Annotated in this window: 33 protein-coding genes (2 of these 33 running past the window's edge); 26 read left to right on the top strand and 7 right to left on the bottom strand. The window is 56.7% G+C overall.

All coding sequences use genetic code 11. The features are described 5' to 3' along the window. The 3 genes from E9954_RS13555 to E9954_RS13545 form a co-directional block, all read left to right on the top strand. Window positions 1-149, top strand: the end of a protein-coding gene (locus tag E9954_RS13555; protein ID WP_136079685.1) for a DUF1961 family protein. Its footprint begins 1,873 nt before the window's first position; 149 of the gene's 2,022 nt are visible here — the last part of the coding sequence; the start codon falls outside the window, past its left edge; its stop codon occupies window positions 147-149. Between the two features lie 56 nt (window positions 150-205). After that, window positions 206-1,972, top strand: coding sequence for a sodium:solute symporter family transporter (locus E9954_RS13550; protein ID WP_136079684.1), 1,767 nt, complete (start codon window positions 206-208; stop codon window positions 1,970-1,972). Window positions 1,973-2,128: 156 nt separating this feature from the next. Beyond that, window positions 2,129-3,133: a fatty acid desaturase gene (locus tag E9954_RS13545; protein ID WP_168442241.1), complete on the top strand. Its 1,005-nt coding sequence runs from the start codon at window positions 2,129-2,131 to the stop codon at window positions 3,131-3,133. Window positions 3,134-3,722: 589 nt separating this feature from the next. Here the strand turns inward: E9954_RS13545 and E9954_RS13540 are convergent. Together E9954_RS13540 and E9954_RS13535 are read right to left on the bottom strand one after the other, a co-directional pair. Further along, window positions 3,723-6,365 carry a DUF4955 domain-containing protein gene (locus tag E9954_RS13540; protein WP_136079682.1) on the bottom strand — a complete coding sequence of 881 codons (2,643 nt, stop codon included), beginning with the start codon at window positions 6,363-6,365 and terminating at the stop codon, window positions 3,723-3,725. Between the two features lie 3 nt (window positions 6,366-6,368). Next, window positions 6,369-7,754 carry an arylsulfatase B gene (locus tag E9954_RS13535; RefSeq protein ID WP_136079681.1) on the bottom strand — a complete coding sequence of 462 codons (1,386 nt, stop codon included), beginning with the start codon at window positions 7,752-7,754 and terminating at the stop codon, window positions 6,369-6,371. A gap of 275 nt (window positions 7,755-8,029) precedes the next feature. On the opposite strand from E9954_RS13535, the gene E9954_RS13530 reads away from it, so the two are divergent. The 13 genes from E9954_RS13530 to E9954_RS13470 all read left to right on the top strand — a co-directional run bounded on the left by E9954_RS13530 (window position 8,030) and on the right by E9954_RS13470 (window position 41,398). Continuing rightward, window positions 8,030-10,849 carry a glycoside hydrolase family 2 protein gene (locus E9954_RS13530; RefSeq protein WP_136079680.1) on the top strand — a complete coding sequence of 940 codons (2,820 nt, stop codon included), beginning with the start codon at window positions 8,030-8,032 and terminating at the stop codon, window positions 10,847-10,849. A 3-nt stretch (window positions 10,850-10,852) separates the two neighbouring features. Next, window positions 10,853-13,444: a glycoside hydrolase family 2 protein gene (locus tag E9954_RS13525; protein WP_136079679.1), complete on the top strand. Its 2,592-nt coding sequence runs from the start codon at window positions 10,853-10,855 to the stop codon at window positions 13,442-13,444. Between the two features lie 130 nt (window positions 13,445-13,574). Beyond that, complete coding sequence (locus tag E9954_RS13520; RefSeq protein ID WP_136079678.1) at window positions 13,575-14,339, top strand: PEP-CTERM sorting domain-containing protein; 765 nt, start codon at window positions 13,575-13,577, stop codon at window positions 14,337-14,339. 272 nt (window positions 14,340-14,611) lie between these two features. Beyond that, the gene (locus E9954_RS13515; protein WP_168442240.1) at window positions 14,612-18,979 is read left to right on the top strand and encodes a DUF4955 domain-containing protein; all 4,368 of its coding nucleotides are present in this window, start codon (window positions 14,612-14,614) and stop codon (window positions 18,977-18,979) included. A gap of 157 nt (window positions 18,980-19,136) precedes the next feature. Next, window positions 19,137-20,882, top strand: a complete 1,746-nt coding sequence (locus E9954_RS13510; RefSeq protein WP_136079676.1) for a hypothetical protein — start codon at window positions 19,137-19,139, stop codon at window positions 20,880-20,882. A gap of 98 nt (window positions 20,883-20,980) precedes the next feature. Next, window positions 20,981-24,658 (top strand): polysaccharide lyase family 8 super-sandwich domain-containing protein, encoded by a 3,678-nt coding sequence (locus E9954_RS13505; protein ID WP_136079675.1) that lies wholly within the window; start codon window positions 20,981-20,983, stop codon window positions 24,656-24,658. A gap of 26 nt (window positions 24,659-24,684) precedes the next feature. Further along, window positions 24,685-28,422 carry a chondroitinase family polysaccharide lyase gene (locus E9954_RS13500; protein ID WP_168442239.1) on the top strand — a complete coding sequence of 1,246 codons (3,738 nt, stop codon included), beginning with the start codon at window positions 24,685-24,687 and terminating at the stop codon, window positions 28,420-28,422. A 230-nt stretch (window positions 28,423-28,652) separates the two neighbouring features. Then, complete coding sequence (locus E9954_RS13495) at window positions 28,653-31,727, top strand: hypothetical protein (protein ID WP_136079673.1); 3,075 nt, start codon at window positions 28,653-28,655, stop codon at window positions 31,725-31,727. Between the two features lie 108 nt (window positions 31,728-31,835). Further along, window positions 31,836-34,076 carry a CBM96 family carbohydrate-binding protein gene (locus tag E9954_RS13490; RefSeq protein WP_168442238.1) on the top strand — a complete coding sequence of 747 codons (2,241 nt, stop codon included), beginning with the start codon at window positions 31,836-31,838 and terminating at the stop codon, window positions 34,074-34,076. A 130-nt stretch (window positions 34,077-34,206) separates the two neighbouring features. Further along, window positions 34,207-35,739: a sulfatase family protein gene (locus E9954_RS13485; protein WP_168442237.1), complete on the top strand. Its 1,533-nt coding sequence runs from the start codon at window positions 34,207-34,209 to the stop codon at window positions 35,737-35,739. Between the two features lies 1 nt (window position 35,740). Continuing rightward, window positions 35,741-36,799 carry a glycoside hydrolase family protein gene (locus tag E9954_RS13480; protein ID WP_136079670.1) on the top strand — a complete coding sequence of 353 codons (1,059 nt, stop codon included), beginning with the start codon at window positions 35,741-35,743 and terminating at the stop codon, window positions 36,797-36,799. Between the two features lie 51 nt (window positions 36,800-36,850). Then, window positions 36,851-38,350, top strand: coding sequence for an alpha-L-fucosidase (locus tag E9954_RS13475; protein WP_222847177.1), 1,500 nt, complete (start codon window positions 36,851-36,853; stop codon window positions 38,348-38,350). Window positions 38,351-38,359: 9 nt separating this feature from the next. Next, window positions 38,360-41,398: a chondroitinase family polysaccharide lyase gene (locus E9954_RS13470; protein ID WP_136079669.1), complete on the top strand. Its 3,039-nt coding sequence runs from the start codon at window positions 38,360-38,362 to the stop codon at window positions 41,396-41,398. Window positions 41,399-41,414: 16 nt separating this feature from the next. Here E9954_RS13470 and E9954_RS13465 read toward each other — a convergent pair whose 3' ends face one another. Further along, window positions 41,415-42,245, bottom strand: a complete 831-nt coding sequence (locus E9954_RS13465) for an RluA family pseudouridine synthase (RefSeq protein WP_136079668.1) — start codon at window positions 42,243-42,245, stop codon at window positions 41,415-41,417. 158 nt (window positions 42,246-42,403) lie between these two features. Further along, complete coding sequence (locus tag E9954_RS13460; RefSeq protein WP_136079667.1) at window positions 42,404-43,075, bottom strand: spermidine synthase; 672 nt, start codon at window positions 43,073-43,075, stop codon at window positions 42,404-42,406. A gap of 163 nt (window positions 43,076-43,238) precedes the next feature. Between E9954_RS13460 and gpmI the strand changes: the two genes are divergently transcribed. The 8 genes from gpmI to ptsP all read left to right on the top strand — a co-directional run bounded on the left by gpmI (window position 43,239) and on the right by ptsP (window position 50,675). Further along, window positions 43,239-44,888: a 2,3-bisphosphoglycerate-independent phosphoglycerate mutase gene (gpmI, locus tag E9954_RS13455; RefSeq protein ID WP_136079666.1), complete on the top strand. Its 1,650-nt coding sequence runs from the start codon at window positions 43,239-43,241 to the stop codon at window positions 44,886-44,888. 89 nt (window positions 44,889-44,977) lie between these two features. Further along, the gene (locus tag E9954_RS32485) at window positions 44,978-45,454 is read left to right on the top strand and encodes a hypothetical protein (RefSeq protein WP_168442236.1); all 477 of its coding nucleotides are present in this window, start codon (window positions 44,978-44,980) and stop codon (window positions 45,452-45,454) included. Continuing rightward, window positions 45,451-46,539 carry an LptA/OstA family protein gene (locus E9954_RS13450; RefSeq protein ID WP_168442235.1) on the top strand — a complete coding sequence of 363 codons (1,089 nt, stop codon included), beginning with the start codon at window positions 45,451-45,453 and terminating at the stop codon, window positions 46,537-46,539. The genes E9954_RS32485 and E9954_RS13450 overlap by 4 nt, the downstream gene beginning before the upstream one ends. Next, complete coding sequence (gene lptB, locus E9954_RS13445) at window positions 46,540-47,277, top strand: LPS export ABC transporter ATP-binding protein (protein WP_136079664.1); 738 nt, start codon at window positions 46,540-46,542, stop codon at window positions 47,275-47,277. Window positions 47,278-47,298: 21 nt separating this feature from the next. Continuing rightward, window positions 47,299-47,595, top strand: a complete 297-nt coding sequence (gene hpf, locus E9954_RS13440; protein ID WP_136079663.1) for a ribosome hibernation-promoting factor, HPF/YfiA family — start codon at window positions 47,299-47,301, stop codon at window positions 47,593-47,595. A gap of 89 nt (window positions 47,596-47,684) precedes the next feature. After that, window positions 47,685-48,623 (top strand): HPr(Ser) kinase/phosphatase, encoded by a 939-nt coding sequence (hprK, locus tag E9954_RS13435; protein WP_168442234.1) that lies wholly within the window; start codon window positions 47,685-47,687, stop codon window positions 48,621-48,623. Continuing rightward, window positions 48,616-48,894: an HPr family phosphocarrier protein gene (locus E9954_RS13430; RefSeq protein WP_136079661.1), complete on the top strand. Its 279-nt coding sequence runs from the start codon at window positions 48,616-48,618 to the stop codon at window positions 48,892-48,894. Before hprK ends, E9954_RS13430 begins: the two co-directional genes overlap by 8 nt. 5 nt (window positions 48,895-48,899) lie before the next feature. Continuing rightward, the gene (gene ptsP, locus E9954_RS13425; protein ID WP_168442233.1) at window positions 48,900-50,675 is read left to right on the top strand and encodes a phosphoenolpyruvate--protein phosphotransferase; all 1,776 of its coding nucleotides are present in this window, start codon (window positions 48,900-48,902) and stop codon (window positions 50,673-50,675) included. Window positions 50,676-50,849: 174 nt separating this feature from the next. Here the strand turns inward: ptsP and E9954_RS13420 are convergent, their stop codons facing one another. From E9954_RS13420 to E9954_RS13410, 3 genes are all read right to left on the bottom strand, one after another. Continuing rightward, the gene (locus E9954_RS13420; protein WP_136079659.1) at window positions 50,850-51,572 is read right to left on the bottom strand and encodes a hypothetical protein; all 723 of its coding nucleotides are present in this window, start codon (window positions 51,570-51,572) and stop codon (window positions 50,850-50,852) included. Window positions 51,573-51,590: 18 nt separating this feature from the next. Next, the gene (locus tag E9954_RS13415) at window positions 51,591-53,993 is read right to left on the bottom strand and encodes an ammonia-forming cytochrome c nitrite reductase subunit c552 (RefSeq protein ID WP_136079658.1); all 2,403 of its coding nucleotides are present in this window, start codon (window positions 53,991-53,993) and stop codon (window positions 51,591-51,593) included. Between the two features lie 121 nt (window positions 53,994-54,114). Next, window positions 54,115-55,338 (bottom strand): DDE-type integrase/transposase/recombinase, encoded by a 1,224-nt coding sequence (locus tag E9954_RS13410; protein ID WP_136077388.1) that lies wholly within the window; start codon window positions 55,336-55,338, stop codon window positions 54,115-54,117. 172 nt (window positions 55,339-55,510) lie between these two features. Here E9954_RS13410 and E9954_RS13405 point away from each other — a divergent pair, with 172 nt between their 5' ends. Further along, window positions 55,511-56,152, top strand: coding sequence for an HAD hydrolase-like protein (locus E9954_RS13405; RefSeq protein WP_168442232.1), 642 nt, complete (start codon window positions 55,511-55,513; stop codon window positions 56,150-56,152). A gap of 57 nt (window positions 56,153-56,209) precedes the next feature. Then, window positions 56,210-57,671: the 5' portion of a serine/threonine protein kinase gene (locus E9954_RS13400; RefSeq protein WP_136079656.1), read on the top strand. It continues 734 nt past the right edge of the window; 1,462 of the gene's 2,196 nt are visible here — the first part of the coding sequence; it begins with the start codon at window positions 56,210-56,212; the stop codon falls past the right edge of the window.

Raw genomic sequence — 57,671 nt, 5'->3', positions numbered from 1 at the left:
ATATGGAAAAGGATGTTTCCGAGAGCAACAACCTCGCGCAATCACATCCCGAAAAAACGGAGGAGCTGTTGGCGTTGCTGAAACGCGAATTCCGGAAAGATGCCACGCCGCACGTAAACCAAAAACTGCTGGAGCGTGAGGGGAAATGAGTAGACGGCAGAGCGAGTTTGAACACCTTTAGGGTGCATGAAAGGAAGGATACATTATGTTGGGAATTTGGGATTACCTGGTCATTGGTTTATATCTGCTGTTCACGATGTCGATCGGCTTCGTGTGCCGCAAGATTGCGCATAACGCGAGCGACTTTTTCCGCGGGGGCGGCAACATGCTCTGGTGGATGACCGGCATGTCGGGCATTGCCTCCGGCTTGTCGGCCTGGACGTTCACGGCCGCCGCCTGCCGCGTGTATGAAATGGGCTTCCTGATGCTCATCCTCTACTGGCTATGGCTGCCGGCCTATCTGATCATCTTTTTCTTCCTGGCCCGTCGCTACCGCCAGATGCGCGTCATCACCGTGGCGGAAGGCATCCGGCGGCGCTACGGGCGCTTCACCGAGCAGTTCTGGATCTGGGTGCAGATTCCCGCCAACATGATGATCGGCGCCATGTGGCTGATGACGGTCTCCATCTTCATGAGCGCGGCGGTCGGTGTGCCGCTCAACCTCTGCATCCTGATTCTCGGCATCGTGGTCACCTGCGTTTCGCTCGGCGCGGGGGCGTGGTCGGTCATCGCCTCCGACTTTGTCCAGATGACGATCATCATCGTGGGCACCATCACGGTGCTGATCCGCACGCTGATGCTTCCGGAGATCGGCGGCCTGCCGGGCCTGATGGAAAAGATTCCGGCGGAGTTCACCAACTTCAACATGGTGGAGGCGCCGAGCGTTTGGATTGCCTTCCTGGGGTTGAGCATGGTCATGCGCATCATGCAGGCCTCCGACCTTTCGCAGGAGGGCGCAAAATTCCTGTCGGTCAAGGATGGCGGACAGGCGAAGAAGTCGACGCTGGTGATTGCCACCGGATCGATCTTCATTCCGATCGTGGCCTTTCTTCCGGTCATGGCCTGTTCCGTGATCTATCCCGACCTTGCGCAGGTTTTCCCCGACATGCCGAACCCGACCGAGGGCTCCTACATGGCCATCGCCGCGCACGTGCTTCCGACCGGCATGGTGGGCCTGATTGTTTGCGCCATGTTCGCCGCGTCGATCTCCAGCATGGACACCGCGCTCAATCGCAACGCCGGTTTCTGCGTGCGCAACTTCTACATCGAGTTCATCAAGCCCAACGCCTCCGAAAAGGAGCAACTGTTGATGGGGCGCATCTTCACGGTCATTCTCGCGGTTGCGCTCATCATTCTGGCCACCACGTTGGCGAACAACCGCGAGATTGGCCTGTTCGAATTCTCCAACCTGGTCTTCTCGCTGGTGATCCCGCCGATGGTGGTGCCGGCCGTGTTTGGCTTCGTCTATAAAAAGACCCCGGTCTGGAGTGGCTGGAGCACGGTGGTGGTCGGTTTCTGCGCCGCCTTCTTCGCCAAGTTCTATATTTCCATCGACGCCGCCGGAAAGTATATCTGGGGACTCGACGAAATGAACAAAATGGAGCATGGCGACGTGACCTTCATCGTCATCACCGCCTTCACGCTGATGTGCAGCATCAGTTGGTTCTTCTTCTCGTCGCTCTTCTACAAGCGGGTAACCCCCGGGCACAGGGAATCGATCGAGGCGCTGTTCAAGGACATGCGCACGCCCATCGACCACGTGGCGGAAAAGAGCGAAAACCGCGATGCGGCGCAATACCACATTGTCGGTTCGCTCAACCTCATTCTCGGCAGCCTGCTAATGTGCGGATTCCTGATCCCCAACAGCCTGGGGGGGCGCATGGTCTTCATCTATTGCGGCGGCGTGGTCGCCGGAATCGGCGGCATCCTGCTCACCATCTACAAAAAGAAGGTGGCGGCGGAGCAGGGCTAGCGGGGCGGGCGCCTGCGACGAACCAATACCCGTGAATCGTTTAAAAAACCGTGAAAGGTGATGATATTTCCCATTGAATCGTCCGGGGTGATGATCGATAAACCTTCAACATCTTGATGGTGGCGACGATCCAACGCGTCGTCGATGTGGGAGGTTATGATGGAACGAATCAAGTGGTACCGCATTGAGGCGGACAAGCAGGCGATGAAAACGCTTCAGGAGCGCAGCGATGCGAAGGGGCTGTTGCAGGCGGGATCGCAGCTGCTGGCCGTGGTTGCGACGGGGGGGCTCTGCTTCTGGGCATTCCACCATCTCGCATGGCCGTGGATTGTCGTTGCCTTCTTCCTCCATGGCACCCTTTTTGCGTTCCTGAGCCCGGCGGCGGCCTGCCACGAGCTTTCGCACGGCACCCCGTTCAAGACCAAGGCACTCAACGAATTTTTCTACCACCTGTTCAGCTTCCTCACCTGGAACAATCCGGTTTGGTTCCGCATCAGTCACACCGAGCATCACCAGAACACGTTGCACGATGCCGTGGACCAGGAAGTGGTTCTGCCGGCCAGGTTCGGGGCCATGGAATGGATAAAGGCCTTCACCTTCAATGTCCCCGGCGCACCGCGCGGCCTGTGGGTGCACAACATCCTTCCATGGTACATCAAGCATTCACTGGGCATCATGACATCGGAGTGGGACCGCCGCCTGTTCGACGACCGGCCGAAAAAGAAGCAGGAGCTCGTCGTGTGGGCGCGCATCATCCTCTTTGGCCACCTTGCGCTGGCGGCGCTGTTCATCGCCCTCGGCCAATGGATCCTGATTCCGATCCTGCTGCTACCGTTCTATGGATGCTGGCTGAGCCTGGTTGTGGGCATTCCCCAGCACGCCGGCCTGCAGGACAACGTGCCCGATTTCCGCCGCTCTTGCCGCACCGTCAAGCAGGATGGTTTCACCCGCTGGTGCTACTGGAACATGAACTACCACATCGAGCACCACATGTATGCCGCCATCCCGTTCCACAACCTGCCGAAGCTCCACGAAATGCTGAAACACGACATGCCCGTCCCATGCAAAAACCTCGCCGCCGCCTGGAAGGAAATCAACGCCACCCTCAAAAGGCAAAAAACCGATCCGGAGTTCTATTTCGACAGTTTCACCAGGAGCTAGGGCATTAACCCTAATTCGGGAATGGAACCACGGATGAACACGGATGGACGCTGATATTCAAGAAGATACGAAATTTCCCCCAACCTCCCTGTGGGTTGGATATCGGTTAAGCATATCCTGTTTTGGTATCTGTACTACTATCCGTCAATTTCTTGTTTTCCTGGCAAGTTTTCACCACCCGCTGCGCTAGAGGAGACAGAGGCACAGAGGGTTGGGATGCCGCAAGGTTGTTTCGTGGAGGGGCGGACGCTATCCGCCCGGGCGCACGGCGTGCGCCCCTCCATCCCGCCGATCCCGTCGCGTTGCCCCAAACTCAAAGCGGCTTCGCAGCAGAGAATGTAACTAAATAATTAGGACAGAACGGTTTCCTTTATGCCGTAGCCATGAATTATTTTGTCCTAATTATTCTGTTAAACAAATTGCACGAGAAAAGGTTAAGGGTGGTTCGTTTTAGGCAGAAATATTGTTTGGCAGAAAAATCACTTCAACAGCCCTCCCGTTTATATTTCTGCCTATCCTTCTGTCGCAATGCAGGTTGAGGATGGTTTGTTTAGGAACTCAAAAGGGATAGACGTTAGAATGGAAGAAACTAATCGCCGAAGAAGCGGAATTCGGTGACGTCGTCGGGGAAGGACGAGAGCAGGAGCCGCACAAATTTGGCTTCGCGCGCGGGGAAATAGAGGGTGCTCACCTTTCCGGAGCCGGGAAACGGGCCGCCGGTCAGCGTTCCGCCGATGCGCAGGGCGGAGGGGTTCCAAAGCAGGTCGTCGTTCACGAAGCTAAGCCATGCCCCGGGATCCTCCGACGTCTGGAGTTCGAGGCGGACTTCCTTATCCGGGACACCGTTGCGCCAATGGATGTCGAGCCGGTTGATTTTTTTCGTGGACGAAAAGGCGGCTTGCACGAGCGAGTCCTGGTAGCTGTAGAGCTTGCTGCCCGCAACATCGGTTTTGCCGTCGAAAAACACCTCCGCGAACTGCTCGTCGAGCGCATCCTTGAAGGTGCTGGTTCCATACGCGGCGTAGAAGGCGTGAAGCTCCTTGCGGTAGGCGGCTTCCAGTTCGTGGGCGGGTTGGCCTTCCTTGCGCGATGCGAGCACCTTGCTGTCTTTCAGGGCCTGGGCTTCGCCGCCACCTTGCTGAACGAATTCCCCGTAGAGCGTGTTCTTTTCCTTGCCGGGCATCATGGCGGATCTGGACACGCCGAGCGCCTTGGGTTTATCCGGATCGCCGGTGTAGAGGGTGATGGGTTTGCTGAACGCGATTTCGCCGCGGCGGTTGGTCAGCTTGGCCTTCAGCACCCAGACCCCGGGGCGCTTGGTCTTGAATTCCTTTTCCATGGTTTGCGGATCCACTTCGCCAACGCGCAGGAAGCCATCGAAGAGTCCGGTGTCGGAGGCGTAGAGCTCGATCCGCCCGACCTGTTTCGGATCCATCTTTTCGTGCAGCGCCATCTTAACGATAACCGAGCGGTGCTCGCTGTGGTTTGCGGGGCTGGTGATGCGGATTCGCGAATGGCGGCTAACGGTCTCGAATTCGGCGGCGGCTTCGGCAAGCCAGGCGGGCACCTGGCCCAGGCGATGTTCCAGCTGGGCATCGAACAAGGATTCGGGAACGGTTTTCTGGCCGGGCGATTCGTAGGCCAGCAGGTCGGTTTCGATGTCGGGGATCTCGAACGGTTCGCCGTGGAGCCCGGCCACGACGGGGAGGAGGAAATAGCCGTAGCGCTGGCCCTCCGGCCAAAAGTCGAACGAGCCGTCGGGCAGGGTGACGTTCCAGTTCCAGAAGGTGAGCCCCTTGTCGTGCATCGGGAAAAAGGTGGCGCCGCCACCGCGCGGCTGGAAACCGCCTTCGTTGAGGTCGAAGAGGGTGGAGCGGGGATAGCCGCAATGCGCTTCCATGCTCTTGTACTGCACGCAGCGGTAGAAGACGGAATTGACGCCGGAGCGCGAAACGCCGAAGCCGTGGTGCACGTCCGATTCCTCGCGCATGAAGGCGAAGAGGTTGCCGTATGAACTTTTGGCAACCACCGCCATGTGGCCGGTGTTGCCTTCGATCAGCAGGTCGGACACCGTGTTGAACCCGCAGAGCCAGGTGCTGACGGCGGAGCTGCATTCGGTGAAGCGGACGCGGCGGACCCAGCTGTTGAACACGCGGTCCATTTCGACCATGCGGTAGTCTTCGCCATGGCGCGTGCTGTTATGGTGGTTGAACTGGCCGCGCCAGCCGCCGCGCAAGGAGAGGTCTTCGATACCGCACTCTTCGATGATCCCGTCGATGCGGTAGATGGCCATGTTGGTGTAGTACGGGATGTCGAGGTGGATCGGCTCGCCGAAGCGGACGGTGTTGTCGTCGATCGATTCGATTTCGTGCAGCTCGAAGATATCGGTCAGCATGCCGCCTTTGCGCTTGGCGCGCTCGAACCAGCCCGACGGAACTTCGTGCGGGCAGAAGAATTCCTTCGTCGATTCCGCATGGGCATCCATCTGCGCATTCAGGTTGATCCGCATACCGGGCTTGAGTTCGGACGCGTCCGAAACCTCAACCGTGAAGGGGCCGATCTGTTTCTTAACCATGGCCTTGAGCTTTTGGTCGCCGCGCCAATAGTCGTCCTTGCCGGTTGAGGAACGCATGAGGATCAAGGGCCGGGCGGGCAGGTGCGATTCCGCGAACTCCAGCTGCGTGGTTCCAACGCCACTGCCTTTGAGCACCACGTTGCTGCGCTTGATTTCCAGCGGTGGTTTGCCGAAATCGGATTTTTCGAAGAGGCGGAAGTTGCCCTCCGGGAAATAGATGGCGGCGGGGCCGTTGTGGCTATGGGCGGCAGCGAAGGCGGCCACCGCCGCATCGCGGTCCGACTTCCCGTCGTCAGGAACCCCACCGAATTTTGTGACGTCGAAATAGGTGTGCGTCGTTTCCGAAACCACGGGCAGAGGCGTTGCGCAACGGTGGTAGCCCGCATGGCTGAAGTCCGGCAATTTGGCGCGCTCGCCCTTGGCCTGCGCGGCTAGGTATTCACCGAAGAGGGTGTTTTCATCATACGACTGTTCCGGCGCCTCGACGGCCGTCGGCTTGGCGATGGCCGGCTTGCATTCGGTACAGGGCACCTCCGTTGGATGTGTCGGCGGCTTGGGCGTGGGTTTCGCCTTTGTTGTATCTTGTTGGGTCTGCCTGCCGCACGATGCGAGGAAAAAAAGGGCAATAAGAGAAAGAGGTAGTGTCTTCAGGGTCATGGGTTACTCCGGGGCGTTCGACCAGTCGGCGGGGGCTTCCCATCCTTCGGGGGCGCGGGCGATGTAGGGGGCGGCGCTGACGATTTCGGGCGCACGTTTTTTGAGACGTCCCCATAGTGTTTCAAGCATTTCGGGGTGTTGGTGGACGACGTTGTTTTGCTCGTAGGGATCATCCTTGATGTTGAACAGCTCGGCCATGAGTTTGCCGTCGGCAACGGGCATGCCGTCGGGTGCGCGCTCGGGTTTGCTGAGGATCAGTTTCCAATCCCCGGAACGGATGGAGCCGCGGCCGCGGGCATCCTTGGCGTTGTGGATGATGTCGCGCTTCGGCATCGCTTTGCCTTCGGCCAGCGCCGGCCAGAAATTGATGCCGTCGAGCGGTTTGCATTTGGCAATGTCGCCCTGCGCCAGTTCGGTGAAGGTGGGGAATAGATCGACGATGTGCAGCGGGCGGTCGAAGTCGCGGCCACCTTCCAGCCCCTTCGGCCAATGGATGAACGAAGGCACACGGACGCCGCCTTCGTAGGGGGTGCCTTTGTTGCCGCGGTAGGGCAGGTTGATGCTGTTACCCGCGCCACCGTTGTCGGAGGCGAAGAAGATCAGGGTGTTTTCCAGCACTTCTTTGGATTTCAGACTCTGGATAATGTTTCCAATCTGCTGATCCATGGAATCGACCATGGCGCAGTAAATCCGGCGGTTTTCATCTTTGATGTGACTGTATTTTTCGATGTCGGCTTCCTTGGCCTGGTAGGGCGAGTGCGGGGCATTGAACGGCACGTAAAGGAAGAGGGGCTGTTGGTCGAAATTGTGGTCGATAATTATTTTTGAAGCACGGGTGCCGATCAGGTCGGTGGAGTATCCTTCTTCATGCAGAGGAATGGTGTCCTGATCATACCAGTCCAGCGAGTCGTACCCTTCGTGTGTGAAATAATCGATGGCCCCGCCGAGGCAGCCGTGTGCCAGATCAAAGCCTCGTGAAGTCGGCCAGTAGGCGCGCCGGGCGAGGCCGAGGTGCCACTTGCCGGTGATGGCGGTTTTGTAGCCGGCATCTTTCATGACCTGGGCTATCAGCGTTTCGTCGAGCGGAACGCCGTGTTGGTGCCAGGGGCGCAGCACGGAGATGTGACCACCGCAGCGGAAGGGGTAGCGGCCGGTCATCAGTGCAATGCGGGTCGGCGAGCAGGTGGGTTGTACATAAAACTGTTTTAACTGCACTCCCGCTTGAGCCAGTGAATCGAGGTTCGGCGTTTTAATTTCACTGCCGTGAAATCCAACATCCGCCCATCCAAGATCATCGGCCAGAAGAATTACAATATTCGGGCGTTCGGCGAGAATGGAAAGAGCAGGGAATACACACAACAGGACAGATATACGTATAATTTTTTTCATAGTTTAAACACCTACCAAAAGCGTCCTAAATCCCAAGCTTTAGTTTGCGCAATATGCGCATGAATAATCCGCAGCAACATATAAGCTAATATGGGTTAATCAACTTTAGGGGTCGAACATTTTACGGAAATCACCATGTATTTATGCGCTAAACTGAGGTGGAGATATTCTATACACTCATTCACATTTGCGGTGTATGGAGAAAGAGAAGTGGCTGCCTTAAAGAACGGTGGTTAGATTATGTATTTGGTCAGTAGCCTTGGAGAAGTTTAAAAATGAAAGCAGTGCCGTTGTTTGTTCTTAATTTCATCATGATGTTTTGTTTAATCAATGTGGATGCCGTGGAACGGATGGATATTTCCGGGGCGTGGAAAATCCGGCTTGACCCGGATGCGGTCGGTGAAGCCGGGCAGTGGTTTAACGAGCCCTTTACGGATTCGGCACGATTGCCCGGATCAACCGCCGAAAACGGCTACGGCAATCCGCCGAGTATCGATTTTCTAAGGAAAGCGGTGCGGGATCTTGATCCGCGCTATGGAGGGCCGGTGCCGAATCTGGATTTTCAGGGATGCGCCTGGTACCGGCGGGAGGTAACGGTTCCCGATGAGTGGAAAGATAAACGGATTGTGTTGTTTCTGGAACGCGCGCGCTGGGTGTCGAAGGTGTGGGTCAATGGAACATACTGCGGAGGCGATGACAGTCTGAGTACGCCGCATGAAATTGATATTTCGGATGCCGTTAACCCCGGCGCCAACCGGATTGTAGTCTGTATGGACAACCGCGTCCTTTATGATCTTGGGGGGATCAATTCGGGTACGTCGTTGCACACGCAGGGGATGTGGAACGGAATCATCGGTCGGATGGAGCTCATTAAAACCGATCCGGTGTATTTTGACGATCTGCAGGTCTATCCCGATCCTGAAAATGGAATGGCGGTGGTAAAGGCGGCTGTCGGGAATGCCACGCAAAAAGTTTTGAAGGGAAAAGTATCATTCCGTGCCGTGTCGCCGGACGGGAAGGTTATTGAAACCGTTTCCGAAAAAATCAAGGTCGGTGCGGATGGGGGTCAGGTTGAAGTCTTGGTGCCCATGGGGGAAGATGTAATCCTGTGGGATGAATTCAGTACGCACCGCTACTCCATGGAAGCGCGGCTGAATGCCGGGGAATTCAACGATTCCGCAACGGCTCTATTCGGCATGCGCAAGATCGGGCATGATAATGTGAATGTGCTTGTGAACGGTAAAAAGGTCTTTCTGCGGGGAACGCTGGAGTGCGCCAATTTTCCGCTGACGGCCTATCCTTCGATGGAGCTGGATTACTGGCTTCGGTTGATGGGCGAAGTCAAGGCGAACGGATTGAACCATATCCGTTTTCATTCGTGGACTCCGCCGGAAGCGGCATTCGAGGCGGCCGACCAACTTGGCCTTTATCTATTGACTGAAGCCACGCGCGCCAACTCAGGATATAATGAAGCCCGGGAAGAATGGGTTGAAAAGGAAATGCTGCGCATTCAGGAAAGCTATGGAAACCACCCGTCCTTTGCCCTGTTTTCGGGCGGAAACGAGTTGCAGGAAAGTCTGTATGCCACGGCGGAAGCATTCCTGGAAAAAATGAAGCCGACGGACAACCGGCATCTGTTCGCGTTCGGTTCGGGCGGTGGCGGAATGGAAATGCTGGAGATTCCGTTGCAGAATGAGGACTTTGTGGTCGGAGCCGGCGGGCGGGGCGGTAACCTGACACCCGGGAGGCTTTCGAAAGGCAACGCAGACGGCTATTACAAAACCCTTAAGACGCCCATGACGGATTTTGACCGGAACGACGGCCTGATCAAGAGCAACCGCGATGTTCCGGTGATCGCCCACGAAATCGGACAATGGTGCGTTTTTCCATCCATGTCCGAAATTGAAAAGTACACGGGTGTAATGCAACCGGACAACCTTAAGCTGGTCCGGGACGATCTGGAAAAGAAAGGCATGCTGGAACAGTCCGACGATTTTACACGGGTGACCGCCAAGCATGCCGCAGTGTTGTATAAGGAAGAAATTGAAGTCATGATGCGCAGCCGCCGGTCGGCCGGGTTTCAGTTGCTGCAGCTCAACGACTATTCCGGTCAGGGCACCGCGCATGTCGGTCTATACGATGCCTTCTGGGATTCAAAAGAGGCAATGTCGTCTGAAGAATTCCGGCGCTTTGCCTGTGATACCGTCCCGTTGTTGCGGTTCAGTAAATTTGATTGGTTCAGTGATGAAGTATTTCATGCCAAAGCACAGTTGTTAAATTTTGGAAATCGGCATCTGGTTGATGCGGTCGGGTTCTGGAAGATTACAACGTCATCCGGCTCAGTGGTGGCAGAAGGCCGGTTTGAGCCGCAAACCATAAGGCAGGGAGTGCTGGCGGATCTGGGCGAATTCAGCAGTAATCTGAATAACGTTGAAAAAGCCGAAAAGCTTACGGTGCAAGTTGGCATTGAGGGAACGGATTATTTGAACCAGTGGAACATCTGGGCTTATCCGCGGACGCAACAGCTTCCTGCCCCGGACGACGTATTGGTAAGCACCGAACTGGACGAGGCTGTTCTGACCGCACTTTCGCAAGGCCGGAAAGTATTGCTGTTACCAACTTATTCGGATCTGGATAAAGCGTTGCGGGGTCGTTTTCTTGCCCCGTTCTGGAGTCCGGTGCATTGGTGGACGCGCGAAGGCCGGGGTAATGTTTCGATGAGCATACTCTGCGATCCGGAGCATCCGGCGTTATCGCAGTTCCCGACCGATGAACATACCAACTGGCAATGGTGCGACCTGCTGGATACTTCAAGTTCATTTATCCTCGATGATTTGCCGAACGATATCAGACCGATTATTCAGGTCGTCGATAATTTCAGCCGGAACCACAAGCTGGCGAACCTTCTTGAGGTAAAGGTCGGCGAAGGCAAGTTGCTGATATGCGGCATGGATTTACAGAGCGATCTGGAGAAGCGTCCGGTTGCACGGCAAATGCGGATCAGTTTATTGGAATATATGTCCGGCTCCGATTTTTCTCCAGAAAAAGAGCTTACCGTCTCGCAGCTACAATCATTATTTAAAAACGAAGGATGATGGATGAAAAAAACAGCGATAATGATTTTTACAGCTGTAACGGCTCTGACTTTTGGAGAAGACAGCATGCGTGAGTTTTCAACGGCCGGATTCCATAGACTGGAAGGTGGCGGGCGCGATGTCTACAATTTTAATGTCGGCTGGCGGTTTTATAAGGGCTCGGTCGAAGGTGCAGAAAAAGCCGCCTTTGATGATGCCGCATGGGCGGTTGTGAACTGTCCGCATGGATTGGAACTGCTTCCGGATGACGCGAGCGGTTCAATCAACTATCAGGGTGAAGCGTGGTATCGAAAGCATTTCGAAGTACCGGTTTACATGAAGGGTCGGCGCATCGTGCTTCATTTCGAAGCGATCATGGGCAAAAGTAAAATCTGGATCAATGGCGCGCTGGTTAAAGAGCAGCTCGGAGGATTTCTTCCTATAGTTATTGATGTAACGGACGTTGTGAAACACGGAGCGAAAAATGTCGTTACTGTGCTCGCCGATAATTCCGATGACCCGGCTTATCCTCCGGGCAAACCGCAGGAAGTGATGGACTTTACTTACTTTGGCGGAATCTACCGAGACGTATGGTTTTACTCAACTGCCCCGGTTTATATTACCGATCCCAATCAGGTCGATGTGGTGGCAGGCGGCGGAGTTTTTGCCCATGTTGATAAACTGTCTGATGATACAGCTGATGTATCGGTTTCAACGCATGTCGCCAATACGACATCTGAAAAGCAGCGTCTAACGGTATCTTCAACCATCATTGATGCAGAAGGAACCCCAGTCGGCAAAAGAGAAGAACCGCTTGAAATTGAGGCCGGGCAAAGTGCAACGGTGACTTCATTTGTCACCGTCGCGGAACCAAACCTTTGGCATCCGGACGATCCTTATTTGTACCGACTGGTTTCCAGGGTTTTAAAAGACGGGAAGGTGGTTGATGGGTTTAAAACTAAAATCGGCATCCGTACCATTGAATTTCGTGGTACGGAAGGGTTCTTTCTGAATGGGAAACCATTTGAAGATAAACTGATGGGTGCCAACCGGCACCAGGATTTTGCCTATATCGGAAATGCGCTGCCGAATTCGCTGCATTGGCGCGATGCCAAAAAACTGCGGAATGCGGGTTTGCGGATTGTCCGTTCGGCTCATTATCCGCAGGATCCAGCGTTCATGGATGCGTGTAACGAGCTGGGGCTGTTCGTAATTGTGGCCACGCCGGGCTGGCAGTTCTGGAATAACGATCCCGTGTTTGCGGAGCGCGTGTATTCCGATATCCGGAACATGGTGCGAAGGGACCGGAATCATCCATCTGTCATTCTGTGGGAACCGATTTTGAATGAAACGCATTATCCGGATTCATTTGCCAAAATCGCGCATGATATTACACACGAGGAATATCCGTTTTCTGGTTGCTACACGGCGGCCGACGGATCGGCGAAGGGTAGCGGCTTTTACGATGTAATTTATTCCGGATCGAAGGTGGAGGGCGATAAGGCGGTGTTTACCCGAGAGTGGGGCGATAATGTGGATGACTGGTCATCGCACAATTCGCCGAGCCGGGTGCATCGTTCTTGGGGCGAAACGCCCATGCTGGTGCAGGCAAAATCATATGCAGACCCTCGTCCTCTCTATTATTACGGTTGCTGGGAAAAGTTCTATGATTCCCCGAGGCAACTGGTGGGCGGATGTCTTTGGCATTCGTTCGATCATTACCGCGGATACCACCCGGATAACTTTTACGGCGGTATCATGGATCCATTCCGCCAGCCGAAATATTCCTATTACCTTTTCCAGAGCCAGCGCGATGCAAACCTGAATGTGCCGAATATCGAAAATGGATCCATGGTCTATATCGCGAACGAAATGACCCCGTTTTCTTCGCAGGACGTGCGGGTATTTTCCAATTGCGAAGAGGTGCGGTTGACCGTATTCGGCAAGGTGCTTGAAACCAAACGGCCAAAAGACTCCGGTCAGAAAATGCCGTCACCTCCGATAGAATTTGAAGATGCCTACAACTTTATGCAACTGCGCGCTCTGCACCGTGCTAAAAAGTTTGACGAGGCGTGCATTGTGGCGGAGGGACTGATTGACGGAAAGGTGGTGGCATCCCATGCCCGCTATCCGGCAAAGCGGCCGGCCCGTCTCAAATTTTCCATCGACTTTGACGGTATTCCATTGGTGGCAGACGGTTCCGATATTGTAACGGTCATTGCTTCGTTGGTTGACGAGCAGGGCAATGTCAAGCGGTTGGGCAAGGAGCGCATTGGATTCGAGGTTGAGGGAGAGGGTGTGTTGCTCGGTAATCATTTAATTGGCGCGAATCCCCGTGAACTGGAGTGGGGCACTGCTCCTTGTTTGATTCGATCAACAGGCAGACCCGGAAAAATAACCGTTAGAGCGATGGTTTTTCATGAAGGTTTGAATACACCTCTGGCTGGTGAAATAACATTTGAAAGTGTGTCGCCGACGGTTTCCGCATTGTTTAGTGAAGAAGATTCATCTTCGTCTTTCTATCAGGTTGGACTAGGGCACCAAAGCAAAGACGGTGCGAGCAAGGCTGAACTTGAAGATATCGGAGCCCAGCAATCGGAATTTGAGCACTATTAATCATTCATCTTTAATGTCCGAGGTTCTAATTACTGCGGAAATGTGAAGCTTCGAATGCGTAAAAAATGTCTCCTAATCCAACTGTTTTTTTTTAATATCTGAATTCATCTAAATTAAATAGGAGACGGCAATGAGGAATGCGTTAAAAGCAACAATAATTATGCTAACTGGAATGTTGGCTGTAAGTAGTAATGCCGAATTGATTGGCTCGTTGCATATGTCTGCAGGTGTCGATATTAATAATGTGGATGTTATGGGTCCGGAGCTAACGCGAACCGGTAACGGCAATGTGAATACCCGGGGAACCGTGGCTGGTACATTAAATTTTCTTGCAGGCACTACGGGGCTACTTGAGAGTGATGTCAGAGCCTTCTCTGCCAGCACGGTACTTCGCGATCTGAATCGCTTCGGCAACAATTCGAATGGTGGTTCTCTGATGACTTGGGACTATGACTTTACTGGTCAATCAAGCCCTAGTTTTAATTTCCATGTTGATTTTACTGCAGAAGGTGGCAAGCCTGTTGATCAAGAGTTAAGGTTCTACGTCAGTTATAATAATGGGGGTTCCCTCTCGTTGGATACCACTGATATAACTTCGGCAACTCCAGGTGCGGGGGCACTGGTCTCAGGAAATACAGCAGAGTATATTTCCTTGCTGAATCTCGGGCCAACGGCTACCAGCGGTATATTGGACGTTGATATCACGTCTATTGTTAACACTGCTATTGCAAACGGAGGTGGAATCCGAATTGCATTGGTTGATAATACGTTTAGAAACACCGTTACGTTTTTCAACGACTCGGGGATTCAGGCTATTCCGGAACCGGCTACGCTCGGTTTGATTGCGGCGTTTGGCGGGGGGATTCTTTTTATTCGTCGCCGTTTTATGATTTAGGGTTCAAAAAGCTAAATAAGGCTTGGGCGGAAACAAAGGTTTCCGCCTTTTTTTTTGCGCAAATGACATTAATATTATGCGTAATCAAGTTCTGGTCGACTGGCTATATTCTGCCATAGTTCCTATAGCTGGGTGATAGGCATAGACCATTAATGAATCATTTAGTTCTAATCAGGTCTTAAAGAGGAACCATGAGAAAATTATATACACTACTTGGAATTTGCACGATTGGATCCATAGCGACCTGTTATTCGGCATTAATAGGATCTGTAATGGATACGTTCACGAATTCTGCCGAGTTAGCCAGCTATAATCCAATCGATGGTAACAATAGTTCCATCCAGACTTTGCTTTTAGGTTCTTCTTCGACAGATGGTAGCCACCTTGATGGTGCAAGCGATGGTTATGCCCGCCTGCACCGAACCAAAACTACAACCGATACGATTGGACTGACAAGAGATTTGGGGACCATCACCTTAAGTGATGTCGGGCGTACAATCACCATAGATGCGGCGTTTGCTGTGCCGGATTCGAATCTGGAAAGCATCTGGGAAATTCACGTGGATGGCTCCGGTGTGGGTGGACAGGGGAAAATGGTGATCAATACCTTTGGCTCTGGAAATGCGTCAGGTGGGAACGCGGCCTTGCAATTATCAACCATTTCGCTGGGAACTCAGAATCCGCAACGTAGCACAACAGGAGCTCTGGAATATGAAGTCCAAGCGGCTGATGTCGGCAAAATAGCTACTCTACGTTTTGCGCATTATGAGGGTTCGACGGCCGGAGCGGAAGGTACTCGTAATGTTCTTGTTGATGCGATCAGCTATGCGGTGCTGCCTGAACTAAGCACCAATGTTCCGACGTTTGCGATGGATCCAGTTATTGGAAATACTGCAACCAATTATATCCCTTACATCGGCACCCTTGCTGGGTCGGCCTCCGACTCTGGCGGTGGGCCTCTGACGTATTCTAAAATTAGTGGTGCCAATTGGCTACGGGTGTTTCCGAATGGCACGCTGGCCGGTGCGCCTGATGGATCCCATGTCGGGCTAAATACATTCACGGTTCTCGCAGAAAATGGTGACGGCGGGACTGCTGTAGCCACGTTGGAAATTAATGTGGTTAATGGGGGCGCGCGCGTTGCCTATAACGATGATTTTGAATCAGGTTCAGGAACGCTTGGTTCCATCAATGGGTGGACTGGGCAGGGTGGCGAGGACAAGGAATATAATGTATCCGCTTCTGGCATGCTGGTGATTCAGGAGCAGGACAGTGTTGAAAGCTTTTTCGATGTGGTTTATTCGTCAATGAACGGTGCAATCGGTTTGACTAATCCTGGCGACTGGATTCGTTTGTCGATGGATTTTGAGGTGTTTTCAGGAAGCGGTGCGGTCGCAAACGATTCTTCCGGTTTGCGTATTTCGTTAACCGATAGTACTGCGTCGACTAATGCCGGCTACGGCATCTACGTTGCAACTGGCACCTCGACATCGCACACCTATCAGGAAATGAAGAGTGCCGCTTCTTCACAGGCATCGATTGGGAATGCGCTGGCAGGATTCGATGTATCGGAGGATTCCGGGTTGAATCATCTAGAACTGTTGCTGACCCGTCTTGATAGCGGCGTGGAGTTGAGCGGCACGTTGGCCGGGCAGACGTTGGCTGTTCTGACAAACAACAATGCTGCCATTGCTAATCGTATGTTTGATCGTTTGGCACTTTCTGTGGGTTCGAAAAATCATGGATTAAACATAGACAATGTAGTCGTTGAGCTACCGAACACGTCCATCCTCTGGAACGACTATGTGACAGCCTACAACAACGGCACCAACTCGACGCTCAAGAATTTTTCATATGCGGGTTACCACTACAGTGAAATCCCGATCCCGGAAATCACCACCAATTCGCATATATGGTTTGATGTGACAAGCTATGGCGCCATTGCAAACGACGGAAACTCGGATCGTGACGCCGTTCTTTTGGCCTTGGCTGATGCCCATGCGTACACCGGTGCAGCCGTGGTGTATTTCCCGGAAGGTCGCTTCCTGCTGAAGGAGTCTTCCGACCTTGGAAAGGCTCCCATTGAAGTGACGCGCAGCGACATCGTGATCAAGGGCGCGGGCATGGGGGAAACGGAGCTGCTGTTTAGCGAATTTTCGCGGTTCGGTGACGCGCTGGTTTCCTTCCGTTCTTCCAGCGGCGAGGTCTCCGACTATTGGCGCGGCGACCAGGTGCTGGCGGGTAAGGTAACGGAGCAGCTCGGCGACTTTTCCGTGCGCGTGGATAATCCGTCCGGGCTGGCCGCAGGGCAGAAGATTAATTTCAGTTGGAAGTTCCCCGCAACAACGCCGGTGGGGGATGCCTACTTTGCACCGCACGCCGTGCCGCAGGGCGTGCTTGATCGGCACGACGGAACACCGAACGATGTATTTGAGGTCCACACCATCGCTTCGGTGGTCGGAGATGTGGTGACGTTTAATGAGCCGATCCATATCGAAAGCGAATACTTCATCGAGCGGGGCATGTACCGTATAGACAACACGATTGAGGAGTGCGGGATCGAAGACCTGACGCTGCGCGGAAAATGGCATGGGCAATTCAGCCACCACAACGGATGCCGCCAGGGGGAAGAGTATCGCATGCTCGGGTTCAACCGCGTATTCAACAGTTGGGCGCGCCGCTTGCGGATCGTTGATTTCAGCTATGCCCTGAGTGCCACGATGACGGGCGCAAATACGTTTTCAGACATCCTGCTTGAGGGCAATCCGGGGCATTTCTCTATTTCCGTGCAACGCTCAACCGGGAACCTGTTTGCCTATGTCCGGGAAAACACGGATGCTCACCATGGGCTGGGCGGGCAGAGCAGTGCCGCGGGGACGGTATTCCTGCGGAGCAACCAGTACGGAAACATGGAAGCGCACTGCAACTGGTTCCGGAATACGTTGTATGACTTGAACGAGGGCATTTTCACCCAGTTCCGCGGTGGCGGTGCGGTAAAGTCGCCGATGCACGACAAAGGGCTGACCTTCTGGAACTGGAGCAATACCGAAGCCGGCTCGTACGACTTCTGGCCGCTCGGCTCGAACTACGGCTATTTCCTTTTTCCGACGATTGCCGGCTTGCACGGTGAACCCGCAACGTTTTCCGATGTGGAAACGGATATCCTTGCGTTGGAGTCCAACGGAACGAAGCTGGAACCCGAATCATTGTTCGAAGCACAGCTTGCCCTGCGCCTGGGCGGTCTGCCGCAATGGTTCGCCGACAGCAGTGCTGCGTTTGAGGTCTCGAGCCGCAACGCCGACATCGCAATGATGTCGCCGGCAAACTATGCGGCGTTTGCGGATCTCAGCCCGGTTGCGCTCGTGGCCGACACTGCGCTTGATCCGGCTGAAATTGCGGCGCTTGATTTCGAGGTGTCCGGCGCCAGCCGCTGGGATGGATTTGAAACATTGCCTAAGGCGGATGCTGCATCCCTGTCGGGTGCCTTCGTGCCGCCTTATGACGGCGTTTGGACGATCAGGGCGAAACTAACCAACGTTCGTGGAGAGGTCAGTTTCAGCGATCCCATCGCTGTGCATTGCGGTAGTTCGATGATCCAGCAACAGAGCGTTTCTTCAGCCACCTATGCCAACGGAAATGACAAGGTTGCCCAGTATAGTGATTTCTTATCCATCGGCGGGGGCGAGGCTTCTTATAATACCGGCAGTGCAGTCGTTGCCTCCAAGCCGGCAAACGCTCCGTGGAACACGATTGAAGTCGCCTTCGAGGCCGAACGGCAAGGGATGTACAGCAGTTTCGGAACAACAAACCAAGCTGCGTTCCTTGGCAATGCCGGCCGCGTTGCAGCAGGTGCGAAATTCTTCGACAACAACTTGGGTACATCCAGCACGGTTTACCACTGGCTCGATACCCTGGTGCAGGCCGACTTCGGATCTACCGTACGGATCCACCGCCTGGATATCCACTGGAGCGGAAGCGCTCCTTCGAGTGGTGTGCGGCTGGAGCTCCAGACTCCGCTGGACTATCCGGCTTGCCTTAACAGCGTGGTGAACGATGACAAGACCTGGGAATCCGGCGTGTGGCGGATCGGCGGTACGCTGCGGCAGGAGATCCTTCCGTCGTCGGGCGGCGTGACGACCCTCTATTTCCCGGAACGGCCGGTTCAGGCGGTTCGTTTGCTGCTTTCCAATTTCGAAGGTAACATCGCAGAACTGAAATTCTACGGCCCGCAGGACAACCGCCCGCTCGACCACTATCTGTCGTGGATCAACGGGCAGGGACTTTACGGCCAGGATGCAGGATATCGAGCCGACTTGGACGGGGATTTGCGTGATGGCTTGTTTGAATATGCCGTCGGCGGAATTCCAACCCCTGGAAGCAACAGCCTCTCGGAAGTTCCAATGGTTGGAAACGATGGACCCGACTTTGAGTATATCCACCATCGCCGCCGTAATGCCGCATCGTTGGGGCTGACCTACACCTTGGAAACCTCTGCTGATCTCGTTGAAGGATCATGGGTTCCTGCGGTCATTACCGAGGAATCAGCCCTTGTTGACGCCGAGTTTGAAACCGTAACCAACCGTATTTCAATGGCTGGAAACACCAATGGATTCGTGCGTTTAAAAATCAAAATGGATTGATTTTTATTCTGCGCAAATCCCGGCAGTTTATTGCGCAAAGCAAATCTTCTTTTTTCAAAGTGACCGGATACTATGTCCATCATACCGAAAGAAGAATTTCACCTTGAAGATAATGTGACTGGGTGACTAACGCAGAAAACATGGAGGAATACAGATCATGAAAAGAACATTAGCCATACTCACAACGGTTGCCCTGTCTGCAACCCTCGCCAGCGCCGAGCTGGTTGGTTCGCTGAATCTCGATACGAACAACGACACCAATGATGTTGATCGCCTTGCTGGATTTGTTACCCGCACGGGCAACGGGAATGCAAACACAAGGGGAACAGTGCAAGGCGATTTCAGCCTTTTGACTTCGGTTGATCTTGGAGTCGGAGGCTTTACCGGAGCAATCGTCAGTACGTTTTCAGGTAGCACAAAGCTGGTGAAGCTGAACCGTTATGGCGGTTCATCGACGGGCGGTATTGCGGTTTGGGACTACAACGTGTCCGGCATGGTCACCAATGCCTGGACATTCAAGGTGGACTACAGTGGTCGACGCTCCAATTGTCTGGCTTCCGGTTGGTATGTCAGCTTTACCGGCTTAGGACGTACGCTGGATTCAACCGTTGTCACCAACCTTGCCACCGGTTCCGGTGCGACTTTGGTTGGCAATGCGCTGAACTATGTCAAAATCGGCGAATTGCCGGCGGACACTGCGGCGGGTACCTATGAGTGGGATCTGACGGATATTGTCAATGCGGCGGCGACAAACGGTGGCGGCATCCGACTGGTCTATTATGACAACACCTATCTAGACACGGGGCCGAGCTTCCTGAACGATAGTGGTCTGATTGCGTCCAACGCAACGGCGGGGGCGGAAGTGGATATGCTGCCGTTCTATTTTTCCGATACGTTCAGCAGCACCAACGGTGTTTTGCCCTTGAAGGGCTGGACGCATGACGGCGCGGAGGCCAAGGAATACAACGGCACCAACTATCCGGGTCTCCTGGCGATTCGCGATGAATCCACCAGCAATGCCTGGAGCTCCATTACGATGGACTTCGAAGACCTCAAGCTGGAAAACGACGGGGATTGGCTGGAGCTGTCGGTTGACCTGGCCTATTTCGAGGATGTGTCGGGCAGCGCCTATACCAACACCTCTTCGCCGGTGGGGATCATGACGCTGACGGATTCCGCGTTGACCAACAATGCCGGCTACGGGTTCCGCATCAACCAGAAACAGTATTCCAGCATCAACCTTTTCGATGCATACGATGCGTGGCCGACGGATTTCCCGGACGATGAAACAACCCGGGAATTCACCAGCACCAACACCATGCAGAACTGGAAGATGAGAATCGAGCGTGCCGGCACCAACCTGGTGATTTCTCCGCTGGTGGATGGGGTTGTATTCGGTGGAAGTACCAAAATGCCGAGCTACACCAACAGCGCCTGTGTCGGGGTGGACTTCAACCGCTTCTACTTCTCCTCGCGCGGCAATAATATCGGCGTGAAGATCGACAACGCCTATGTCCTCTCGAACGTCAAGCCGGTCTTCCTTCCCCCGTATACCGAGTGGGAAGCCGAGAAGGGGGTTACGGGTGGAAAAACGGGCGACGACGACGGAGACGGACTGAACAACTATGGCGAATATGTCTTCGGCGGCGACCCCGTGCTGCCGGACGGTGCTTCCGACCAGGGATCGCAGCCGGTGCTGGATGCGGCTGGAAACTACACCTACTATCTCGTTGGCGACGACTCGGTGGTGGCCAGGGTGATGGCGCGCGCGAGCCTGACGACGGGTGACTGGGAGCCGATTGCCACGAACGCGGTTTCGGTTTCCGACGGCGAGCTCGGAACCTATATGGAATCGGTCGGGACTTCGGGCAGCCAGCTCTTCCTGAAGCTCGACGTCGACTAAACCCATTGTTCCCATCCAATTATGGATTATTCCGGAAAACCCGCCTGCATGGCGGGTTTTCCGCTAAACACTGCACAAGGCTGTTCCGAGGGTTGTCCGTGAAACTGTTGCTAACCAGCGCTGCTCTTTTCTTCCTGGCCGCAGGTGGGCTGCAGGCTCAGACCATTGATTTCGAGGGTAGTGTGCCCGCCAACTGGAGTGCGACGGCAGGTTCCCTGGCAATCAGTTCAGACCATTACCGCATCGGCTCCGACTCGTTGCGGTGGGATTGGGTGGCGGGCGATACGCTGGAGGTGGCCACGCCGGGAATCGACCCCTCGAAGATTCTCGATTTCTACAACCACACGATGGAGGCCTTTGTTTATAACGAAGCATCCATCAATGAACCGTTGACGATTGAGTTTCTGGATGCATCCGGAACGGTGAACTACCATTTCGATTTTTACCTGAACTATCAGGGTTGGCGCCGCATCTCGCGAAGCTACCGCTACGACATGCAGGCCATTTCCGGATCGACCACTGATATTGATAAAGTGGTCATCCACGCGCCATCCACCGGCTCCGGCACCGTATTCCTGGACGACTGGGAATTTGTGCGCAGCCGCTACACCCGCCATGCCAGCCGACAGATGCCCGATGTGTCGGGCTATTATTCCGACACGGGATACATCGACGTGGATGCCCTGGCGCCGAACATTCCGTATGCGCCGGCCACCGCCGGGGAGCTAGCCGACCTGACGACGCTGCGCACCTACCTGCGCAACTGGTTCGACGGTGGAACGCCGAACATTTCGAACGCCACGACCTACTACAACAGCCTTAACATTGTTGTTAACGGAAACGCCATTAAAGGGCAGGTGACCACGCCGCAAGAAGCCGATGGCCACCTGCTGGATTTGGCGCAGCACTTTTTCCACACCGGCAACAGCAACTCCTATGAAATGGCGAAGAACCTGCTGTGGCACCTGAACGATCTGGGCTATGCCGGCGGCTCCGATTTTTCCTATGGCTGGTACGACACCCGCGACTATTTCCAGGGGCTGGTGCTGATGCTCGAATACCTTCCAACGGATTTGCGGGCGGAGCTGGTGGACGCCGCGATGTGGGTCTTCAAAGCCAGGCGCAGTTGGGTTCCGGAATGGCCGGGCGACGATGCGCTGAGTTCCGATCATGTGTATACGAATTTCAGGTTTCAGCTGGGCACACTGGCGTTTATTGAGGACGACAACGAAGCGGTTCGCCAATTGAAGGGCTTCAAGCAGTTCCTCGATTTTTCTAATGTGCCCGCCAAGGGCACCGGCGACTGGATCAAGCCCGATGGAACCGGGTTTCATCATTGGACGCATTACAACCACTACATGTATGCCTTCTCGTCCTATGCCGATGTGCTGCATGCCCTGATCGGCACACAATTTCAGATCGCGCAGGAGAGTTATGAAAACTTCCGCGACATGGCCTATGCTTCGCTCGTCATGTCGACCGCGAGCGGTGAATATGCCAACAGCCTCTGCGGCCGCTATCCCTTTTCGCAGCCCTCGCCGCTAAACCAAGGCGCCTTCAATAATCTGGCCTATGCCGGCGGGGATGTGCTCGGCGAAACGGCCGACCCGATGATTGCCTCCGCCTACAACCGGATCCACGGCGACGACTCGACGTTGATGGCGAACTATCCAACAGAAACCTTCCAGGAAGGTTTCTGGCAATTCAACTGGAGCCCGGTTGCGGTCTACCGCAAGGACAACTGGGTGGCGACGGCGCATGGCCTCAACAATGTGTTCTGGGGAACCGAAACCTATTCGGGCGAAAACCGGTGCGGGCGCTACCAGTCGTATGGAGCATTGGAAATCATGTATCCCGGCGGCTTTACGGCCAGCGGCTTCCATATCAATGGCTGGGATTGGAACCGCCCGCCCGGAACCACCACCAAAGTCCTGCCTCATGCCGATCTGAACCCGCCGGGTTCCCGTTCCGACGAACGGGCGGCCTCAACGTTTGCAGGAGGTCTTCGTTTTAATGAAATCGAGGCGGGGCGCATACTCGACCGCGGCGAGATCGGGATGTATGCCACCGATTTTCAGCAGGACGGAAGCCTGACCCCCACGCACGACGGTTCCTTCCGGTTCAGGAAATCCTGGTTTTTCATCGATGACTACATCGTCTGCCTCGGCTCGGATATTGAGTGTACCGATGCTTCGAACGACATCATCACCACATTGTTCCAGGGGAAGCTCAACAACACCTCCGATCCCATCGTGCTCGACAACTCCAGCATCACGGCCTTTCCTTACAGCAATACCGTTGTGGATGGAGACCACTGGTTATTGGATGCCTACGGTACGGGCTACCATATTGATTCGTCTCAAGGCCTGAAGATTACGCGCCAGAACCAGACGTCGCTGCAGCAGGACGGTACGGGAACCACCTCGGGTAATTTTGCGACGGCCTGGTTCGACCACGGGAAAGCTCCATCGGGAGCCGGGTATGAATATGTGGTGAAACCCGCCACCGATTCGGCTGGAATGCAGGCCTTCAGCGCAACGATGTCGGGCAAACCCTATGAGGTTTTGCAGAAGGATTCCGCCGCACACGTTGTGCGGTTTGGCGATGTTGAGGCGCATGCCCGGTTTACCGCTGCCGTCAATTCGCTGGATACGGTGGTCAAGGGCAGCTCCGAGCCTTGCCTGGTGATGGTCGGCGGAAGCAATCCGATCAAACTCACCATGGTCAATCCCGATCAGGGGCTGGAAGCCCGATCCTACGATGACCCCGCCCCGGTTCCGGTGGAACTTACCTTGCGCGGAACCTGGACGATTACGGATGCCGACACCGGTGTGTCGCTGCTTTCAACGAATGGAACCGAAACTACGCTGTTGTTCATGACCGACGACCTTGAGCCGTTCGATGTTGAGCTGTTGGATGAAAGTGTCCCCGTTGAAGAAAGAACTTTCGAATTCAATCCCATTCACGATGCGCACACGGTTCAGTCGAACCCGGACACAAACTATGGGGTGAACACCAAGCTGGCAGTCCGGTCGGACAAATATGACTCCGCCATGAACGGCTATCTGATGTTCGATGCCGATACCGAGGGGATGATTCCGCTTTCGGCAACCCTCAAGCTCTACTGTTCGCACAACCCCATCGTGCTTTCCGTTCTCGATGTGGCCGACACCACCTGGACGGAAGGGGCGCTCACCTGGAACAACCAGCCGCCCATGGGCGCGGTGGCCGATTCCCGTTCGGTCGATGCCGATGTCTGGGAAACGTTCGATGTGACCGCTTCCGTATCCGGCGATGGTAAGCTGTCGTTCGGACTGATCAGCAACGAGGCGAGCTACAGCAATGTCGATGCGAAGGAAGGTGCGAATGCGCCGGTGCTGGAGGTCGTGGCGGTCAGCCTTGGCGGAGACAAGGATGCCGACGGACTGCCCAACGGCTGGGAGTTCGGATATTTCGGCGGGGCAACCAACGCGACCGCCTCTGCGGACGATGACGGCGATGGGTTCGATAATCTGGCCGAATTCATTGCGGGAACCAATCCCACCAACGAGGCATCCTTTTTCGCGGCCTCATCCACGCACCTGCCTTCCGGTTTTGTGGTGGAGTGGAGCGCCGTTTCCAATCGCGAATATGGCGTGTGGCACAGCGTTTCGCTGACTAACGCCTTCACCAATCTGGCGGCCGGAATCCTCTTTCCGCAAAACAGCTATACGGATACTCTCCATGCCGGTGAGTCGGAAGGTTTCTACCAGGTGGATGTGAGGCCGGTGCCGTAGGCATCTTGAACAGGATGAGGGATTTTATGAGTATTGGCATTCACAAATACAGTGTACCGGTGTTGGCCATGTGGTTGGCCGCTTCCGTGCATGCGGCGGTTGATGTCGGTTTTGAAAGCGGGGTGCCGGCCTCGTGGAGCGGATCGACGGGCGGACTGTCGGTTTCCGGTTATCATTACAAGGAGGGCTCGCAGTCGTTGCAGTGGGACTGGGGGAGCGGGGATGTGCTGACGGTTACGGACTTGCAGTCGCAGGGTTTGGTGACCAGCGAAGTGCAGGGCTATTACGAAAACACGTTCTACATGTGGGTCTACAACGAGGCGCCGCTGTCGAACGAAACCGTCACGGTCTCATTCAAGGATGGCAACGGCAATGTCCAGTACCACTACTGGTTTTATCTGAACTGGAAGGGCTGGCGCCCGGTTTCCATCAGCTATCGCTATGAAATGTTCGGGAATAAAAATTCCCAGGATCTGCAGACCATGACGTTGCAGATGCCGGCGGTTGCGGGCGGCGGAACGGTGTTTATCGACCGCGTGGATTTTACGGGCGACCGCATTACCAGCAGCGCCTCCTCCACCCATATCCCATACAAGCTTGACCTGGGCGACAACCATTGGTCGCGCATGCGGTATTACTCGGAGCTGCCGCGCAACCATGGCGGGGAAACGCCGACAGAACAGGAATTGGCCGACCTGGTCGGAATGAAAAACGGGGTGCTGGACTATATCCGCGGGAGCAGTCCGTCCGCCTCCAACCTGAGTGCCGCCGACAGCGTTTACGCAACGCTGGGGATTACGACGAACCCCGACGGCACGGTAAAGGGCAAACCATTATTTGGAAAAGAGCACAACGACAGTGAAACGATCGAGCTGCTGGACAATGTGATCCTCCACTATGCCCGCGATTTTTACCATAACGGCTCCGCCGGCAGCCGCACGAAGTTCATGCAGATGATCCGGCATACGCTCGACCAGGGCTACCAATCTGGCTGTGTGATGGAGACGGTTCACCACATCGGCTATTCGTTCCGGCCCTATCCGCTGGCGGTGCTGCTGATGGAGGATGAGCTGAAGGCGGAGGGCCTCTGGGACGAGGCCTATGCCATGGCCTGTTGGTTTGCTGCGCTCGACGGCATCTGGGAGCCGACGGCCGAGGTGAGCAATATGGATGCGGGCAACACGCGGACGATCGCGCGCTATTGCTGCATCTTTTTCAAGGATACGGTGGAGGAACAGGTGCAATACCTGAAAGGCCTGCGCGACTATGTCCAGGTTTGGGCAACGCCGCAGCCCCAGACGGGTGAAGGAGTTAAGCCGGACTACACCGGCTTCCACCACAACCACTATTATCCGGCGCGCTATGTGGCGCCTGCATATAAATCGATTTCATGGGCGGTTGCTAATATGAGCGGTACGGAGTTTGGCATTGATGCGCAGGCGTATGACCACTTGAAGAAGTGCATGCTGGTGCAGCGCCTGAATGCCAGCGCCAAGGATATGCCGATGTCGTTGGCCGGGCGGGGCTCGCCACTGACCACCATCAACAGTATTTCGTCGGGGATCGGCTATCTCGTGAACTCGCCGGTGGTCGACGGGCAGCTGGCGCGGGCCTACAACCTCATGGAACCCTCGGACGCCGTTCCGGGTTATCAGCCGGAAGAATATCCCAACGGCTTCTGGCAATTGAACTATGCGCCGATGGGCGTCTATCGCGACGACGACTGGGTGGCCGACATCAAGGGCTTCAACAACCATTTCATGGGGCAGGAAATCTATGCCGGCACCAGCCAGTATTCGCGCTATGCCGGATATGGCGCAGTGGAAATCCTCTATGCCGGAGGCAACGGTGCCAGCGGCAAGCGGGAAGAAGGTTGGAACTGGAACGCCACCCCCGGCGGAACCACCATCCATCTGCCGTGGACGCAGCTCAATGCAAATGGCCGCGAGGATGAAAAGACCGATTCGATCTTCTGCGGGGCGCTGCGGTTCGGCGCGAAAGCCGAGTATTACCTGGAAGGCGAAGACGCCTTGGAAGGTGAAATCGGATTATTTGCCATGGATTTCCAACAGAAAAACCTGAGCGCGAACCACAACCCCACCTTCAGGTTCAAGAAGTCCGTTTTCTGTATCGATGGAAAGCTGATCTGCCTTGGATCAGGCATACAGAATGACGATGCCGCGAATGCCACGATCACAACGCTGTTCCAGAACCATCTGCAAAACACGGCGGATGCCGTGGTGGTGGATGGCGTTTCGGAGACGGGGTTCCCGTTGGATCAGACGTTGGGGATGACGGGCAACCGCTGGCTGTTGGATAACGTCGGCACCGGATATTATGTTCCCGCCGGCAACGACTCGATCAAACTCACCAAAATGAACCAGACCTCGCCGCAGCAGGATGGCACGGGAACCTACAGCGGAAACTTTGCGGTGGCCTGGTTGGATCACGAAACGAGTCCATTAAACTCGAAATATGAATATGTCGCGGTTCCCAAATCCAGCGCGGCGGAGATGGCCTCGTTTGCCGGCTCGGCAGGTGCTTTCTATTCGGTCGTTAAGAATGATGCCGCCGGGCACATCGTTAAATCGGGATCGGTGGAAGCCTACGCACTGTTTGCCCCGAACAGCAGCCTTGCGGGTTCCGTGGTGAAGGGGAATTCCGATCCCTGCCTCGTGATGCTGGAAGGGGATGGGATCATCGATTTGACGCTGGTGAATCCCGTGTTGAACTTTGACGGTGCCGGCGTTTTGGATGCCCCCGTTCCCGTTGAGCTGATCCTCAACGGCACCTGGGCGATCATTGATGCCGATGCCGGTATATCGCTGGTCAGCACAAACGGCTCGGAAACAACCCTGCGGTTCCAGACGAACAACGGTGAGCCGCTGGATGTGCAGTTGGCGAATCCCCATGCGGAAATCGAGGAACGCACGTTTCAGTTTACGCCGATTCACGATGCGCATAGCTCCCAGAATGATCCATCCGTAAATTACGGAGCGAACGCCAAGATGGCGATCCGTTCTGACAAATTTAGCAAGGCGATGCACGGCTATCTGATGTTCGATGCCGATACTGAGGGGATGATTCCGCTCTCCGCCATGCTCCGCCTTTACTGTTCGCATAATGACATTATTCTCACCGTGCATGATGTGGCTGATACAAGCTGGACTGAAGGAGCGTTGACCTGGAATCAGCAACCTGCCATAGGCGGTGTGGTGGACTCGCATTCTGTTGTGATTGATTCTTGGGAGTCATTCGATGTGACCGCTTCCGTATCCGGCGCTGGCAAGCTGTCGTTCGGTCTGATGAGCAACGAGGGCAGCTACAGCAATGTGGATACGAAGGAAGGTGCGAATGTGCCGGTACTGGAGGTCGTGGCGGTCAGCCTTGGCGGCGACAAGGATGCCGACGGACTGCCCAACGGATGGGAGTTCGAATACTTCGGAGGGGCAACCAACGCGACCGTCTCTGTGGACGATGATGGCGATGGGTTCGATAACCTCGCCGAATTCATTGCGGGAACCAATCCCACCAACGCCGGATCCTTTTTCGCGGCCTCATCCACGAACCTGTCTTCGGGTTTTGTCGTGGAGTGGAGCGCCGTCTCCAACCGGTCATACGGCGTGTGGCACAGCGTTTCGCTGACCAACGCCTTCACCAACCTCGCCAGCGGAATCCTGTTTCCCCAGGGCGCCTATACCGATACGGCCCACAATGCAGTGTCCGCCGGATTCTACAAAGTGGATGTGCAGCGGGCGGACTGAGTCTTGGAGCTCTCCGAGGCCCTGTTCGTATTAAAACCTTGAACATATTCCGTACCGGCCGTGCATATTTTAATTGGTTTTTGTTGCGCAAATCATCGACTTATCTTGCGCAAAGCATTCCTTCTCTTATTTCAGCGACCGCCTACTATATCCAACATACCGTGGGAAGAATAGCGCCCGGGGTTCGGTTGGTTGCACGTTTTAAACCTTAAATGCATGGAGGAGTATCGATGAGAACAAAGTCATTACCTACGTTGATTGCATCAAGGATCAGGTCGTTGCAGAAGCTTTGCTGGGCCCTGGCGACCTGCCTGGTTGCTGGCACGGCATGGAGTGGTGTCCTGCCGTTGAACCCGGCCATTGCCGATTTCGAATATGTTGATCTGGCGAATACGGTGGTGGCCAGTGCCGGTCTGGCGCTGACCAACAGCGAGGCGTGGACGGTGGAGATCATCAACGATGCCGACGGGGATGTGGTGATTAACTTCGACAGTGGAAAAACCCCGCCTTCGGGTTTGCTCTCGATGCTGATGAATACCAAGGATGAAGATGATGCCGCTTCCATCACGTCCACCAATCTGGGGGTCAGCATGGTGGAGGGGAACACCTACAGGTTCAGTTTTGATTCCTTCGAAGACCTTACCGGAACCAAGGAATTTGTTTTCGAAGTCCATCGTTATTCCGACAACGAGGTGCTTAGCAGCAATCGGTTGGCCGCCGTTCACGCGACATGGACAAAGCATTTTGTTGAATATGTTGCCGGGGCGTCCGATGCGGGGGACGATCTCTATCTCAAGATTTGGCGCGATAGCGCCGTGCACGGAAACAAGGCGGTCAGGATCGATAACATTGTCCTCGAGGAGATAGGCGACGCGTTCACGGATTCGGCGCGCGTTCTGGCATTCAACGTGGATGGCAACAAGGACGACTTCGAATACCTGGCCACCGGGGTTGGGGTTGGCGTGGCGTTGAACTCCGCCCTGGACGGAGCTGCAAGCGGCGGGTCGGTCGATGCATCCTACGGCACGTTCGATGATCCCGCCGGGGCCAACTCCAACTCCCCGGCGGCCTATCCCTGGGCGGCGAACGGGACGACTTTCCTGGAGGTGGATGTCACCATCACCAACACCTCTGCGCACGACTTGAAACTGAACGGGCTCTATTTCGATATCTTCCGGTCGACCGATACCTCCCTGCGCCGTTTTGAAATGGAATATGTTGCCGGGGATCTGAGCGATCCGACCGGCCAGCTCTACGCGGTTACGCTATACACCACGACCGGAACCGGCAGCTGGAAGGATTTCGACTGGACGTTCGGCTCCCAGGGCGAAAACCCCAGTAGTGCGCCGGTAGCCTTCAACGCCATGTCCGACCGCGTGCTCGGCACCAACGAAACCGCCACGTTCCGCTTGATCGTGAAAAGCTCAACGGATGCCGCCACGGAACCGGACGCGGTGCTGGTGGACAATATTGCGCTGGTCGGCGACTTCATCCCCGACGGCGTACTCGTCGATTGGGGCAGCCCGGACATGTTCTTCGGGGACGAGGGCAATGTTGATCTGCGGCTGGGCAGTCATGCGGCCACGACGAATGGAAATCTGCTGATCCGGAACTATCATCCCGAAATGCCGATTCTGGATCGAAGCCTGGGGGATGGGTTCTACCAGGCCCAGCCTCTGCACGGGATGCTTCAGGTTGGCAACAAGGGGGCCCTGGCCGAAAGCACCGGTTTCCGGTACGCGCGACTCGCAGGGGGGAACCCTTCGGCGGGAAGCATGATCCTCACTGCGGAGCCGGCCACCAACGCAACGGATATCTACCAAAGCAGCCTGGTCTACGTGAAGGCCGGGGATTTTTATGATGATATCGGTGTCGGCGAAAACCTGACCAGCCTCTCGATGAACATCGACAGCTTCAGTGCCGATGTCGGCGAAGTCCGTTTTGCGGTGCTGAACGATGACCAATGGTTTGTCAGCTCGGCAAAGGCGACGGCCGCCGGCACCTTTGCATTGAGCTTCCCGATTGCTGAAAATGCATGGGCGGCCTTTAGCCCGGCAACCACCGGCGCAACGAGCATGGCATCGGCGAAAGGCTTGTTCTTCGATACAACCGGTGTCGATTTCACGAATATCCAGGCGGTCGGATATTTCATGGAAGGTGAAGACCTGGTGGATGCAACCAACGTCTCGTTCCGGGTGGATGACTTCGAAGTGCTGATTGGCGAAGCTCCTTCGGCGTTCCCCAAGAGCGAAGTGCTGGCTTATAATGTTGATGATGTCCGGGAGGATTTCGAGTTTGTTAAAGGCGGGGTGGACTTTACCCTGACGATGATCAGCCTGGGCAATGGTTCCGCCACGTCGCAGGGCTCGCTGGATGGCAGCCTGGGTTCGTTCCAGGATCCGGTCAGCGCCGATACCAACAGCCCCGCACGCCCGTGGGCCGGTCGGGGCGACACTCCACTTGTGGCCGAGATGACGATCGGGAATGTGACGCCCGATTCCAGCCTGGGCCTGAGTGGGTTCCATTTCGACCTCTACCGTCATCAGGTTGCCTCCATTGCCGCCCGGCAGATCCAACTGGAATACATCTCCGGCGATTTGGCCGGGGTGTCGAGCGGCCTGGTCTATCAGGTGATCATGGAGCCGGAAGAGTTTGTTTCCTATGAGGTCACCAATGTGGTTGAAGGCGTCACCAACATTACAACCATCCTGCCGTGGGCCGACTTTGACTGGACGTTTGCGTCCATCGGCAACATCCCCTCGGCGGGAACCGTGGTCTTCAATCCGCTGGCGGACATGAGCCTGGCCTATGGGGAATCGGCAACCTTCCGCTTCTCCATTCAATCGTCCACCACCGCGGAAGCCGAAGGGAACCAGACGCGCCTCGACAACATCGCCTTCCTGGGCAGTTTGAAAGGCGTCGGGTTCGGCAGCTGGATTTCCAGCTTCGGGCTGGCCCCGGCCGACCGGGATGCGGAGGACGATCCGGATCTCGACGGCCTGTCGAACCTTGAGGAATATGCCCGCAACGGCGATCCCAACGATATCGGCAACACCGGAACCGCATCGACCATCGAAGTGGCCGCAGGGGTGCTCAACTATGTCCATCCGCAACGCTCGGACGACGACAACCTGCTGTATTATGTGGAGGTGAACGATAACCTGGTACACGGTACCTGGACGAACTCCGGCTATGACATCACCGGAACCAATGTGACCGGTGTGACGCTGGATTATGTGACCAATGCGGTTCCCACAACCGACAAGGCCGCGAAGTTTATCCGCCTGAAGGTTCAGCAAATGTGATGGGTTCGCGCTGGCAAGCCTCCGCATGCGGGGCTTGCCATGCGTGTGGTTTGAAGGGGTTCCGGATAATCCGCCTAAACGGCGGATTTTATGCGGATAGAGGGTTATATGAAGATTCCAATCCAATGGTGCATGGCTGCCTTGCTGGCGCTCCCGATGCTGGGCCTTGCCCAGCAGCCCGCGAACACGCTCAATGCAATTACGGATGGAGCGGCCGTTGGCGATGGTGTGGCCGATGATACCGCGGCCATCAATGCGGTCATCTCGACGGCGAACGCGCAGGGGAAAGATGTCTATTTCCCGGCCGGCACCTATTGGGTGACCGGCCAAATCAGCATGAAAAACGGCGTGAGCCTTTTCGGGGATCAAAATGGAATCTCGCTGCTCAAGGCTTCGTCTCTAAAGGTGATCGGAGAACCGGATAATAATGGATCCACGGTTGCCAACCTGGCGGTGGAGGATCTTTTTTTCCTGAACCTCTCCCTCAATCTGAATGGCAACCAGAAGGACAATATCACGGTTCGCCAATGCGCCTTTGCAACCACCATCGGCCTCGGTGCCGACGGCTTCCAGACGGTGGTGCTTTCCCGGGGGGCAAATTGCGTCGTGGAAGATTGCCTGTTCTTCTGCGCGGAAGCGGACTGGGATGACAACGGCATCAAGGGCATCCAGAATTTCAGCAACACCGACATGGTCATCCGTCGCAACATTTTCGGCCTAGATCTGGGCAACCTGACCTGGCTCGACACGGAATGGAAGGGCTATGCGAACTGGATGAACCCGGAAGCGCGCCTGCTTCAGTTCAAGGCGGAGGAAGGCTTGCCGAACCGCATGGGGGCCATGAAGGGCGCGATGCGCCTGAACGAATGCCGGCGCACGCTCGTGATCGATAATATTTTCAACATGGATCCCGTCGCCTGCGGGGTGGAGCAGCATGCCGGAAACATGGATGTCGACCACATCATCTACGCCACCCAGGCGGAGGATGTGGAAATCATTGCCAACTGGTTCCGCGGGCATCCCAACTCGCCGGCCGGTGGCCTGAAGCATCGCGACACGGCCGGGCCGGGGGTGATTGCCGCCAACTATTTTGTCGACACGCCCTTGCTGCTCTATTCCTACGCGAGCGATCTGACGCACGGCCTGGATAATCAGCTCGTCTACCGTAACCACTTTGAGATCCTGACGGATGAGGCCACGTTTGGCCGCAACGGGATTTCCTACTACATGTCGGACACCCTCGCGGGGGTAAACAACAAAATCGCCTCCAATACATTTGAATGCGCGGATGGATATTCCAGCATCAGCCTCCACAACGGGGATCCCTCCGAATGGAAGGTATACGATTCCAACCGCTACATTTCGGGGGCGCCGATTGAAGTCGAGGGAAACAACGCGCCGTATTCAACCCTTTCCGGGGCGCCGTCGGCTTCGGAAACCTCCCCCTATGACGGCTATGTCGTTCCGGATCTGGATATCCCTGAATATGGCGAAGAGCCTGCCGTTCCGCCGAGCCCGGGCTCGGCGCAATTCGAGGTGCTGGAGGATACCTATGTGAAGCAGGCCGATCCGACGGGTAACTTCGGAACCGCTTCAACATTGAACGTCCGCAAGGAGGGTACGAGTGAAATAAACGCCTTCCTCAAGTTCATGGTGTCCGGCATAACGAACGGGATTGTTTCAGCCAAGGTGCGGCTCTATTCCCTCCACGATCATACGGTTGGTATCTGGAGGGTGAACGATGTTGCCTGGAGTGAAACGTCGATGACGTGGGACGGCCGCCCCACGATGGATGAAACCATTTCGACGGCGGCGGCGTTGACGGAACAATGGGTGGAGCTGGACGTTTCATCGGTGGTGACGGGAAACGGCACCTATGCGTTCGGACTTAAAACCACCAGTGCGAACTACCGCAACTTTTCTTCCAGGGAGGGGGCCGGCATCCCGACACTGCTGCTGACCTTCGCAGAGGGGAACAACGATCTTGACGGCGACCTCATCCCCAATGGCTGGGAGGAGGAATATTTCGGCGGGGCAACCAACGCGATGGCCACGGCGGATGCCGACGGCGATGGGTTCGACAACCTCGCCGAATTCATTGCGGGAACCAATCCCACCAACGCCGGATCCTTTTTCGCGGCCTCATCCACGAACCTGTCTTCCGGTTTTGTGGTGGAGTGGAGCGCCGTCTCCAACCGCGAATACGGCGTGTGGCACAGCGTTTCGCTAACCAACGCCTTCACCAACCTGGCCAGCGGAATCCTCTTCCCGCAAAACAGCTACACCGATACGCTCCACGCGATCGAGGCCGGAGGTTTCTACGAGGTGGACGTCAAGCTGTTGCCTTAACCTTCACGATCGGTTTTGGGGGCGAATGGAATGCGTGAATGCCGTGGGACATCTGCGCAAAGATGGGCTTCTCAACGCCAGGCAATCGGCATACTCTCCTGCATTGTTATCCACCGGAACGGGAGTTCGAATGAAACGACGCAATTATCTGAAAACCATGACCGCCGGAGCCGCCATGCTGGGTTCCAGCACGCTCGCCGTAAAACGGAAGCCGCCTAACTTGCTGTTTGTTTTTCCCGACCAGATGCGACGCGAGGCCATGGGTTTTTGGCAACAGGGCCCGTTCAAGGGGAAGCTGCGCACGGCGTCCGACCCGGTCGTTACCCCAACGCTCGACAAGATGGCGCAGGAGAGCGTGGTGTTCACGCAGGCGGTGAGCACCTGTCCGGTTTGCAGCCCGCACCGCGCCATGCTGATGTCCGGCATGTGGCCGTGGCAGAACGGGGTGGTGAACAATTGCCACCAGACCCGGACGGATCACCTCAAACACGATATCCAGTGCTTTACCGATGTGCTTGCCGGTGCGGGCTACGACACCTGCTATGTGGGCAAAACCCACTGGGAGCGCAACGATCCGCTGTTCGATGAAAACCAGAACTATGTCGGCTCAACCGATGCGCCGGGCGGTCACCACTTTAATCCGTACGACACCTACATCCCGCCGGGGCGCGGGCGCCACGGAAACGGATATTGGTTCCAGTGCGTGAAGGATGTCCACAAGGACCCGCGCGTCTATTCCAACGATCCGGAAAAGGTCGGAGGCCGGAAGGACGGCGAGCAATACCGCCCGAAAATCTATTCGCCGAAACTGGAAGCCGATGTCCTGGCCGACTATCTCAAAAACAGCCATGGCCAACGCAATCCGGACAAACCGTTTTCCATCATCTGGGCGCCGAATCCGCCGCACAACCCGTACGATTCGGAAAAGGATTGCGACGAGGTGGCCTACCGGGAGCACTACAAAGGGAAGCCCGGCCTGCTGACGCGTCCGAATGTGGAGGGTGAAAACAAGGCGCTGGCCGAAAAACGCGCGCCGTTCTATTTTGCGAATGTGACCGGGGTCGACCAGCAGCTGGGGCACGTGTTCAAGGCCCTGGAGCAGGCGGGTGAGGCGGACAACACCATTGTGGTATTCACCGCCGACCATGGCGAAATGATGGGGAGCCACAACAAGTTCGGCAAGCTGGTCATCTTCGAGGAAGCCTTCTGCGTCCCGTTCCTGATCAAGGTTCCCGGCAAAACCAAGGGAACGCTCGAAGACCTGATGATCACCCCGCCGGACATCATGCCGACGGTCTTGGGCATGCTGGGACTCAAGGATCGCATTCCTTCGTCCGTCGAGGGCAGGAACTATTCGCGCGAAATCATCACCGGCGACTGGTCGACCCAGCCCAAACCGAAATCGGCGCACTTCCTGGGCTACAACAACCGGTTCAAGGGGCTGCGCACGGATCGCTACTCCTTCCAGATCGATGAAGAGGGCGGGCAGTTCCTGTTCGACAATGAAAACGATCCGTACCAGATGAAGGAACTTCAGTTGCCGGATATCCCGCCGGCGGACGCGGAGTTCATTTTGGCCGAGCTGGGGATGTGGCTGAAGCAGTCGAACGATCCCTGGTACCGTGAAAAAAAGTTCGCCGACATCATTCGGTATCCTGCTTAGCATGAATCCAATATTCGACCGAATCGGAACCGTCTCGCGGGAACAGGGTTTCCGCATGGAGGGCTGGTGGGTGTGGGGCAGCTCGGTCGTCAAGGGCGAGGACGGGCGCTACCATATGTTTGCCTCGCGGGTCCCGAAATACCAGCGGTTTCACCCGGCCTGGATGATTGCCTCGGAAATCGTGCGGGCTTCGTCGGACACGCCGGAAGGGCCATACGCCTTCGAGGAAGTGGTGCTGCCGGCACGCGGTGCGCAATATTGGGACGGGCGCTCCACGCATAACCCGCGCATGGTGAAGCACGGCGACACGTATGTCCTCTACTACATGGGCTCAACGCATCCGTTCGAGGATGTGACGGAAGAGATGGCCGACCAACTGACGCTGGATAGCAAGTGGTGCATCGCGGGCCGGGCCAATAAACGCATCGGCATTGCGGTTGCCAACAGCGTCTTCGGGCCGTGGGAGCGGATGGATGCGCCGGTGTTGGAAACGAAGCCGGATTCCTTCTACAGTTTCCTGACGAGCAATCCGGCGCCGGTCATCCATGATGACGGCTCGGCCCATCTGATCTTCAAGTCGCGCCGCTATGAAGGGCATATCCACAGCGAAATGAATATTGGTCTGGCAACGGCGCCGCACTATGCCGGCCCCTACACGGTGCTCAACGACGAGCCGCTTTTCTCGGAAAAGACCTTCGGCGTGATCGAGGATCCTTTCCTTTGGAAAAACGAAGATGGCTTCCACATGCTCGCCAAGGATCAGTTTGGCGAAATTACCGGCGAGCGGGGCGCGGGGATCCTTGCGCATTCCCCGGACTGCCTCGGCTGGACGTTGCACGACGATCCAAAGGCCTATACCCGCAACATCCAATGGGCGGATGGATCCAGGCAGTTGCTGGGTAATGTCGAACGGTGTAGCGCTCTCGTTGAAGACGGGCAGCCTTCGCACCTGTTCTTCGCCATATGGGAAGGCGAGGGGGGCTTTTCCGATCCCAAGCCCGGGAACCATTCCTGGAACATGGTGGTGCCCTTGAAGCCCGTTTCGGCAGGTTCGGTTTAGTGTTGAAAGTCATTAATGGATCGGGAGGTTGTTGGTATGGAACGCAAGCGGATGAAACGGAACATGGTTCATGCAACGCTATGGTTGCTGGTGGTTGTGCTGGGTAGTTCGTGCGCCACGAACCCGGGTGCCGGATACGAAGCGGACTGGGAATCGCTCGCCGCGCACGAACAGGCGCCGGATTGGTTTGCCGACGCCAAGCTGGGGATCTATTTCCACTGGGGCATCTATTCGGTGCCGGCTTTCGACGGGGAGTGGTATCCCTACCACATGTACCGCGACGGCAAGGTGAAGGAGCACCACGCGAAGACCTTTGGCGATCCCGCCACGTTCAACTACCACGACTTTGTTCCGATGTTCAAAGCCGAAGCGTTCGATGCCGAAGAGTGGGCGCAGCTGTTCGAGGATGCCGGGGCCCGGTTTGCCGGGCCGTGCGCGCAGCACCACGATGGATTCGCCATGTGGGACAGTTCCGTGAATCCCTGGAATGCCGCCGATCGCGGCCCCAAACGCGACATCACCGGGCTGCTCGAAAAGTCGATCAAGGCCAGGGGAATGAAATTCATCACCACCTTCCATCATGCGCGCGTCGGCCAGCGCTATGCCGACAAGCCGGAGGAGTGGGGCGGCTACAACAGCCACTTTGCCTACCACCCGGACTTTGCCACCTCGTCGACCAACCCGGTGCTGCGCAAGCTCTACGGCAATATGCCCGAGGCCGAGTTCAACCAATATTGGTTCGATCAGTTGAAGGAAGTCATCGACCAATATTCGCCGGACATCATTTGGTTCGATTCGTGGCTGAAGATGATCCCGCAGGAATACCGCAAGCAGTTCGCGGCCTACTACCTCAATGAAGCGCAAAAGAAAAACCAGGAGGTGGTCATTGCCTACAAGCAGGTGGACATGCCGTCTTCCATCGGCGTGCTCGACATCGAGCAGGGCGGGAAGAAGGATCTTTCGGAGTCCATCTGGCTGACCGACGTGACGCTGGGCACCAAGTCGTGGTGCTACGTCGAGGGGCAGCAATACAAGCCGGCCGAGCTGGTGGTGCGCAACATGATCGATGTCTGGAGCAAGAACGGGGTGGTGCTGCTCAACATTTCGCCGCGCGCCGACGGTGTGATCCCGCAGGAGCAGCACTACATCCTGCTCAAGATCGGCGCCTGGATGAAAAAGCATGGAGAGGCCGTCTACGGAACGCGCGCGTTCGATGTCTATGGCTTCGGCCATGCCAAGGTCGAGGCCGGCCAGCACGGCGGGCAGTCGGCCACTGTGCAGTACACCGAAAAGGATGGCCGCTTCCTGCGCTCCAAGGATGGACGGTTCCTCTACCTCTTCATGCTCGGCAAGCCGGCGGTCGGCAGCGAAATCGAAATCCGCGACCTGGCCAGGCACACCTATTGTCCGGAGGGCGGCATCAAGCGCATCACGGTGTTGGGAACCCAGGTCGAGGTGCCGTTCCACTGGGCGAAGCGCAACTTTTGGCTGGCGGTGCCGGATGCGGAATTGGACGAAATCGCCACGGTGTTTAAAATGGAACTGAATTAGGGAAATCACATGAAGCTGATTGATCACATCGCCGTTCTGGCCCTGGTATTCCCCATGATGGGGAGCGCGTATAACACCCCCGCGAAGAGCATCGAGAGTTTCGAGGAGGGGATGCCCGAAGGCTTCGCCGCCACTGGGACGGTCTCGCTTGATACCACGCGCATGAAGCACGGGTCGCAATCGGTGAAATGGGAATGGAAGGGCAACGACCGGATCGTGTTCGACACCCCCATCGGCTACCGCAAGCAGCGCAAGCTGGACGCGGAGGATGATGCGCTCATGACCCATGCCGACCCCACGAACATGGAGATTCTCGAAACGCCCCACGGTTTCTTCATGTGGATCCATAACGACGAAGCCCGTCCGCAGCGCCTCCGCATCGAGTTCGGCCGCGGCGACGAGGTGGATTGCTGGTTCGACTATTGGCTCAACTTCAAGGGCTGGCGCACCATCGCCCTCAACTACGACCGCGGCGACATGAAAGGCCTCCCGCGCGAAGACATGACCCGCATGACCATCCACGCGCCGAACACCGGTTCGGGAACCTTTTTCATCGATACGATCGGTCTTTCCGTCCCGATGAACCCGCGCACCGTCGGGGCCAATCCGCAGCTGCCGGAGATCGATTCGCACGGGCGCCTGGTCTCGCAGTACGAGCACCGGTTGCTGCATTTCAACGGACTCACCCCGACGTTCAATCTCGCGCCGCTGACGGATGGGGTTGTCGCCGATTTCAGAACCTTGGAACGGCAGGCCATGCCGTACTGGCTCGACGAAGACGAACGGGCGAAGTGGAACGATTCCAAGATTGCGGGCATTGAAAAGAAATTTGCCCGATTCGAAATCGTTCGCGACGGCGGCAACATCTATGGCCGTCCGCTGGTCTTCGGCAATGTGATGAAGGAATATTTTTCAGAGGCGGGCATTCCTCCGGACAAGCTGTGGGACGGCATCATGAACTGGCGCCACGACTATTGCGCCACACTGTTCCAGATTGCCAAGGCGTGGGAATGCACCGCGTCCGCCGAAAACAAGGCCAAGCTCGAAAGCCTGTTCATGGATCTGTTCGACTATGGACAGGATCAGGGCATGGCTGCCGGCGCCGGACTCGGCTGGATCCACCATTATGCCTACATCATCCGCGAATATGTGCCCGCACTGTTCCTTATGCGCGAGCCGTTGGAGCGGCACGGCCGCCTGTGCCAGGCGATTGAAACCAGCAAGTGGCTGACCGGCTTCAACCGTGTTTACCGCGAAGACCAGGCCTATGGCTGGGCGGGGCGCAAGGCGTGCGACGCCGACGACATGCAGGGGCTGCTTTCCCTGCGCCTGCTTACGCCGATGCTGATGAAGGATTCGCCCGAAAAGGCGCGCGACCTGCGCCACTTTTCCTCCTTCTTCTCCAACGTCGAAACCGCCTACGCCAACGCGCTCGATGAAACCTTCAAACCCGATGGCACCATCTTCCACCACGCCGGACACGCCTATGGCTATGGTGGCCGCGCCATCTATGGTTCCGTCTGCACCTACGACATTCTGAGCGGTACGTCGTTCCAGGCATCGGAAGATGCCGCGCGCCGGATCCGGAAGGTGGCGCAGACCTACTATGATGGCTTGTTCACCGACAAGATGATGACGCCTAAGGCGTTTGCCTCCATCCGCTTCAGCAACTACACCAGTTCGGAGCAGTTTGCCGCCATGCTCGACACGATGGGCACCCCCTACGAACCGCTCGACGGCTTCCGCTCGTTGCCCTACACCTGCGTCGGCATGAAGCGCCGGAAGAACGACTGGATGATCACCGCGCGCACGCACTCCAAATATGTCTATCCGTTTGAAAGCTGGGGCAGGGACTTCTTCGCCTTTCCGCTCTTTATTGCCAACGGCTACCTCGACGTCGCCTATCCCGGTTCGCTCGATAGCCTGACACCGGCCGAAGGCACCTGGCACGACGGCATCGACTGGCGCCGCTACCCGGGAACCACCTCGGTCAAAATGCCCTTCGAAGAGATGGCCACGCGCGTCGGCAAGGTGCGCGACGAGGGCGGCGAATACCTCTTCTCCGACCAGGCCTTCTCCGGCGGGGTCGAAACCTCCTATGGCTGCGGCGTTCACGCCTTCGAGTTCAAGGGGCACGACAAGTATGGCCTCGAATCCTTCACCGGCAAAAAATCGTGGTTCTTCGTCGGCAACAAGGTCGTCTGCCTCGGTTCCGACATCTGCAGCAAGATTCCCGAATATGCCGTCGAGACCACGCTGTTCCAGACCCAGCTGGATTCACCGGAACAGCCCATCAAGATTCGCGGAAAGGACCTGGCCAAGTTTCCGCTCAAGCGGACGCTTAAAACCAAGCAACCGCAGTGGCTGATCGACAACCGCGGAACGGGCTACTATGTGCCGTCGGGTGAAATCAAGCTGACGCGTTCGGAGCAGACCCATCCCCAATGCCACGATAAGGGCGAAGTCTCCGGCAACGTTGCCACGGCCTGGTTCGACCACGGCAAGGCTCCGGAAAGCGCCGGCTATGAATATGTGCTGGTGGCCGGTGCCGATTCCGACTCGATGAAGGCGTTTGCCTCCCGGCCAACCATCGACGTGCTGCAAAGGGATGCCAGGGCCCATGTGGTTTCCCTGAACGAAGAAGCGGCGACCGCCTACGCGGTCTATGCCGAAAATGGAGCCACGTTCGATCAGGGCGCGGTGAAGTCGGTGAACAAGGCCTCAACCTTCATCGTGAAAGCCGACGGGGAAAAGCTGCGTTTGAACGTTTCCGATCCCGACCTCAATATCTACGACGGCCAGGACGACCTGTTGCCCGATGGCTCCCGCACCGAGCTTTCCATCTACGAGCGCGAATGGTTTTTCTGGCCAAGCCGCCCGAACACCGTCCGCATCACCCTCGCCGGCGAATGGAAGATCGACGAGCTCGTCCAGCCGATGGAAACCGCCGGAAGCCAGCCGAAGATCATCTCTTCCGCCAACGGCCAAACCGTCATCGAAATCGAATGCCGCGATGGCCTGAGCGCGGAGGTGTTGCTGGGGCGGTAGCCCTTGGGGCGGTAGTCTAGCGCAGTTTCATCTGCGCCAGGCACCGTTTAAAGTCGCCGGGCAGGGGGGCGGTGGCGCGCACGGGCTTGCCGGTTTTCGGATGGTTGAAGATGAGGCGGTAGGCATGCAGCATCTGGCGCGGTTGTTCGATCGAAAGCTCGTTGCCGGTGCCGGCATATTTCTTGTCGCCCATCACCGGGTAGCGCTTGTCGGCCAGGTGGCGGCGGATCTGGTGGGTGCGGCCCGTTTCGATGCGCAGCTCCAGATAGCTGGCGTGTTTCTTGGTGTCGAGCAGCTTAACCAGGGTGGTCGAGATTAAACCATCGATATCGGTGCGGATTTCCTTCCAGCTTTTCGGGAAGCTTCCGATGGTGATGGCACGGTAGATCTTCATGATGTCGCGCCCCTTGAACATCGGGATCATGGCCGCCTTGGCCTCGGCGCTCTTGGCAAAGATCACGCAGCCGGAGGTTTCCTTGTCGAGGCGGTGCACGGCGCAGATGTTCTTGTTCTTTTCCTGCTTCTGCAACTTGGCCTCGATGCTCTCGTCCGATGCATTGGTCAGGAAGTAGGCCGGTTTGTTGACCACCAGGTAGTCCGAGTCCTGCCAGAGAATGCCAATGTGCTTGGCTTCGGGCTTCTTCTGGTCCTCGATCAGGATCTCGACGACGTCGCCCTCCACCACTTCGTGGCGGCGAATCCATACGCGCTTGCCGTTCACCAGCACATGCTTGGCGTCGATGGCCGCCTGGGCCTGCTTTTTCGAGATATCGAGGGTTTCGGCAATCACGGCGAACAGCCGCTGGCCCTCCTGCTTGTATTTAACGGTAAAGGTTTGTTTCTTCATAAAAATTCCTGATTAGCCGCGCATCATGTTTCCAATGCCCGGAAATAACAAGCCAAACAGTTCTTAACCACTAAGGCACAAAGGACTCTAAGAGGATGTTGGCAAATCCTGTCGCAAAGCTTTGTGCAACTTGGTGTTCTTGGTGCCTTTGTGGTTAATCACGTTTTTTCGGCCAGCCAGATCGTGTGGCGGCGGCCTTTGGTCTTGCGCGCCCGAACGGTGACCTCTTCCACCTTGAAGCCCGCCCCGCGCAGGCGCTTGGTGAACGCTGTATCCGGCTCGGCCGACCAGATCCCCAGGATCCCGCCCGGTTTTAGCGCCTTCTTGGCGGCGTTGATGCCGCCGTGGGAATAGAGCCGGTCGTTGCCCGCGTGGGTCAGCGCATCGGGGCCGTTGTCGACATCCAGCATGATGGCGTCGTAGGTCTCGGCCTTTTCCTTGATCACCAGCGCCACGTCCGATTCGCGGACCAGGGTGCGTGGATCCTCCAGCGGATTTCCCGCCAGCTCCGCAAGATGGGTGCGGTTCCATTGCACCACCGCCGGCACCAGCTCGGCCACGACCACATAGGCATTGGTTCCCAGATGGTCCAGCGCCGCGCGCAGGGTGAACCCCATGCCCAGCCCGCCGATCAACACGCGCGGATGCTCCCGGTCCCGCACCCGCCCGCAGGCCAGCTCCGCCAAGGCATCCTCCGATCCATGCATGCGGCTATTCATCAATTCCTCGTTTTTCACCGAAATCGAAAACTCGAACGCTCGCTGGTAGAGCTTCATCGAGCCTCCACTGCCCGGTACCTCGACTTGATCAAGCAATACCCACGGATTCATAGAAAAGGTTCCTTGTTGGTTGAAAGGGGCGGGGATAGTGGTTCCGGGTATCCAAAATTACAAGTCCCTTTCAAAATGGTTTATTTCATTGCCCGCCCCCGGCTCTAAAGGCATATTTCCCGGACTTTTTGCAATTACTGGTAACTTCAGGAGAAATTGAATCATGGAACAGTTGAAGAAAAACGAAGCTTTTGGCGGCCCGGAGGGGCCGGTGGTGTTGGTCGTGATGGACGGCGTCGGGATCGGAAAGAACCCGGAAAGCGACTTTGTGAAGATCGCGAACACCCCGAATCTGGACTGGTTGCGCGAACATGCCATCTATACCGAAGTGAAGGCGCACGGTGTTGCGGTTGGCCTGCCGGACGACGGCGACATGGGTAATTCCGAGGTCGGCCACAACGCGATCGGTTGCGGACGCGTGTTCGCCCAGGGTGCGGCGCTGGTTGGCGATGCCATCGCAAGCGGCTCCATGTATGAAGGCTCGGTTTGGCAGGAACTGATTGCCAATGTGAACGACAAGGGTTCCGCGCTCCACTTTATCGGCCTGTTTTCCGACGGCAATGTGCATTCCAACATCAACCACCTTGAAGCGATGCTGCTGAAGGCCAAGGAGCAGGGCGTGAAGAAAGCCCGCATCCACCCGTTGATCGACGGCCGCGACGTTCCGCCGACTTCCGTTCTCGAATATGTGGAGCGTTTCGATGCGTTCCTCGCCGACATCAACGCCGATGGTTCGGTGGACTATTGCGTGGCTTCCGGTGGTGGGCGCATGAATATCACGATGGACCGCTACGATGCCGACTGGAGCATGGTTGACCGGGGCTGGAAAGCCCACGTGAAGGCCGAGGCCACTCCGTTTGCTTCCATGAAGGAGGCCATTGAGCAGTTCCGCGCGAACAAGCCGGGCATCCTCGACCAGGATCTGCCGGCCTTCGTGATTGAGCGCGATGGTGCGCCGGTTGGCCCGATTGTCGATGGCGACAGCGTCATCTTCTTCAACTTCCGCGGCGACCGTTCGCTGGAAATCACCAAGGCCTTCGAGGCCGACGAGATTACCGAGTTCGACCGCGGCCCCAAGCCGAACGTTATCTATGCCGGCATGATGCAGTATGACGGCGATCTCGGCGTTCCGGAAAAGTATCTGGTTACGCCGCCGGCCATCGACCGTACCATGAGCGAATATCTCTCCAACGCGGGCGTGAAGCAGTTCGCGATTTCCGAAACCCAGAAATATGGCCACGTGACCTATTTCTTCAACGGCAACAATTCCGGCAAGTTCGCGACCGAAACCTGGATGGAGATCCCGTCGGATGTCTGCCCGTTCGAGAATGCCCCCGTCATGAAGGCCGTCGAGATTACCGACGAAGTGGTCAAGGCGATCGAAGGCGGGGAATACAAGTTTATCCGCCTGAACTTCCCGAACGGCGACATGGTCGGCCACACCGGCGTCTTCGATGCGGTGAAGGTTGCGGTCGAAGCCGTCGATGCCGGCGTTGGCCGCATCATGGAAGCGGTGAAGCAGGCCAACGGCATCATGGTTTGCTCGGCCGACCATGGCAACTCGGACGACATGTGCGAGCTGGACAAGAAAACCGGCGAACTCAAGCTGAACGAAGAAGGCAAGTGCAAGCCGAAGACCGCGCACTCGCTCAACCCCGTTCCGGCGATCGTTTACGACCCGTCCGGCGTTTCCAAGGCCCGCAAGGCGGATGTGGCCGATGCCGGCATCGCGAACCTCGCGGCCACCTGCATCACGCTGCTGGGCTACGTGCCGCCGGCCGACTATACCCCGAGCATCGTCGAAGTCGGCTAACGGGTGGAATGAAGCGTGCGAAGGTCGCGAAGATGCCGGGCTGTTTGCTTTGCGCTCTTCGCGACCTTCTGTTTATATGGCTGTTGTCCATGAAAAACGTAGTTGTCCATATCCTCGCCCTCATGCTGGTGCATGTTGCTTCCGCCCAGGTTCCGCCCGCCAATAAGCTGGACGAATACATGGAAACCGGCATGGAAGTCGCCGGGGTGCGCGCGCCCTATTATGATGAAGAGGGCAATCTGAAAGCGCAGCTCTATGGCGGCTATGCCAAGATTCTCGAAGGCGGCGTGGCGGATGTGACCAACCTGCGGATCGATGTGTTCGAGGGCAAGAAGGTCTTCATGTCGCTCTTTGCCCCGCAATGCTTCACCCGGATGGAGGAAAAAAACGGGCAAAAGCTGCTCATGGTCTATTCCGAGGGCGATGTGCTGATCGACATGGACCAGATGACCATCACCGGCAAGGGATTCCGTTTTTCTTCGGCGGAAAACAAGTTCGAGGTTCTGCACAACTCCAGGGTGGTCGTGAAGGAATCCGCCCGCGAGATGAAGGGGGCGGAGTTTTGAGCCGCTTCATCCTCAGAATGGCGCTCTGTGGTTGCGTTCTGCTCACCGTTGCCTGCTCCAAGCGGGAGCGCTCCGATCCGGATGCGGAAGAGTGGGCGGATATCCAGGCGCTCGCCGACGAGGCAACCGTTGTTCCCGCGGCTGCTGCCCCGGAAACCACTGCGGTTCAGGGAGTGGTGGTTAACAACCCTGCTGCCGTCGAGGGGGAATTCGATGCCTTCATTGCCCGGCTGGAGCAGATGAAGACGGCTGAGCGCAAGCCCGGAGAAACGCTGTTGACCGGCGAGGGGCTGGTTTTGGACCATACGCGCCGCTATGTCCGCATGGATGGGAATGTCGTGGTGCTGGACGACCAGGGCACCCTGGAGACCGAGAGCCTGATTGGGCGCTTTTCTATCTCGAACGAGCTGGAATATGTCGAGGCCAAGGGCGGGGTGGATATGGTCAGCAGCAACCGTACGGCCTCGGCCGAAGAGGCCATCTATAACTACCGGAACGGGTTTGTGCAAATGCAGGGCCAGGCCACGGCCTCGGATGGCGGGAACCGGCTTTCCGGCGAGCGGATCGAGCTTTGGATCAAGGGCGACCGACGCATGGTTTGCGAGCCCAACGCGCTGCTTGAGCTGACGGGGGCCTCCGGTTTGAAGATGGAGGGTATTTCGGAAGGGGTCGAAGGCGATACCGAAATCCGGGCGGATCGGGTGGTTTACGACGAATCGAAGGGCATGGCCGAGCTGATTGGCAATGTCCGGGTGCGCGATCCCCGCGCCGCAATGAATTGCGCCAATGTACGCCTTTTCTTAAAAGATGATAACGAAATTGATTGGATCGAGGCCTTGGGCGAGGTAATAATCCAATCAGACGACAGGAAAGCGCTGGCTGACAGGGCGACCTACCATGCGGACGAAGGTAGATTCACATTGGAGGGGGAGCCGAAGGTTAAGCAAGGGCAGAACATAATGACCGGAGACCGAATCAAGATCTGGCTTGAACCCCGAAGGATGGTATGCGAGCCAAACGCGCGTGTTCTGTTGTATCTGGACGAGGAAACCAAAGCAAAATTCCTGAAAGATTTAGACGAATAAATGGCAACTGAAGAAACCTATCTGATCCGGACTGAAAAGCTGGTCAAGGCATACAAGGGCCGCAAAGTCGTGCGTGAAGTGGAGATCAATGTGAAGGCCGGCGAGATCGTCGGGCTTCTCGGCCCCAATGGCGCAGGCAAAACCACGAGCTTCTATATGATCGTGGGGTTGGTGAGTCCGACGAGCGGCAAGGTCTTTTTCAATGGCAAGAACGTAACCCGTACCCCCATGTTCAAACGCGCTCGCATGGGGATGGGCTACCTCTCGCAGGAACCGTCCATCTTCCGCAAGCTGACGGTGCGTGAAAACGTCATGTCGATCCTCGAAACGTTGCCCATTTCACACAAGGAGCGCAAAGAGCGACTGGAGCAGTTGCTCAATGATCTGAAGATCGGCCATTTGGCCAAGCAACGGGCCTATACGCTGAGTGGCGGCGAGCGCCGCCGACTCGAAATCACCCGTGCGCTGGTCACGAATCCCTCCATCATTCTGCTCGACGAGCCGTTCAGCGGGGTCGATCCCTTGGCGGTGAACGACGTGCAGGATATTGTGCGCGACCTGCGCGACAAGGGGCTGGGCGTGCTGATTACCGACCACAACGTGCGCGAAACGCTGGCGGTGGTGGATCGGGCCTACTTGCTTTGCGAGGGGCAGGTGCTGAGCGAAGGGGACAGCAATTTTCTAGTGAACGACGAGGTGAGCCGCGAACTCTATCTGGGACCGCGGTTCAGTATGTAACAGAACCGAAAGGAGCAAGCCATGCAAGTAAGTATTACAGGACGGCATGTTAATGTAACCGACAACGTTAAAGCCCATGTCGAAGACAAGCTTGAGCGATGTCTGGGCGTGTTCCCGCGAATAGAAAGCATCAAGGTCATCCTCGATACGGAGAACCGCGACCAGGTCGCCGAGACCATCATCCAAGCCTCGAACCATATCCGCATTACGGCCACGGAAAAGTCCGAAAACCTGTATGACGCGATCGACCGTTCCATCGAGCACGCCGAGCGCCAGATGCGCAAGCATCGCGACAAGGTTCAAGACCACCACAAGTAACGTGTAGAATACCAATTCGGAATGAAGATTGACGGAGCACGTTCCCGTTCTTCATTCTGAATGCTTAAATCCTAATCTGGAGTACAATCGTGCCAATAACCGTTAAGAGCTTGTGGGATGAGGGCGGCGAAAAGCTGTCGCTCAGTATCGTAACCGGCGAGCAGAACCTGGACCGGAAGTTGCCGGAAACCGCCATGAACCGGCCGGGATTGGCCTTGACCGGGTTTTTCCAATATTTTGCCAACCAGCGCCTGCAAATCTTCGGCTTGGCGGAATTCACCTATCTTAAAAGCCTGTCCCAGAATGATCGGGTAGAGAGGCTCGAGGAGCTGTTCGGTCAACAGATTCCCGGAATTGTCATCACCCGCAACCGCAAGGTGCCCAAGGATATCCTGGAATTGGCGGAACGCCACAAGGTGCCGGTTTTCCGTACGCCGATGGTGACGATGAACTTTGTCAACGAATGCACGGTGCTGCTCGAAAAGCTGACCGCCCCCCAAAAGCGGATCCAGGGCACCTGCATGGAGCTGATGGGCATTGGGGTGCTGCTGCGCGGCGATCCGGGGATCGGGAAAAGCGAAACAGCGCTTTCCCTGATTGAACGGGGCTACAGTCTGGTTTCCGACGATGTGACCGAGGTGCGGCGCACCAGCCGCGGGGGCCTCGTTTGCTGGGCGAACGAAGTGACCCGCTACCACATGGAAATCCGGGGCTTGGGCATCATCCATGTTCCCAGCCTGTTCGGTGTCGCCGCCATCCGCCGCCAGACGGAGTTGGATCTGGTAATCGATTTAAAGAAACCCACGGGCAATGAAGACCGCACGGGTGTACACCCCGATACCATTGAAATCATGGGGGTCGAGGTTCCGTGCATCACCCTGCCGGTTCGTTCCGGGCGGGATATGGCGAACATCGTCGAAGTGGCTGCGCTCAACCAGAAACTGAAGGAACTCGGCCACGATGCGGCCAAAGAGCTGGACGACAAGATCATCTCCCGGCTAACAAAAGGGCGGGTGCAACATGGGTGAGGAAACGCTGGTTAAAAAATTCAAGGTTCTGAACGCGTATGGCATCCATGCCCGTCCGGCCGCGTTGCTGGTGAAGGCGGCAGGAAAGTTCGAATGCGATATTTTCATTGAAAAAGATGGCAACAAGGTGTCCTGCAAGAGCATCATCGGCCTGATGACGATCGAGGGCTTCCCGGGAAGCACGATGCAGGTGACCGCTTCGGGCGAAGATGCCCAGGATGCCATGGACGCGATCGAGGAGCTGTTCGTCAATAAATTCTACGAGGAATGATCCCGGTGGCTGGAACGCACGCAAAACACGAAATCGCGCTCAAGGGGATCGGGGTTTCTCCTGGAATAGCCGTTTGCGATGCACAGTTGCTCGCGCCGCATACCGACCGGACGGTGCAGCGTTCCATCTCGGCCGATGAAATCCCCAGCGAAATCGCCCGTTTCGAAGAGGCACTGATCGCGACACACGATCAAATCAAGCATATCCAAAAGCAGGTGGGCGAGGTGCTCGGCGACGAGCATGCGAGTATTTTCGATGCGCATATCCTCGTGGTGGACGATCGAACCTTCATCGAAGACGTTATTCGTTCCATTAAGAACGAAATGGTCAACGTTGAGCCGATCCTGCGGGCGGTTTCCAACCGGTATGCCGATATGCTCTCCAAGGTGGAGGACTCCTATCTTTCCGAGCGCGCCGCCGATATCCGCGATGTAACCAAGCGGATCCTCGCCAATTTGGCTGGCGAATCGCTCGACCAGATGAAGCAGATTTCCAAGCCGTGCATCGTTGTGGCCCACGATCTGTCCCCCTCGGATACGGCCAGCATCAACAAAGCCATGGTGAAGGCGTTCATTACCGATCTCGGTAGCTCAACATCGCATACGGCCATCATGGCCAAGGCACTTGAGGTGCCGGCGGTTGTGGGGCTCCATAATATCACTGCGGTGGCATCGTCCGGCGATGCCGTGCTGATCGATGGCGCCAAGGGACTGGTTTTCATCAATCCTACGGAAGAACGGCTGCGGGCCTACGAAAAGCGTGCCGAGGAGCAGGAACAGATCCTGCTCGAACTCGACAGGCTGCGCGACAAGCCACCGGAAACGAAAGACGGCTATCTGGTGCCCATCACCGCCAACATCGAGCTGCTCGAGGAACTCGATGCGGTCGGTGCGCGCGGGGCCAAGGGCATCGGTTTGTTTCGCACCGAGTTCCTGTTTTTGGGAGCCGGGTCGTTGCCGGATGAAGACGCCCAGGCGGAAGCCTATATCCGGGCGGCCGAGAGTCAATATCCCTCGCCGGTGGTCATCCGTACGCTTGATCTGGGGGCCGATAAACTCCCCGCCGGCTTTGAAATGCCCGATGAGTTGAATCCGTTTCTCGGTGACCGCGCCATCCGACTCTGCCTGTCGCACCCCGATCTATTCAAAACACAGTTGCGCGCGATCCTCCGCGCCAGCGTTCACGACAATGTTAAGATGATGTATCCGATGGTTTCCTGCGTGCAGGAGGTCATGGATGCGAACACCTTGCTGCGCCAGTGCATGATGGAGTTGAGCCAGGAGGGGGTTGCCTTTAACCAGGACATGCAGATCGGTACCATGATCGAGGTGCCTTCGGCCGCACTCATCGCCGACATCATCGCTCCGCACGTCAGTTTTTTCAGCATCGGCACCAACGACTTGATCCAGTACACGATGGCGGTGGACCGTGGCAACGAGAATGTGGCCCACCTCTATAAGCCAACCCATATGGCCATCATCCGCCTGATCGACCATATCGTTAAAGTGAGCCACAAGCATGGACTCTGGACGTGCGTTTGCGGGCAGATGGCCGCGAACCCGCAGCTGGTTCCGTTGTTGATCGGGCTTGGGGTCGACGAGCTGAGCATGAGCCCCTCCCAGGCGCCGCTGATCAAGGACGTGATTCGCAAGCTCTACTACTCCGCCGCAGTCGAACTCGCGCAAAAGGCCCTGGTATCTTCCTCGGCCGAGCGGGTCGACCAGCTGTGCCACGACATGATTGCGCAGATCGCCCCGGAAGTGCTCGAACTGTCCGAATAGGCGTGCACCCAATCAAGGCTCCTTTGCCTGCCCGGTCAGATGAAACGGGTTTCGTTTTTTGACCGATTATCATACTTGCATAAGTGTGATATATCGTTACGGGCATCTATATATGGTCAAAAGTTGATTTCCTACTTATGCAAGTATGATATTCCGTTGGGAATACGGGCTTGGCTACGGAGTCCCGCCGCCGCGCATGGTCTCAAGGAGTCCGGCCATGTGAGTCCAGCCGATGAGGATATATCCATGGGCAACGCCGTAGGCGAGGGCACTTTCTTGCCAGATCAGGTTGCCGTAGTTGGCCAAGCGCGGGGCGCCTACCAATACCATCCAGACGCCGATCACCAGCAGGTTCATGATGTAGATGACCGTAAAGGAGAAGATGCGCCCATGCTCCTCGATGTCCGGTTGGTTTTGGGAGAGCATATGTATGGTGAAGGTGACGTGGAACGACCAGGTGAAGCCGACGGCGCCCATCCACCATGCCCGGTAGGATTCCACATCGACCGTCAGTCCGGTTAGGTAGTATGCGCCAATGACCAGGAAGGTGTAGAACGGGAAAAAGTAGGGGGCCAGCGTGATGGCGAAGTTGGTCTTTGAGAGCATGACGTGTCCGCCGGAACGGCCGACCTTCATCTTCCCGACACGCCCGCCCATCATCAGGGCCCAGATTGCATGGGTCAGTTCATGCCCCAGCACGTAGGTGCGCGTTGGGCGGGGCATCAGGAAAAAGACCAATGCCCAGAGCAGGAAACCGAGCGGCAATGCGCCGGCTTCCCACCCGCTGTCGAGCGCCGTGTTGATCGAGCTTGAGTAGAGTTGGTAGACGGCCAGTGAAACCGCCCAGCAAAATGGAAGGAGGCTAATGCCAACCAGCATTTTGATGAATTTCCACATGGCCTGCACCGCGAATGATTAATTGCCTGAGCGTAGCCGCTGTTCCATCTGCGATGCGTAGCGTTTGGCGTCCATGGGAAGGTGCTTCGCAAATTTTGCCTTTTTGTAGATTTCCAGGGCTTCGGATGTGCGACCTTCCTGCTCATAGTTTCCGGCCAGTGCAAAGTAGGCCTGTGCCGCGGCGCGGTCGGTGGCAATGATGGCAATCAGGAACGGTTCGGCCTCGGTCGAACGCTTTGCTTGCTGCAGGAAGAATAGGTAGGACGAGGTGTAGTTCCAGTTTTCAGGAACGAGTGTCGCGGCGGATTCGAGCCACTGGAAACCTTCCTTGTCGTTTTTGCGCGCCAGCAGCACGCCGAGGTTGTAGGCCGCCTGCGGCATCTCCGGCTCTGCCTTCAGGGAGGCCCGCAGGTGCTTTTCGGCATCGTCGAGCTTGTTGAACTCGGCGTCCAGCAGGGCCAGGTTGAAGTTGACCATGGCGTTGTTTGGTTCCACCTCGAGTGCGCGCTGCAGCATTTCGTAGGCGTTGGTGCTGTTGCCGGAGCGGGCGTGCACCATGGAGGCATTGATCATGGGTTGGATCACGTCGTTGCGCAGCTCCATCGATTTTTCATAGGCGGCCAGCGATTTGTCGGAATCGCCGATGCGGTCGTAGTAGATGCCTTGGTTGTAGTGGGTGCTCCAGCGGTCGGGCCAGATGACCAGCGAGTTCCAATATTCCTCATGGGCATCGGCGTAGGCCTTGCGCTCGGCATCGGTGTAGCCGGCGAGGTTGCGCCCGAGCAGGGCGCCGGCCGCCCGGATGCGAACGGTGCGGAATCGATCACCCGCGGTTATGAGCAGGGCTTGGGTTGCTTCGTAGGATGAGTCGTATTGCAGGGATGCCGCCGCGGTGGCACGTACCCATTCATGCTTGTTTTCGGTCTGTTTGCGGATGACCGGCCATTTTTCGGGGCGAGGGCAGTTGTTGAGCAGGCGCAGAATGGCGACCGCCGCGGCCGGATCGCAGTTCGGGTTGTCGAGGTAGGCCAGGATTTCGGGGAGTTTGTCCCATTCGTTTTCGCGGCAGGCCTGGATGATGCGGCCTTGTTCAAGGATGGTGGAGCCGGAGTCTTCACCGAACCATTTCTTCACATGTTTGTCGGCCCACTCCACGTTTTCTTTCCGGTGGCCTTCATAGTTGCCCATGATGGCTTCCTTGTTGTGGTGGCAGAGGTTGCAGGCATTGGGGGAGCCGAATTCAAGCGTGGCTTGCGGGGAGGGGGGGCGGAAGGTGTGGTCGGAACGCGACATGAAGGCCTGGGCCGTGGTGGGCATGTGGCAATCGACGCAGGTGACGCCGGTCTCGGCCGCGTGGTGCGAATGGGCGACGATTTCGTCAACGCGTTTTTCATGGCAGGGCAGGCAGGCCTGGTTGGGGTTTTCCTTGAAGCGGAAGCGACCGCTTGACGTGTGGCAGTGGATGCATTCGAGCTGGCCGGATTTGGTCAGGTTGCATTGGTTGGCCATCCAGCCGGTCTGGGTGTAGTTCTCGCCAAGATCCCGGCCGTCCGGCCAAAAGTCGCGGTCTTCGTACGAGGTCAGGTCGTAGTGGTCGAAGAAGAGTTCGCCAGGGGTGAAGTCGCGGGTGAGGACTTGCCCTTTGGCGTGGCACGGGCCGCAGGTGGCATCGCGCTGGGCCATGTCGAGATCTTCGTGGAACCGGAGCAGTTTGAGGTTTTCAGTGGTGAGCTCCTTGCCTTGGGCGGCGGCTTCTTCGGCGGCTTTGACGTGTGCCTCGGCCGGGCCGTGGCAGGTTTCGCAGTTGATGCCGGGTTCTTTCCACGTGGTGGTGTAGGAGTCGTCTTCGGGGTTGTAGTTCTTTTCCAGCTGGCTCACGTGGCAGTCGTGGCAGGAGGTGTTGAACGTGAGTGAGCGATCCGTCCAGTGGACGGCCTCGTCCTCGGGGCCGCCATCCTGGAAGTCGCGCACCATGCTGGCGGTGGCGTCGTACCACTTGCCTTGGTGGACGTAGTAGGCGAGGGGGGCCACTTGAAGCTTTCCTTTTTCCATCGGAATCAGGAAATAGCGCACGTTGCGGCCGCCGAACGAGTGGCGCAGGCGCCATGTTTTTTCCGTGCCGCATTCGGAAACGCCTTTGAGGATCCCGCCTTGGCTGTCGAATTCGACAATGAACTTTTCCTTGCCGATCATCATGGGTTCCTTCATCGGCACCAGGGACTTGGCCAGTGATGCGCTGAAGGCTTCCATGGCTTTGCCGTGGTGCGAGGTGCTCCACAACTCGTAGAATCGTTCGTGGCAGACGATGCAGTCCGAGGATCCGAGGTATTCGCCTTGGGCGGTGAAATCCATGGCGGGGGCGGGTTGAAGGGCCAGAAAGAGGGATGCGCAGGGTATGGTCAGGGAAAGTTTTGTATTCATAATGGCCCCATTTAACGTTTTGCGGACGGCAATGTACAGCCGATTCGGGCATTGCGATGCTCGCGTTGCCTCAAAAATAAATGACACCGTAGAGGTGCGGATGAGGAGTCGTTTGACTGCATTAATGGGTACCCTCTAATTCGGGGGTTGTCAAGGTGGGGAGGCAGTCGGGGAACCCGGGTTCCCCGACTGCGGCGGACTCGCCGGTTTTCTTCATTTTTTCGATCTTGCGACGTCGGCGCTGGATGCGATTGCCCAGCTCGAAAGGGTCGAGCGTTTCGTATTCGCGTTGCAGAGCAGCCTCCTGTTGTTCGCCAAGGATGCCGCTGACCTTCAGGCGGTCAAAGGGCGTGGCGGGGGCATCGTATTTCTTTTTGTACCGGCTTTTGACGCGAACCTTGCTTTTTAGCTTGAACGAGGGTTTGAAGAAGTTGTTGAGCCGTTCCCAGTCGCGGTAGAGTGCGTTGAGCTCTCTGATCATGGCCGGGTTGTCGAGCCGGTCGTAGCCGAGCAACTCGCGCACGTGCGTCCAGTTCTTTTGTTCGACATGGGCGTTGTCGTTCTTGTGGTACGGTCTGCTGCGTGTAAAACAGACGGGCTGTTTGCGTTGCAGGAAGTAGCGCGTGAGATGGTGGTTGAGGAACTCGCTGCCGTTGTCGCAGTCGAAGCCCAGGATGGCGAAGGGCAGCTTGTTTTCCACGTCGTGGGTTTGGTGCATCACGCCTTCAGCGCCTTTGTTCCAGACCGCGCGGGTTACCGTCCAGGTGCTTATGATGTCCGTATAGGTGATCGACCAGATGAAGTCCCCGCTCATCGATCCGCCACAGTGGGCTACTGTGTCGGCTTCGAGATAGCCGGGCCGGTCGATGTCCTCGGTGGAGGTGCGGATTGGGATCTGATTCTTGAGCAGCGAGCCGGGCTTGGTACCGGTATTGCGCCTTCGCTGGTACTGCGCTTTGAAGGGTTTGAGCACCCGGTCGATGCTTGCCGGGCTGATTCTCAGTAGCTTTTCACGGCATTCGGTCGATAGCGGTTCGTAATGTTTTTCATAGTGCTTCAGCCAATGTGGCATAGCAGGCTTGAGGCGCTTCCCGCACAGTTGTCCAGAACGAAGCCACAGAGTTTTGAGGGTCTTGCGCAATTCAGCAGAGTCGTACTCGCCTTTGCGGCCGCGTTTGCCCCTGGAGGGCGTAAACGAGTCGTTGAGCAGCTTGGTGGCATGCTTGCGATCATAGCCGCATACCGCGCATACTTCATCGAGCAACCGGGTCTTGTAGGCCTTTTCCGCGCGCCTATAGCGGCGTTTTTGTACCGCGATGTATTCCATTCTGGTTTCGCAACTCATCTCTTTCATCCTCCCTGTATACAGGGTGTGATTTTTTGTGAGTCAACGAATCCTTTCCGCCCGCATCCTATCGGATGCTTCGGTGTCATTTAATTTGAGGCAACTCGTGCTTAATAAGACGCGCGATTTCTACTGGTTTTGACACGCGCAAGCCTATATGTTCATCCGCTTTATGAATGATCACAAAACCACTATCCTTTTTGATTTCGATGGTACCCTCGCGGAAACGATGATGCTGATCCACACCATATTCAACCGGCTTTCGGGGGTTTATGGCTATCGCCACTTTCCGGAGGAGGAGATCGAGCACTGCCGCCACCTGAGCATCCATGAGTTCATCGAGTACTACGGCATCCCCGTGTGGAAGGTGCCGCTGATCGCCATCCATGCCCGGCGCCTGATGCACCGGGAAATGGATCGGATCCATCCGCCGCAGGGGTTGGTCGAGGCGCTGACCCAGATTCATGAAAGCGGCAGGTATTTCATGGATATCCTGACTTCGAACCGCCGCAAAAACGTCTTGAAGTTCCTGGCGCAGCACAAGATTGGCTGGTTCGACGAGGTGGAGTCCACCCACGCCATTTTGAGCAAGAAGCGCCGGGTGGAGAAATACATCCGCCAAAAAGGGCTGGATCCGGCCAACCTTTACTATATCGGCGACACCACGGTGGATGTCGAAAGCGCCAAGCATGCCGGGGCCAGGACCGTTGCGGTCAGCTGGGGGCTCAATACCGCGGAGGCGCTGGCCAAGGCCAACCCCGACCATCTCATCGACGACCCCCTCCAGTTGCTCGATATTTTTCCTGCCGTTTAGCGGTTTTCAATGGCTGGAAACACGATATAGTCCTCTGTTCCAATCAATGGGGATTGCATGGCAGACGGCGACAGCAAGGATCTAGAGCGGGATTTCAGCGAGCGTTATGAAACGCTCGCCAGCTTCTACAATACCGATGCGCTCGAAATGTCGGCAGACGAGGTGGCATCGCTCACCCCGATCCTCAATTCGCTCAAGGACGATATTGCCCGCTACCGGGAGATCGGGAAGATTGCGGAAGGGGGCGAAAAAAAAATCTCCCTTGTGCACGACCATCGCCTGGATCGGCGCGTCGCCATGGCGCATGCGGTCCGCAATGGCTCGCCGCAGGATCTGGAGCAGTTTCTCCGCGAGGCGCGCCTGACGGCCAACCTCGCCCACCCGAATATCATGCCGGTCTACAACATGGGGCTGGATGAGAACGGGGAGCCTTTTTTCTCGATGGAGCTGATTCCGGGCGACAGCCTCAAGTCGATCGTCCGGAAACTGCGGGAGGGCGATGCCCAATACCGCGAAACCTATTCCATTGAAACCCTGCTCAATATTTTCCTGAAGATTTGCGATGCGATCGCCTTTGCCCATTCCCGCAAGGTGCTGCACCTCGATATCAAGCCCGACAACATCCGGGTGGGGGGATTCGGCGAGGTGCTGGTGTGCGACTGGGGCCTGGCCTGCGTGGTGAACTCGCCGGATGGGGATCCGAATGCCGAATCCTTCGAGCTGGATGCCGATGTGCTGAACGATATGACCCTCTCGGGCACCATGAAGGGTACGCCCGGCTTCATGGCGCCGGAACAAACGCAGGCCTACGGGGCTAAGACGCCCCAGACCGACATCTATTCCCTGGGCGCCCTGCTCTATGTCTTGCTGACGCATAAGTTGCCGGTCGAGGGGGAATCGGCCAACGAGGTGATTCGCAACACCCGGGAGGGGAAGGTGGTGCCGCCGCGCCGCCGCCGGCCGGACCGCCGCATCCCGCTGGGCTTGGTTGCCGTAATGATGAAGGCCTTGGCCTTGAAGCCGGAAGACCGCTACGAAAGCGTGGTTGCGCTGGGGCAGGATATTTCCCGGTTCCTTTCCGGGCACCCGACGCGGGCGGAGCATGCCGGGTGGATCACGAAAACCTCCCTCTTGCTGCGGCGCCACAACCGCATGGCGTTCCTGTTGATCTTTTTCCTGCTGGTGCTCGCTTTCGTGGTGACCGGCAACCTGGCCTCGGTGAGCCGCGAGAAGGCCGAAGCCATTGCCGCACGGAAAAAGGCCGAGGAAAACTTCGAACTCTACCGCAAGGAACTCCGCACCACCCAGGCCCTGGGGGCCGGGTTGGGCGAGGCCATGCTCTTTACGGTCCGCAGCCGCGACTTCGTGAATGCCCCCTCGATGATCCACCTGCTGGAAACCGGGCTGGCGGAAAACATCGATACCGTGAAGCGCCAAAACCTCTATGAACAGAAGGGAATTCTCCACTTTGTGCTCGAAGAGTTCAATGCCGCCAACGAGAGCTTCGATGCCGCCGGCA

Source organism: Pontiella desulfatans (genome assembly GCF_900890425.1).
GTDB classification, from domain to species: Bacteria; Verrucomicrobiota; Kiritimatiellia; order Kiritimatiellales; family Pontiellaceae; genus Pontiella; species Pontiella desulfatans.
Note: the sequence above shows the minus strand (reverse complement) of the source record. Positions and strands in the feature narration are given on the sequence as shown.

Excerpts from the sequence above, each read along its gene's own strand:
- E9954_RS13550 (WP_136079684.1), top strand. The coding sequence starts at position 206 with ATGTTGGGAATTTGGGATTACCTGGTCATTGGTTTATATCTGCTGTTC.
- E9954_RS13545 (WP_168442241.1), top strand. The coding sequence starts at position 2,129 with ATGATGGAACGAATCAAGTGGTACCGCATTGAGGCGGACAAGCAGGCG.
- E9954_RS13540 (WP_136079682.1), bottom strand. The coding sequence starts at position 6,365 with ATGACCCTGAAGACACTACCTCTTTCTCTTATTGCCCTTTTTTTCCTC.
- E9954_RS13535 (WP_136079681.1), bottom strand. The coding sequence starts at position 7,754 with ATGAAAAAAATTATACGTATATCTGTCCTGTTGTGTGTATTCCCTGCT.
- E9954_RS13530 (WP_136079680.1), top strand. The coding sequence starts at position 8,030 with ATGAAAGCAGTGCCGTTGTTTGTTCTTAATTTCATCATGATGTTTTGT.
- E9954_RS13525 (WP_136079679.1), top strand. The coding sequence starts at position 10,853 with ATGAAAAAAACAGCGATAATGATTTTTACAGCTGTAACGGCTCTGACT.
- E9954_RS13520 (WP_136079678.1), top strand. The coding sequence starts at position 13,575 with ATGAGGAATGCGTTAAAAGCAACAATAATTATGCTAACTGGAATGTTG.
- E9954_RS13515 (WP_168442240.1), top strand. The coding sequence starts at position 14,612 with ATGGATACGTTCACGAATTCTGCCGAGTTAGCCAGCTATAATCCAATC.
- E9954_RS13510 (WP_136079676.1), top strand. The coding sequence starts at position 19,137 with ATGAAAAGAACATTAGCCATACTCACAACGGTTGCCCTGTCTGCAACC.
- E9954_RS13500 (WP_168442239.1), top strand. The coding sequence starts at position 24,685 with ATGAGTATTGGCATTCACAAATACAGTGTACCGGTGTTGGCCATGTGG.
- E9954_RS13495 (WP_136079673.1), top strand. The coding sequence starts at position 28,653 with ATGAGAACAAAGTCATTACCTACGTTGATTGCATCAAGGATCAGGTCG.
- E9954_RS13490 (WP_168442238.1), top strand. The coding sequence starts at position 31,836 with ATGAAGATTCCAATCCAATGGTGCATGGCTGCCTTGCTGGCGCTCCCG.
- E9954_RS13485 (WP_168442237.1), top strand. The coding sequence starts at position 34,207 with ATGAAACGACGCAATTATCTGAAAACCATGACCGCCGGAGCCGCCATG.
- E9954_RS13480 (WP_136079670.1), top strand. The coding sequence starts at position 35,741 with ATGAATCCAATATTCGACCGAATCGGAACCGTCTCGCGGGAACAGGGT.
- E9954_RS13475 (WP_222847177.1), top strand. The coding sequence starts at position 36,851 with ATGAAACGGAACATGGTTCATGCAACGCTATGGTTGCTGGTGGTTGTG.
- E9954_RS13470 (WP_136079669.1), top strand. The coding sequence starts at position 38,360 with ATGAAGCTGATTGATCACATCGCCGTTCTGGCCCTGGTATTCCCCATG.
- E9954_RS13465 (WP_136079668.1), bottom strand. The coding sequence starts at position 42,245 with ATGAAGAAACAAACCTTTACCGTTAAATACAAGCAGGAGGGCCAGCGG.
- E9954_RS13460 (WP_136079667.1), bottom strand. The coding sequence starts at position 43,075 with ATGAATCCGTGGGTATTGCTTGATCAAGTCGAGGTACCGGGCAGTGGA.
- gpmI (WP_136079666.1), top strand. The coding sequence starts at position 43,239 with ATGGAACAGTTGAAGAAAAACGAAGCTTTTGGCGGCCCGGAGGGGCCG.
- E9954_RS32485 (WP_168442236.1), top strand. The coding sequence starts at position 44,978 with ATGAAAAACGTAGTTGTCCATATCCTCGCCCTCATGCTGGTGCATGTT.
- lptB (WP_136079664.1), top strand. The coding sequence starts at position 46,540 with ATGGCAACTGAAGAAACCTATCTGATCCGGACTGAAAAGCTGGTCAAG.
- hpf (WP_136079663.1), top strand. The coding sequence starts at position 47,299 with ATGCAAGTAAGTATTACAGGACGGCATGTTAATGTAACCGACAACGTT.
- E9954_RS13430 (WP_136079661.1), top strand. The coding sequence starts at position 48,616 with ATGGGTGAGGAAACGCTGGTTAAAAAATTCAAGGTTCTGAACGCGTAT.
- E9954_RS13420 (WP_136079659.1), bottom strand. The coding sequence starts at position 51,572 with ATGTGGAAATTCATCAAAATGCTGGTTGGCATTAGCCTCCTTCCATTT.
- E9954_RS13415 (WP_136079658.1), bottom strand. The coding sequence starts at position 53,993 with ATGAATACAAAACTTTCCCTGACCATACCCTGCGCATCCCTCTTTCTG.
- E9954_RS13410 (WP_136077388.1), bottom strand. The coding sequence starts at position 55,338 with ATGAGTTGCGAAACCAGAATGGAATACATCGCGGTACAAAAACGCCGC.
- E9954_RS13405 (WP_168442232.1), top strand. The coding sequence starts at position 55,511 with ATGAATGATCACAAAACCACTATCCTTTTTGATTTCGATGGTACCCTC.